Raw genomic sequence first — 46,301 nt, forward strand, 5'->3', positions numbered from 1 at the left:
ATACCACACTTCTCAACATATGGTGTATTTGCGGAAGTAGATGATGATGATGCATCAGACGACGCAGATGACGAGCTTCCAGATACTGCAACTTCCACTTACAACTGGATACTTGCAGGTGTGATATTCCTAGTTTTAGGCTTAGCTTTTATCATTGTTTTAAAAAGAAAGGATCTACTAGCTAGATTTGGAAAATCAAAAGAATAATTAAATCAGTTGGGCAGTGAAAACTGTCCAACTACCTTATTAAATAGAATTAAAAGTTATTTACTATTATTACAGTAGTAGTCGCTGTGTATTACATCAATAAATAACTGAATATTATGTTAATTTTTGTCGAGTATTAGTGTTTAAGGTGGGTTAATCATGAGGTAAGTAGTACTTGCTGTATTATTAACAACCTAGATAAAAACAATACACATTTTAATCTATATTAGGAGGTTTTATTTTGCATAGGAACATAAAAAAAGTATTAATGGTTTTTATGATTGTGACATTACTTACCCCTTTCATTCCGGTAAATGGTTTCGGAGTTTCATTTGTCAGTGCCAATGCAAGCGATAATGAAGTTTTCTATGTGAGTCCTGACGGTAACGATGAAGGTACTGGAACGAAGGAAGATCCGTGGAAAACACTAGATAAAGCATCACAGGCAACTGCAGGACAAACAATTATATTTTTACCCGGTACATACGAAGGTATATTAAACCCGCAAAATAGTGGTACCGAAGATGAACCGATTGTATTTAAAGCTGAAGAATCTAGAACAGCGAAATTAGTAGGTTTAGATTCAAATTCTCATCATCACGCTATTAAGATAAGAGCTAAAAGTTATATTGAGATTGATGGGTTTCATATTGAACCTCAAAATCCTGAATTCGGTCGTTGGATATCCGTGAATAGTGACACATCGTTTTCAGGCAATAATTGTACGGAAGATCCAGATCCTGGTCAAAAATCATCGCATCTTACAATATCCAATGTATTAATGGAAAAAGCTTTTGGTAAGGGTGCTGGTGGAGCTGGTATCCCTCTTGTTTTTAAAAATGCCAGTCAAGTTCAATTTAAAAACAATACGATGCGTCAATTCCAAGGTGGCGATATGTCATGGTTTGCATGTACTGACCACGTAGTGTTTGAGGGGAATTCAATTAGTCATGCTGGTCACTCGCCATCAGCTTTTTCTCCTTTATACCAATTTAAATCGAACACGTATACCGTAGTTCGAGGCAATGTATACCATGCAAGCTGGGGACGTCCTTTTGAAATGTTTGGAGATCCTCATATGTTAGTAGAAAATAATGTAATCACGCATGCCTATCATGGCGGCATGTCAGCTGGACCCGAAGCTAAGCTAATGATGGAAGATAGTATTTTCCGTTATAACCAAGTATATCGTAACTTTGGTAGCCCGATTAATATTCACTACCAAGTAGCTGAAGCTGATTCGAAGGGTACGAGAATTTACAATAATGTATTCGATGATAACTATACAGATGCTGTTAATATTGCTACGCAAGTGAAAGATTACATGTTTAAAAATAATATCTTTTCTAACAATGACCTTGACGGTGGAAATCGCCAACTTCTAATGGAAGGTGACTCTGAGCATTTCCAATTTATTAATAATGCGTTTTGGGCAGCAGGCGCAGAGGGTGTTATTGATAACACTACAGGTACTGCGTATAGCGTAGATGACGTACAATCTTCGGAATGGGAAGCTGAACATGGTGACCAATTTAGTAATAACATCAATGTTAATCCTAGTTATGTTGATGCGGAAAATCATAACTATGGTTTAACATCTGATAGTCCACTTATTGATGCAGGTACTGCTTTAACGACTGCAGCTTTCGGTGGTTCTGGCGATATGATTTTAGTTGAAGATGCGAAATATTTCTTTGATGGATTTGGTATCGAAGGTGAAATAGGTGACTTGATTTCAGTTGGTGATGCTTCCAATCAAGCTCGCATTGTCAGCATCGATTATGATAACAATCTTATAAATTTAGATCGAGACTTAGAACCATGGAGTACAGGTGATCCAGTAAGTTTAGCATATTCTGGGGACGCACCTGACATTGGTGTCTATGAATATGGTGACGATGCACGTGCTTCTGTAGAAATTGATACAGATTCATTTATTGTTGAGCAAAACGAGCCAATCAACTTTAGTGCAACTGTCCGTGGGCTTACAGGTCCTTTAACCTATGAATGGCGACTTGGTGATGGTACTGTTGCTGATGGAAGTGAAGTAACACACAGTTACGATGCTCCATTTATAAATCAAGATTCTGCAGGTCCATCTGGTTATCCGATCTTTTTAGAGGTTACAGATAGTGAAGGACGTATATTAAATGCAACAAGCTATGTGGAGATAAAAGAACCTAACTATGATGAAAAACCCTTAGTTCACGTGAATTTCAATGAGTTTGGACATGCAACACGTGGTGGAGTACCAAACTTTGATAACGAAGATGCTAATTCTTGGTGGGTATTTTACTTGTCTCGTCCAACGATTGACTTAGAAATAGTAGATGACGGTGAAGGAAATTTAGTAGGGCATTTTATTGCAGATGCAGGTGAAGCTGGAAATGCAAGATATATGCCAGCCGATTGGGACATTGATAAGTATCCTTACCTTAAGTTTAGCTATCGTATTGATCCTGGTATGCCAATCGCAGTTCAATTACAAGGATCTAGTACGATCGAAAATGCGAGAAATGTATATTTAGCAGAGGCAACGGATGCTAATGCTCCAAGTGATATGATCGTAGGTGACGGCGAGTTTATCGATGACGGCCAGTGGCACGATATCACATTGGATGTACGTGCGATCCGTGAGAAATATCCAGAGGTTACTCGTATTCAAGAATTAATCGTAGGTGCTCCAGATCGAAATGATATGAGTGATGGAGATGGCTATTATTTAGAAGACTTCGCTATTTTGCCTGATGTGATAAACAATACGGTAGCGACAGCGACAGCATTAGTGAATGATTCTGAATCAGGTGGTCAGTACTCACAAGATGCGATTGATGCATTACAAGCGTCTATTGACGTAGCGAATCAAGTGTCGATTGAATCTGCTGACTTAGAGATAATTTATAGCACTGTCGACACATTAAAACAGGCTATGGAAGCATTTAAAGCAGAACTGGGAGCTAACCCTAATATGCTTTCAAATGGTGGCTTTGAAGAAGGTACAGACGATTGTGCACAAGATTGGTCATGTAGCTCATATGGTTCAGGATCAATAACTCGTGACTCTTCTGTATTACATGACGGTGAGTGGTCCATTAAGATGACAGATGAAGATACAAATAGAGGGCACTTGATAACGCAAACCGTAGATGCTGAATCAGGTAAGCGGTACGATATATCTGGGTGGTATAAGACGGAAGGAATAGAAGCAAATTCCTATGTTTATGTATTCTTCCAAAATGCTGATGGTGAAACAATCGCAAGTGAACAGTTATGGATTGATAAGCTAGGAACGAATGATTGGGAAGCGATAAATCTAAGAACGTCGATCGCACCTGAAGGAACAGCAAAGGTTAAGATGAATTTCACTATGTGGGCTACACCAGGAACTGTATGGTGGGATCAGGTATCTGTTTTAGGTCCTGAGTTACCACAAACAATTGCTGATGCAGAAGAAGTACTAGATACAGCAGATATTGGAGATGGAGTAGGACAATATCCACAAGCTGCAGCAGATGCACTTGAATCAGCGATTACAGATGCAGAAGCAGCAGTAGGATCCGATCAAGAAACTGTTGATCAAGCTATTGTTACATTGTATCAAGCAATTGATACCTTTTATGCTTCTGAGAATGGAGTAAAAAGAGATGCATTGGAACAAGCAATTGAAGATGCAAATGCTGTAGTATCAGAAGCTGTAATTGGAGATAACCCGGGTCAATATCCATTATCGGCAGTTTTAGGGATTCAAAGCGCAATTGAAGATGCAGAAGCAGTTCTAGCTGATGATTCAATTGATAATACAACCGGGGGCCAAGAAACAATTGATCAAGCAGTGAGTGCATTAAATCAAGCAGTAGCAACATTTGAAGCAGCGGCAATCGCAGGAGATGTAGATACAGCCGCATTATCCAGTTCAATTAGCGATGCAAATTCAAAGGTATCAGATGCTGAAGTGGGAGAAGAAGTAGGCGATTACCCACAAGCAGCGGTAGATGCACTAGAAACAGCGATAGCTGATGCAGAAGCAGTATTAGCAGATGATGAAGCTGACCAAACGGAAGTAGATGCAGCGGTAGCGGCGTTAAAGCAAGCAGTAGAGACTTTTGAAGCAGCGGTTATCCCAGAAACTTCGGAATCACCACTAACTGGTGTAGAAGTTGATCAAGATGATGTATTACTTGAAGTAGATGAGAAAGTAGAACTAACTGTGAAAGCTACTTTCGAGCATGAAAGCTCATCAGATGTGACAGAAGCAGCAAGCTATAGCTCAAGTGATCAAGGTGTTGTGACGGTTACTAGTAATGGTGTATTACAAGCTGTAAGTGCAGGTTCTGCCCAGATTACGATTACGTATAAGGGTAAAACTACTACCGTAACTGTTAAAGTTTACAGCACGTCGATCAAAATAGGTGAATCTGTAGTAGTTGTTCCTGGTGAAGTATTCACTGTTGAAGGTTCATCAGCTAGCATCAAGATGCCTGAAGATTTACCCGCGGGTACAACAATTACAGTGGTGGAAGCAATTGACCTCGAAAATCCTGGATATGAAGTAGCAGGAGATGTGTACACCGTTGAATTCACTTTTCCAGACGGAACAACAGTAGAAGGTAGCTTCACACTAACACTCGGCTATGATGCGGACAAATATGACGCAGATGACGTTTCTATTTTCTACTTTAATGAAGAGACAGGAGAATGGGAGCATCAAGGCGGTGTTGCTGCTGATGGTGTGATCACACTAGAGGTACCACACTTTTCTACGTATGGTGTATTTGCGGAAGTAGATGATGATGCATCACAAGACGCAGATGACGAGCTGCCTGACACAGCAACATCCACATACAGCTGGATACTCGCAGGGTTGATCTTGCTAGGTCTTGGCTTAGCTTTTACCGTTATGATGCGGAGAAATAGAATAGAAGATTAAAAGATAAATATACTGGCTGCTGAGTGGTATTTACCGCTCAGTGGCACTATGTGATCTGCTATAAAAACGTTTACACATGTGGCTGATTAATTTTATTAGCTCAAAGGAGGATTATATGAATAAGAAAAGGTTATTGCTGATTAGTTTTTTTGTCGCAATTTGTACAGTCATCACTATTTTATCCATTAATGTAATTACAACGGTGGCTGAAGAAACCACGGTGAGTGATGAAGGTGTGTATTCCATTGGGTTTGGATCAGCTGACATTACCCCACCGCTTGGAATTAATATGCCTAGTCAAGGTTCACCGACAACGGCACAAGGAACATATCTCCCACTCCAGTCTAGGGTAATGACAGTGGCGGATGGTGAAGATACAGTAGTATTTGTAAATAGTGAAATTTTATATTGGAACAGCAATCATGTTAGTGAATTGCGCCAACTGGCAAGTGAAGAATACGGTCTTGAACCAGATCAGTTGGTATTCAATACCTCACATACGCATAATCAACCTTCCATGTCGTTAAATGACGCTCACACCATAGAAATGATTGAAAAAACAGTCGATGCAATAGGGGAAGCTTTGGATTCTGCACAACCAGCGGAGCTTTCGTTTGGACGAGGAAGTGTTGATTTTACAACGAATCGAAGGAAATTATTCACTTCTGGATATGCCGAATGGGGGATTAATCCTTATGGCACAAATGATAATGAGGTTACAGTTTTACAGGCTAAAAATCTGAATGGCGAAAATATCGGAATGATTTTTAGCATGTCTGCTCACCCTACCGTTATTCGTATACCAGAATATGGTGGAGACTTTGTAGGTTATGCAATGGTCCATTTAGAAGACGAACTCGGTGGAAAAGCTGTATTTTTACAAGGTACTGCAGGCGAAATTAATGTTACAAAACCAAGTGAAAGTAATCCATACCATTCTTCCTTTGGTGATAAACCAGAGCAAGCGGAAGAATTTGGGATCAAGCTCGCTGATGAGGTTAAGGATATTCTGAACAATGAAATGACAAAAATATCAGGAAAAATATGGCATAAGATGGACGATGTTGAGCTTCCATTACTTAATGAACAGGTTGACTTTCAAGGAGAAGAGCCTTTTGAAGGACCTGAAAGAAGAGTTGCGCGTCTTGCGAAATTAATGATGGAGTCTATGGATGAAAATGGGAACTATTACAAAACAAAGAATAGCGAGGTTCAAGTCGTTCGTTTAGGTGAAGAATTTATTTTTGTTGGAATGAATGGGGAAGTGACCTCTCCAATTGGCTCGCGAATTAAAGCGCAATTACTTCCACATTTGACAATGGTTAGCGGTTATACGAATAAAAATATAGGGTACGTCCCGTCCATGAGTATGCTGCAGGAAAGAGGATATGAGACCAATGATGGGCCTTATAGTCCGGAAGCGGAAGACTTTCTTGTTGGTAAGGTAATGGAATTGGTTGAAGAGGGTCGCGTCTTCTTCAGACAATTAAAGGGTGCAGATGATATGCCAGACCCTGATGGTGAAGTACTAGTAAGTGTTGAAGCTAATGATTTTAGTAGAGATAAAAGTGTGTCAGGTATGAGAACCTTTGAAACGCTTGGCCGGAGACATTTAGGTGGTACAAGAGACGGAAGATGGACAGCTTATGAAAATATTGATTTTACCGGAGCAACGGACATTGTTCTCGAGCAATCTACTACGGTTACTGGTGGTAGCATAGAATTAAGACTCGATGGCAAGGATGGACAATTGATAGGAACATACGACGTAAATTATACGGAAGGCTCTCATGAGTTTATTGATAAAGTAAATGTTCCGATTACGAGTGTGGAAGGAACACACGATTTATACCTTGTATACAAAGCAACGCATTCGATTGCAGTAGCTCATATTTATGGTTTTGATTTAATGAAATCAACCGAGGAAGATCCAGTAGATCCAGTAGATACAGAAGCATTATCTAGTGCAATTAACGAAGCAAATAGTAAAATTTCAGGTGCTGATGTGGGAGAAGAAGTAGGAGAATATCCACAAGCAGCGGTAGATGCACTAGAAGCGACAATTGCTGATGCAGAAGCGGTTTTGGAAGATGATGAAGCCGATCAATCGGAAGTAGATGCAGCAGTAACAACGTTAAACGAAGCAGTAGCAACGTTTGAAGCAGCGGTAATTATTGAGGAACAAGATCCTTCCATACCTGACCCAAATGCGGAAGTTCTCGTAACTGTTCAGGCAGAAGATTTTAGCCCTGAAAAAAGTGTAGAAAACATGACCGCATTTGATTATGAGGGTAGTGCACCAGAATATGCTGGTGATAGGCACTTAGGTGGTACAAGAGACGGAAGATGGACAGCTTATGAATCTATTGATTTTACGGGAGCAACAGATATTATTTTTACACAATCTACCAATAAAACAGGTGGAGCTGTCGACTTAAGACTGGATAGCAAAGATGGACAATTAATCGGCTCTTACGAAATTACAGAAAGTGCTGGAACGCATGATGTTGTTGAAAAAGTGAACGTTCCAATTAGTACGGTTGAAGGAACGCACGATCTTTATCTTGTATTTCGAGCATCCCATTCAACAGCGGCGACGCATATTTTTCAATTTGAATTAGTAGCTCGAGGTTCAGGTGACCCAGGCGAGGATACAGTAGATACAACAGCATTGACAAATGCGATTAGCCAAGCAAATGGTAAACTTTCAGGTGCTAATGTGGGAGAAGAAGTAGGAGAATATCCTCAAGCAGCAGTAGATGCACTAGAATCAGCGATTGCTGATGCGGAAGCAGTATTAGCAGATGATGAAGCAGACCAAACGGTAGTAGATGGTGCAGTAACATTGCTAGATCAGGCAGTCGTAACGTTTGAAGCAGCAGTTGTAACGGAGGCACCGGTAGATACATCAGCATTATCAAGTGCAATTGGTGAAGCAAACTCGAAATTATCAAGTGCTAATGTGGGGGGAGAAGTAGGAGAATATCCTCAAGCAGCAGTGGATGCACTAGAATCAGCAATTGCTGATGCGGAAGCAGTGTTAGCAGATGATGAAGCCGACCAAGAGGAAGTAGACGCATCAGTAACAACGTTAAACGAAGCTGTCGTAACATTTGAGGCAACGGTTATTACGGAAATACCAGTAGATAGGGCAGCATTATCAAGTGCGATTGCAAATGCAAGTACGAAAGCATCAAATGCTGTACCAGGAGACGAACCAGGAGAATATCCGCAGGTAGCAGTGGACGCATTACAAGCAGCAATTGAAGATGCAGAAGCAGTATTGGAAAATGCTGATGCAGACCAATCGACTGTGGATGCAGCGATAGCAACGTTAAATCAAGCATTAGAAACCTTTGAAGCAGCGGTTATCCCAGAAACTTCGGAATTACCACTAGCCGGTGTAGAAGTTGATCAAGATGATGTATTACTTGAAGTAGATGAGAAAGTAGAACTAACTGTGAAAGCTACTTTCGAGGATGAAAGCTCATCAGATGTGACAGAAGCAGCAAGCTATAGCTCAAGTGATCAAGGTGTTGTGACGGTTACTAGTAATGGTGTACTACAGGCTGTACGTGCAGGTTCTGCTCAGATTACGATTACGTATGAGGGTGAGACTGCAAGCGTAGCTGTTAAAGTATACAGCACATCGATTGAAACAGGCGAATCTGTAGAAGTTGTTCCTGGAAAAGTATTCACGGTAAAAGACTCAGCGGTAAGCATCAAGATGCCTGATGATTTACCAGCGGGTACTACCGTCACAGTAAAGGAAACAACTGACGTTAAACATGCAGGATATGAAGTAGCCGGTGATGTATATACCGTTGAGTTCACATATCCAAACGGAACTACAGTAGATGGAAGCTTCACACTAATGCTCAGCTATGACGCAGACAAATATGACGCAGATGACGTTTCTATTTTCTACTATAACGAAGAAACGGGAGAATGGGAGCATCAAGGCGGTGTCGCTGCTGATGGTGTGATCACACTAGAGGTACCACACTTTTCTACGTATGGTGTATTTGCGGAAGTAGATGATGATGCATCAGAAGATGAAGATGAAGTTGACGAGCTACCAGACACAGCAACATCAACTGGTAACTGGATATTTGCAGGGATGATTTTCCTAGCTCTAGGTTTAGCATTTACGATTGTTTTAAATAGAAACAATCTATTAGCTAGATTAGGAAGATCAAGAGACTAATGTATTTAAAAGCATCTGGGTGGTATTTACTTCTCAGGTGCTTTTTTAAAAAATAATAAGGGGGTGACTGAAATATAGAATGAATGGAATCAACAAAAATATACAACGTGTCTAAACTTATCACTTAAAAGAGGGAGGGTTTTATTATTGGCTAGAAAAATGAAAAGAGTAGTTATGCTATCGATGATTATAACAGTGCTGCTACCGTTAATTCCTTATAGTAATCTTACATCTGTAAGCGCTGTTTCAGGTAATCTTACGTTTTATATAAGTCCTGATGGAGATGATAGCGGAGTTGGAACAAAAGAAGACCCGTGGGGTTCTTTTGATCATGCGATCAGTATGCTTAGCCCAGGTGATACATTAGTTCTTCTGGATGGCACATACGATGACGATAACACAGGGTATATATCTTATGATTGTAGTAATAACGCACCAAATGGTACAGAGGCTAATCCTATAACGATTAAAGCTGAAAATGAACGTCAGGCATGGATTGATGGAGATGGATCTGAGAATGCAATTCGAATCATTGAGTGTTCTTACATCAACATTGATGGCATTTATGCTAGTCATGGAGACTATCCAGACGGCGAAAGTCAAATTATCAGAATTAGTAAATCCGATCATATCAATGTCAAGCGCGTATTGCTTAACCATGCAAACCGTTATGAAAATAGCAATGGTATAGGAATACAGCTAAGTAATAATGTGCTTATCGAAGAAGCTGAGGTATATGACTTTCACCGTCATGGCATTTCTGCATATCAAAGTGAAAATGTTATTATACGACGATCATACGTGAATGGTCGACAAGCTTCTGATGTTTCTGGTGGGCATGGATCACATGGCTGTTGTAAGAATGGCGGGGATGAAGGATTTTCTTTCTACTTTACCTCTAATAGTATTGTTGAAAACTCCATCTCTGTAAATAGTGAAGGTCTATCGATAATAGCCGGGATTGAAACGGTTTTAGGTAATCCTGGAGGAACAAATAATCAGATGCTAGGAACAATCTCGTATAAAGATTTACGAGCAAGCTTTGTACAATCACGAAAATTTGCTCCACATCAAAACATGGGTCCGCATACCGGACCAGCAGATAACACGTTAATTAAGGATTTTCTTGTTGTAGGTGGCGAAGAAACAACTTCATTTACACCAAGAGCCTCGGCAAAGATGACGATTGAAGGAGCTACGTGGATTAATTCTAAACTAACGCCGATGAATACAATGCCTGCTAGTCAAAGTTTAAATAACAGACCGAACTATTTCCAAGGTTGTGATAACTTTGGTGGCTGTGACTTTGATATATCTAACGTACTTTATTTGGACAATAGCTATACTTCTGAAGCAGAAGCGAGTGGAGCTTTATTACTTGTTCCTGAACACGATGATTTGGATTTTGTACTAGAGTATTCGAATGCGTGGAGCAGCTCTGATCCTGAATTAGGATTTAATGTAGCGGAGGATATAGCAGACGACTCTGGTAAATACCAAAATTCAGGCCAAATAGAACCGACCGCGATGGGACTTGAACAAGGGAAAGCTATCGTTTTTGTGCCTGAGATTTCGAATATGAGTGGTGCTGGTAAAGATGGAGCAGATATCGGTGCTAACATTCTTTACCGATATGTTGATGGGGAGTTAACGGATGAACCATTATGGGATCCGATTACAGGTGAGTTTCCACGCGGGGCTATTGTTGCAGGAGTCAATGATGTGCCAGGCGATTCCCTTTTTGACATTCATCAACAGCTAAATGTTAATTATAACGGTGTGACACTACCCTACAACGAAACAAACTTAAACGAAACGGTAACAGTTGCCAAAGAAGTGATCGCAGCTGCCGATATAGGGGAAGAGGTTCATCAGCATCCACAATCAGCAGTAGATACGTTAGAAGCAGCGATTGAAGCGGCAGAAGCGTTGATTGCTGATGGATCGGTTACAGAAGCTACCTTTGGCGAAGCTGTAACAACCTTAAACGAAGCGATTGAAGCATTTAATAATCATGTGAACGAGTTACAAACAGGTGGATTAGAGCAGGCGATTACTGCGGCTAACGAATTAGTTTCAGAAGATGTCGCGGGAGATGAGCCGGGCGACTACCCACAAGTAGCAGTGGATGAATTAGAAACTGTAATTGCCGATGCAAAAGCAGTATTGGCAGATGACGATGCCGAGCAAGCGGAAGTAGATGCGGCCGTATCGGCGTTAAATCAAGCAGTAGTAACATTTGAAACGGCGGTTATCCCAGAACCTACGTTAACCGGTGTAGAAGCTAATCAAGATGATGTGTTACTAGAGATTGATGAAGCATTTGATTTGGCTGTTAAGGCTGTTTTCACGGATGAAAGTTCAGCGGATGTGACAGCGGAAGCGAGCTATAGCTCAAGTGATGAAAGTGTTGTGGCGGTTACTAATCAAGGTGCACTACAGGCTGTAAGTGCAGGTTCTGCTCAAATTACGATTGCGTATGAGGGCAAAACAACTATTGTAGCGGTTAAAGTATACAGCACTACAATCCAAATAGGTGAAGCTGTAGCGGTTGTTCCTGGTGAAATATTCATTGTCGAAGGATCCTCTGCTAGCATCAAGATGCCTGATGATTTACCAGCGGGTACAACCGTAACAGTGGTAAAAGTGACTGACATCGAACATGCAGGTTATGAAGTAGCCGGTGATGTGTACACCGTTGAATTCACTAATCCAAATGGAACAACAGTAGAAGGAAGCTTTACACTAACGCTAGGCTATGATGCAGACACATATGACGCAGATGACGTTTCTATTTTCTACTATAATGAAGAAACAGAAGCGTGGGAGGAACAAGGTGGTGTTGTTGCGGATGGTGTGATCACACTAGACGTACCACATTTCTCTACGTATGGTGTATTCGCAGAAGAAGATCCTGCTGGCAGTCCGAATGAGAATGAAGACGACTCACCAGGGGCAGACAATGACCAGGATGAGCTTCCAGACACAGCAACATCCACTTACAACTGGATGCTTGCAGGGGTCATATTGCTAGGTCTTGGCTTAGCCTTTACCGCTAAGTTGCGGAGAAATAGAATAAAAGAGTAAAAGAGAAGTTTATTAGCTTCTGAGTGGTATGTGCCACTTAGAGGCGGCGATCATGTCAGATGTTATTTAAGTTTAACAAGATAAATTATTTTTAGCATTTGAGTCAATTTCATAATCACCTTATGCAGATAGCTAAAAATAATTATTATGAAATTGACTAATTTACATGGATGAAATCATGTTTATTTCATCCACAGAACATCATGAAAACATACTTTGAAAACTAAATAACTATAAGAAGGTGTTTGGATGAATGTAAGGAAAATTAGTTTCATATTTTTGATGTTTACGATGATTTTTACTACCTTACCGGTTGGAAGCATAATAGCTACTGATACAGTGAGTGCCAACACAGGAAAGCTTAGCTCTGGTGATACGTATTACATTTCACCAGATGGTGAAGACAGTAACGAAGGACAAACTAGGGTTCAACCATGGAAAACATTTGATCATGCAATTCCGAATCTACAACCTGGGGATACCCTTGTCATGTTAGATGGAACGTATACAGAAGATACGACAGGATATTTCCGTGCAGACTGTAGTATTGATTCCGGGTTCGCAAGTAGTTTGGATGGAGACAATGAAACCCCAGGAGATCAAGCTGAGTCATGGCGAGATCGATTAGCAGGTGCTCAGGCAGTCAATGGAACTGAAGAAGAAGCAATTACAATCACAGCTGATAATGAGCGTCAGGCTTATGTTCAAGGTGATGGTTCCATTACTCCGTTTATGATTTATCGTTGTGCAAATTGGGATGTTAATGGTATTCATGTAAGCTCAGCTGATAATCCTGATGGTGAGGATGGCGATGTTTTTAAAGTGCAAGAGGTTAATAATGTTAACTTGAGAAGATTAATTGTCCATCATAACAACCGCCACCTTAATTCGTCTCTTATTGCTGTGAATACAAGTGACAATGTTCTTGTGGAAGAGAGTGAATTATACTACTTCCATCGAAATGGACTTAGTGCCTATCAATCCGATCATGTTATCATGCGTCGAAATTATATCAATTCAAGAGGCTTCTCAGATATTGCTGGTGGATATGGGTCCCATGCGATTTCTCGTGACGGTGGGGATGCATCAGCAGTATTTTACTATACCGCCAACTCAACAATTGAAAATACGATTAGTGAGAACAAAAATGAGAGCTTCAGCTTAGGTATATCTGGTTTTAGAACAGCTTCTGGTGAAAATTCAGGAAGACATAACAGTTTATATGGTTCTATATCGATGAATGATAACCGATCAGGGTCATTTTCACAGTCACGTGAACGACTCAACAATTCAGATCCTGAAGCAGGAAAACCTGTCATTGATCAATATGTTGAAAATTTCTTAGTGCTTAATGCAGCTAAACGAGGTATAAGTGTAAGAGCTGGTAAAGAACTTCAGTTTAACAATATGACCTTATACAATGTGCAGGAATATGAAGGAAACGGTGCATTTCATATAAATGGTGACTATCAAAAAGTTGGTAATACCATTTGGCCATCCTGTGATGATATCAATGGATGTGATCACGATATTAAAAACTCACTATTTCTCGATAATCCAGGTGCTGTCATTACAACTAGTGGTACAGAGGATTGGAATGTTCAGCATTCTAATTTCTGGAATAACGGCAGTATTGGTACAGAGGAAGCAATTGAAGATGATTCAGGTAATATTCAGCATTCACAACAAGTTGAGCCTAAGGGTATGGGGTTAGAAGCTGGACAGTGTCTCGTCTATATTCCTGAGGATTCAAACATGAGTGGTGCTGGTGAAGATGGTGCCGACATTGGTGCGAACATTTTATACCGATATCAAGACGGTGAATTAACAGACGAACCACTTTGGGACCCGGTCACTGGACAATTCCCGCATGGAGCAATTGTTGAAGGGCTTAATGATATTCCAGGGCAATCTGCTTTCGACGTTAATGAGCGTTTAAACGTGAACTATAATGGTTGTACACTACCATACAACAAAACAGAATTAAACGAAACGCTTACAAATGCCAAAGAATTGATTGCAACGGCAGATGTTGGTGAAGAGGTAGGTCAGCATCCACAATCAGCGGTAGATACTTTAGAGGCAGCGATTGCGAACGCAGAAGCGTTGATTGCTGATGGATCGGTAACAGAAGCTTCCTTTGGTGTAGCTGTTACAACCTTAAACGAAGCGATTGAAGCATTTAATAATACTGTTAACGAGTTACAAACAGATGGATTAATGGATGCGATTGCTGCAGCTACTAATCTAGTAAAAGAAACTGTGGCAGGAGATGAGCCAGGCGATTACCCCCAAGCAGCAATAGACGCATTACAAGCAGTAATTGCTGATGCAGAAGCAGTAATGACAGATGACGATGCAGGCCAAGCGCAAGTAGATGCAGCAATAGCAGCATTAAATCAAGCGGTAGCAACATTTGAAGAAGCGGTTATCCCAGAACCAATGTTAACCGGTGTAGTAGTAAATCAAGATGATGTATTACTAGAGGTTGATGAAGCATTTGACTTGGCTGTTGAGGCTATTTTCAAGGATGAAAGCTCATCAGATGTGACAGCAGAAGCAAGCTATAGCTCAAGTGATGAAGGTGTTGTGAAGGTTACTAATGAAGGGGGAGTAAAGGCTGTAGGTGTAGGTTATGCTCAAATTACAATTATATATGAGGGTGAAATAACTTCTATAGCGGTAAAAGTATACAGCACTAGGATCGAAATAGGTGATCCTACAGAGGTTATTCCAGGCAAAGTATTCACAATTGAAGGCTCATCCGCTAGTATCAAGATGCCTGAAGACTTACCAACGGGTACAACCGTTACAGTGGTGGAAGCAATTGACATTGAGCATCCAGGTTATGAAGTAGCCGGCGATGTGTACACCGTTGAATTCACTTATCCAAATGGAACTAGTGTACAAGGAAGATTTACCCTAACACTAGGCTATGATGCAGACATATATGAAGCGGATGAGGTTTTTATTTTCTACTATAATGAAGAAGCTGAAGCGTGGGAGAAACAAGGAGGTGTTGTCACGGGTGGTGTGATCACACTAGACGTACCACATTTCTCAACGTATGGTGTATTTGCTGAGGTAGATAATAAAGAAACTGAAGAAAAACCATCTAAGGACGACGATGGAGCGGATCCCTCAGGTGATTATGGGGATAAACTTCCAGATACAGCAGCTTTCACATATAACTGGATGTTAGCTGGTATGATATTCCTAGCACTAGGATTAATTTTTATCTTAATATTTAAAAAAACAAGCTTATTTGCTAATTCAAGAGAATAATAATCTTTGAAAAAGGGTGCCATAAAGTCATTGTATAATGATTAAGGGAGGCACCCTTTTTTATCTATGCATGTGTCTATTTCCGAGCGCCAGAAACTAGGCGACATCACGAATCACCTTACGATAAGTCCTCATCGATTCAGTTTTTATCGAAGTCGACTTAGAGCAGAATTTTCGTCCAATGTCGACATACCCTTATGCAGTGATATGATTCCTTTATCTTAGTCGATTCGCTCCAGTCACTACGTTTCTCGGGTGGCGCTTTGCGCTTTTCTTATCTCATAGTATTCTAATCATTTAGTTTATTTGTGGATTATTCCAAATTATTATCATTATATTTTTTGGCTCTTTTCGTAGAGTTTGTTGTTTTTTATGTCACATTTGAATTAAACTGCGACATAGTGCTCGAGATTTTTGCTCACGCGTCTAGCTATACCAACAGCAAAGGTGCTAACCGGATTGAGCGGCCATATAAGCGCTTATTTAGCTTAAATTTTCAATTTCGATGATTTGACGGCCACCACAGCACTTATTTACCGATATCAACTCGTTGAAACAACAAATTCATCCAAATAAGTGCGCTGGTGGCCGCACAATTCTAATAATGCCTCATTTGTCGCAGATAAGCGCAGTAGTGGCCGTCATCGACTCATCGACAGCAGTACAATGCCTCCTCCATTGCGCCTGTTTAACACTACGTCGGAGTTTAGTTATTTTGCGCATTAACAACAATCTCTTAGAAAACAGCCTATTTTTTTTACTTACTTACTTGTTCATTGTTTTACTATTAAAAAAGGATACGGGAAAATAATATTCTGTAGACAACATTCAAGTTCAATATGAAGGAATGTTGTTTCATTATCGTGTGAAGAGATAGTTCTTAGTTTATTAATGTATTTATGAAGGTGAAATGGCACCATAACAAGCTTAACGAATAAATAAAAGCGTAAATATTGGAATAGTAAAGGCTAGAATTTTATCAAATTGTAAAGCGAGCGCTCTTTAATGATTTACTATTCCCAATGACGGACATTGTTAAAAGAACAAAATATAAGCAGGCGACTTTTTTAGATCGATATTACCTATTGATTTGCTGTGCGATAGCCATTTTATGATATTATTTCGTTTTGCATTTTTCTGATTTTTCTTTATAAAAAGACAGTTAATAGACTTGTCATTTTATAAATTTTACTATAATCTTATGTACAACAAGTATTTTAAATTGGTTGGATGTACTACAACAATTATCACGTAAGTAATATTCTACACAAATATATTCTCCAATACTTATAAAAAATGAATTATTAATTTTAAAATTTTTAATTTACTTACTATTACTTAGAATATAAGTGCAGATTAGAGATAACTTCATGTTTTATAAATGAATTAAGAAGGAGGAGGCTTAATGGTTAGGAATGCTAAAGTATGTGCATTGTCACCGTATCCTTTGGAAGTAGAAGAACATGATACTTCTGCACAAATTGTATCCAAGATGAAGAACCATTGGACGAAGTATTTGGAGTTGGTAATGACTGATCAACCAGACCTAGTTGTGTTACCGGAAATGTGTGATAGACCTGTAATCGCTGATAAAGAACGACGTGAACTGTATTATGAGGAAAGAGGAGATCAAATCCTAGAACTATTTGCAGAAGCAGCTAAAAAAAATAAATGCTACATTGCTTATTCTGCATTTAAAAAAATGCCAGATGGAACAAAGCGAAATTGTACACAGTTACTTGATAGACAAGGGGAACTAGCGGGCATTTATTTTAAAAATTTCCCTACCGTTGGAGAAATTAATGCTGGAATTGTGAGTGGTACAGAACCAGTAGTTGTTACATGTGATTTTGGTACAGTTGGTATAACTATATGTTGGGATTTGACATTTGAAGAACTACGATTAGCTTATGCGAAGCTGAATCCAGATATAATTATTCATTCTTCACTTGGACAATTTGGTTTAAGGCATAACTATTGGGCGCTTACGTGTCGCTCATATTATGTTGGTGCAATAGCTAGGAAAGAAGCTCAAATATTGTCTCCATTAGGTGATTTAATTGAAACCAGTACTAATTACACGCCATTTGTAACAAAAACGATTAACTTAGACTGTAAAATGATTCAGAGATTTACTGTGAAAGAGCATTTTGACAGAATGCTAGAAATAAAGAAAAAATATGGAGATAAAGTAAAGATGAGGTATCCATCTTCGGGGGAATTAGGGACATTTCTTCTTTCTAGTGAAACTGATGAATTTACTGTTGAAGAGATCATAAGTGAATTAAATGTAAGAACATTTGACAATTTAATTGAAGAGAACATAAGAATTAGAAATCAGCAATTGTTAGAACTTACTAACTTCACTTAATTTATATTGTGATTAAGTGAAAAAAATTTCTATTATAAATAAGTTAGAAAGCGCATACAAAACAGAAAATTTAAAATGTTTGTACAAGCTATGTGGAGCATTATAACAACGCGTGGAATTGATTTCTATTTGTCTAGTAAAAGTTGAACAATCAAAATAGAATAAAGAAGTACATTCGAGGGGGGCTAACAGAATGAAATCTGAACTTAACCAAGAGGTTGACGTTAGAATTAAAGCCAAAAAGAACAATCATATTAAGAAACTTTGGAAGGATCGATACATCTATCTCCTTTTGTTACCAGGCATTTTATTTTTCTTAGTTTATAAATATTTGCCTATGGGTGGATTAATTATCGCCTTTCAAGATTTCAGTCCGTTTCAAGGATACTTTGGTAGTCCGTGGGTCGGATTTGAACATTTCCAACGTATATTCAATACAGATGAAGTGTTACAAGTCATATGGAACACGTTAGTGCTATCTTTCTTGCAAATTTTTGTATCTTTCCCAGTATCAATAGTTTTAGCTCTTATGCTAAATGAAGTGAGAAATGAAGTGTACAAACGAACAATCCAATCGATTATCTATTTGCCTCACTTTCTATCTTGGGTAATCATTGTAGGTTTATCTGTTATTTTCCTTCGTGGTGAAGGGATTCTAAATAGTGTTTTCACCTCATTTGGATTTGAAGCCATTCCATTTTTGACTAGTGAGGATTGGTTTAGACCATTAATCACGCTGCAAAACATTTGGAAAGAAAGTGGTTGGGGGACAATCATATTCCTTGCTGCAATGGCTGGTGTAAGTCCTCACCTTTATGAAGCGGCCATGATCGATGGCGCCAACAGATGGAGAAGAATATGGCACGTTACATTACCAGCTATACGAAGCACCATCATTATCTTATTGATTCTAAAATTAGGGAATGTAATGGAATCGGGTTTTGAACACATATTTTTAATGCTAAACCCATTTAACAGAGACATTGGTAATGTATTAGATACATTCGTTTATTTTAAAGGGGTGCAACAAGCGGATTATAGCTTTGCGACAGCGGTTGGTTTGTTTAAAGGCCTCGTAGGATTAATCTTGGTTGTTGGTGCCAATAGACTGGCGAAGCGTTTCGGAGAACAAGGACTTTATTAAAAAGTTCAAATAGAATACAAACAGGGGAGTGACACTCAATGGGACATCAAACACGGTCCGAAAAAATATTTGACATAGCTAACTACGTTCTATTAGCCGTTATCGCTTTTATTATGTTTTTCCCATTACTTTATGTATTTTCTGTATCGTTTTCTTCTATGCATGACTTTATTACAAAAGACTTTATTTTGTGGCCAGAAAATTGGGAAACAAAAGCTTATCAATATATCTTTGGAAATGATCAGTTTATTCGCTCTATCTTTGTGAGTATATATGTGACAATTGTTGGCACGTTTATTAACTTGTTCTTTACTTCGACAATGGCATATGGACTTACACGTAATGCACAAGGGCAAAAGTTCATTTTGATGGCAGTAGTATTTTCATTAATCTTCCAAGCGGGGATGATACCTACTTATCTTATCGTAAACAATACAGGTTTAATGGATACAACGTGGGCATTAATGTTACCAATTGCAATTGCTCCTTTTAATTTAATTGTAATGCGTCAGTTTTTCATGAATATTCCGAATGAACTGACTGAATCGGCACACGTTGATGGAGCAAATGAACTACAAATTTTTTGGAAAATCATTCTACCATTATCCAAACCAGCATTGGCTGCTATCGGATTATTTTATGCAGTAAACCATTGGAATAACTATTTCCATGCCATGCTATATATTACCGATCCGGCGAAATGGCCAATACAAGTTGTGTTAAGACAAATGGTAATCACGCAAGACATGACAATTAACCCAGAAGAAATCTTCCAAGGGGCGCCACCACCGCCAGAAACAATACAGATGGCAGCAATTATAGTAGCAACTATACCAATATTAATTGTTTATCCATTTCTACAAAAGCACTTTGCTAAGGGGGTGATGCTAGGAGCGGTAAAGGGATAAACATCTATTGATGGACAAAAGTTTCAATTAAAATTATAATAGGGGGTTTTAAAATTGAAATTGAAAAATCTTTTGTATCTTTTGGCAATCTTGTTTTTAACGATAGGGTTAGTAGCTTGTTCCAATGGTGATGAAACTACTAATAATGATAATGAAGGCGATAAAGGGTCAGAAACGGAAAACACAGATAATGAGGAACCAGCAGAAGAACCATCAGAAGATGACACAACATATACCATTACTGCTCTAGATTTCAATCCAACGGCTGTAGCCAAGGATGGACCTGGTGTTGCAATGATCAATGAAAGATTCAATATCGATTATCAGGTTGATATTGCATTGAAGGATGGATATAAAGAAAAATTAACCACTACTTTTTCAACGGGAAGTATTCCTGATCTAGTTGGATTTGAAGGTGGAGATGCGAACTATGTTAAATATGCGAAACAAAACGCTTTCTTACCATTAGATGATTATATTGATGATTATCCTACACTACAACGTGTACCTGATGCAATTTGGGATAGTTTGAGAGTAGATGGTAAAATTTATGCAATCCCTAACTATCTTAACCCGGCACCACAATCAACAGCTATCCGTACCGATTGGTTAGAAAATTTAGGTTTAGAAATGCCAACGAATTATGAAGAATTAAAAGAAGTTGCTCTTGCATTTACAAATGATGATCCCGATGGAAATGGAGAAGATGATACGTATGGTATCTTGACAACTGTAGGGCCAAATAACATTTTCCCATTCCACGCACAAGGACCTTATTGGGATCCGGAAACTTATTATACTAAAAATGAAGATGGAAACTTCATCCCTACTCGTATAGGCGATGGATGGAAAGAATTAGTTACAATGTTCCATGATTTATATCAAGAGGGAGCATTGAATCGAGATTTCCACACACTTTCTACACAAGACGGTAATACAGAGTTTTATTCTGGTAAAACGGGAATTTGGATTTTCAGTATTTGGACAGGATTTGATGAGTATGCTAGAACGCTTGTAGACTTAGAGCCAAATGCTTCTATTGCGCCAATTCCAGCGTTCGAAGATCCAACAGGCAAAACAGGTTGGAAAATGAATAGAGGTTACAGCTCACTAACTACACTTTCGGCTGAATTAGCTGGTGATGAAGGTAAAATTAAAAGAATCCTTGACATGATTGAGTTTGGTAGACAGTATTATCCTGAAGAAGAACAAACACCAGATAATGAGGATTTCGATTGGATCCAAGGTAAAGAAGGTCAAGGCTATAGTATGGTAGATGGAAAAGCAGAACAAGTTGAGACTGCTTCAGCAGACGGTTTAGCACCAGAACATTATTTACCAGATGCAAAACCATATTTGCCGGAAGAAGCAAATCCTTCTGAATGGAAAAATCTTCAAACAGAAGTTTTACAAAATGCAGGTCAAAAGTTTGAAGAAATGCACAAGCAGCAAGACTATTTCTATCAAAAGAGACTATTAGTTCAATCTCCAACAGAAAATGAACTTGGTCAAGAATTGAAGCAATTCTTAGTTGATGAGCATGCAAAAATGATCGTTGGCGAACGTCCGCTATCTGATTGGGATGCTGTTGTAGAAGAATGGTATGCAATGGGCGGAGATAAAATTGTTGAAGAATACAATCAAGCCTTTGAAGAGCAGGACTTAGTAGACTTTGATGGTTGGATTGAAGTAGGCGAATAATAGAAGTTATTAGGGGTTTGGGAATTTAACTTCCCAAGCCCTTTATTTCAAATATACCTAGTTAAATGAAAAGAATAAGATGTTTTTTATTATCAAAAAAAAATCTTTTTAAAAGATTTAGTCAATTTCATAATACTGATTTTTAGCTACATGCTTCCATATATAGTCTGATTAAACCGTCTCCGAACTATATATGGAAGCACATAGCTGTATAAGGTAATTATGAAATTGACTCAGATTACATATAAATTTTTTCTAATTAATAATTTTGTGATTTTCAATATTATATAAATCTATCAAGTTAAGTAGGATTCGGGAGTGATAACATATGAACATATTGGTAACCATGCCTCGAGGTCACGTTCGAGAATCGTTCATTCCAAATAATATAGCTAAACAGTTAGAATCACTAGGTAAAGTAACATGGAATCATAAAACAGAACAATTCAAGACTGAAGAATTCCGAGAGAAGTTAATGGATGCAGATGTTTGTATCACAGGATGGGGTTGTCCTAAGTTTGATAAGCAAGTATTGGAAGATAATAATAAATTACGTTTAGTAGCACATACAGGCGGATCAGTTGGAGCAATCATGAGTGACTACTTATTCGAAAAGAATATTAAAGTAATTAGTGGTAATTATTTATACGCAGAGTCTGTTGCAGAAAGTGCTATTGCTTATATGCTATCTTCCTTACGTAATATTCCATTCTACAGTAGCGAAATGAACGCAGGTCGATGGTGGTCGAACGATTCCCCAAGTGAAGGATTATTTGAACAAAGAGTTGGACTAGTTGGATTTGGATTGATCGCTAAAGAGGTTGTTAAGATGCTAAAACCTTTTCGCAATGAAATTCTAGTGTACGATCCATATATAAAAAAAGACGATTTGGCTTTGTATAAGGAATATGCCGTAAAGGAATCAACTTTAAAAGAAATATTCTCGACCTGTAAGATCATCTCACTTCATACAGCGCTAACTCCTGAAACTCAAAAAATGATTAACAAGGAGTTACTAGAATTAATTCCTGAAGGAGCTATTCTAATTAACACAGCTCGAGGCAAGCTAATAGACGAGAGCGTTCTAGAATTAGAATTACAGAAAGATAGATTTAAAGCTGCGCTCGATGTATTCGAAGAAGAGCCGTTACCTGAAACAAGTAAGCTAAGAGGACTAAATAATGTTATATTAATGCCGCATAAGGGTGGCCCAACCGTTGATAGAAGAAAACATGTTACAGCTGCATTAATAATAGATATTGTTAATTTTTTCAATAATAAGCCTATGAAGAATGAAATTACTTTTCAGTATGCAAGTACAATGACTAGGAAGCTATAATGTGGGTGTAAACACTTTAAAGAAAGTACTCGGTATTTAACCAGCAGAGGAGGCCGAACGGAGAGGCTACATAACCGCTTATTTCGCTTGTGAAGTTCCAGTTGCGATGATTTGTCGGACACTATGGTTCTTAATTGCACATAAAACAAATTCGCACAAATAAGTATGCTGGTGGTCGTCAGCGTCCCACCGCCGCACAGGATTCTAGATATTTCATGCAATAAAAGCAAACAGGCTAAAATTTTAATATCAAATAAAGGGAGAAGTGAGTTAAATGGCTAGCCCAAATGTTAAACAACCAAATGTTATCGTGTTTTTCACTGACCAACAACGATGGGATACGACAGGCGTACACGGTAATCCGATGGGACTGACACCTTACTTTGATCGAATGGCTCAAAATGGGACAGATGTTCATCATTCTTTTACATGCCAACCGGTGTGTGGACCTGCCAGATCTTGCTTGCAATCTGGAATGTATGCTACAGAATCAGGATGCTATCGAAATGGAATTCCCTTGCCACAAGATTTAAAAACATTAGCGCATCATTTTGGGGATGCAGGTTATCAAACAGGATATATAGGTAAATGGCACCTTGCTGACGAAGAGCCTGTTCCAGCTGAAAAACGAGGGGGGTATGATTACTGGTTAGCAGCGAATATACTTGAATTTAGCTCTGATTCCTATAACGCAGTTGTATATAACAATGATAATCAACCGGTAAAATTACCTGGTTACCGCGTCGATGCGTTGACGGATGCTGCCATTCGTTATATAGACGATCACAAAGAAAATCCTTTCTTTCTTTTTCTTTCCCATTTGGAACCACATCATCAAAATTATTTAGATGATTATCCAGCACCTACTGGATATCGGGAAAACTATCTTTCAAATTATACTCCACCAGACCTTGCTGCATTGGGTGGAACAAGCCATCAGCACTTACCAGGCTATTATGGGATGGTCAAGCGATTGGATGAAGCGTTTGGAAGACTATTAGATTCGCTAAGAAGTTTAGATTTATTAGATAACACGGTTATATTATTCACATCAGATCACGGTTGTCATTTTAAAACTCGTGGAAATGAGTATAAACGAACATGTCATGATAGCTCGATTCGTGTTCCTACTGCTTTTCAAGGACCTGGTTTCGATGGAGGAGGTAGAATCAAAGAATTAATTAGTTTAATAGATCTTCCACCTACGTTGTTGGATGCAGCAGGTATAAAGGTTCCTGAAGAAATGCAGGGTAAATCGATTCTACCTTTATTAAATGGAAAAAAATCAGAGTGGCCAAAAGAAGTATTTATGCAAATGAGCGAGACACAGCTGGCACGATCTATCAGAACGCACCGCTGGAAATATAGTGTGAAGGCGAAGGATAAAGATCCGATAGCTGAATCTTGCTCGGATGTATATTATGAAGATGCGCTATATGATCTTCAAGCAGATCCTTATGAATTAACGAATCTTATCGGTTTTGAATCGCATCAAGAGGTAGCGAATGGCCTAAAGCAACGATTAATTAACAAGATGGTGGAAGTTGGGGAACAAAAACCAAGAATAATATCAGCAGCCTCAGTGCAAAGCGGACAACGCAAAGTATCTCTGAATGAATTAAGTGGTGATTATATACATTACTGATTTTTAAGTTACTATCCTGGTTTGTTACAGATAGTAAGTATCCGTCTTAACTCTAGTAGAGAGGAGAAATTAGAGTGAACATTAAATTCGAAGGTAACCTTGATGAATTACAAGAAGGTATTGATCGATTAAGTAAAGCGTTAGAATTTAAACAGGCAGATAATGGTCTTTCTATAAAAGTAGAAAAAGCAAGCGGGGACTTAGAGGTTTCCTTATCAGGTGGAAGAGGCCACATCAAATATGAACAAAAAAGCCATTTTTTTAGAGCATTAGGCTTGTTTATAGAAGCCTATCAGGATAAAGAACAATTTAAAATAGTTGAAAATCCACAATTTACGATGATAGGCACAATGATTGACTGTTCGAGAAATGCAGTAATGACCATGCCAAGTATGGAAACCTTTATTGAAAAGATAGCAATCATGGGTTTTAATATGATTATGTTGTATACTGAAGATACGTATACAATAGAGGATGAACCTTATTTTGGACATTTGCGTGGTAGATTTACTCACAGTGAGTTGAAGCAAATTGATGATTATGCTTTTCAGTTCGGTATTGAAGTTATCCCTTGCATGCAAACACTCGGTCATATGAAAATGGTTTTAAAATGGCCAGCATATAATGAAGTGAGTGAAGATGCTGATGTTCTTCTAGCAGGGAATGAGAATACCTATCAACTAATCGATAAAATGATTCATGCTGTTTCTTCTCCTTTTAGAAGTAATCGGATTCATATCGGCATGGATGAAGCATGGGGAATGGGTTTAGGCCGCAACATGCGTGAGAACGGCTATCGTGACCGGTTCGATATTTTTGTAGAACATATTAATAAAGTGATAGAAATAACAAATAAATATAAATTACGTCCGATGATATGGAGCGATATGTTTTTTAGAATGGGTTCTAAAACGAACAAGTACACTGATTTAGAAGCGGTTATTCCAGAACATGTTTATCGCAGTGTTCCTAATGAAGTAAAGTTAGTATATTGGGACTACTATAGTCGTAGTGAAGAAATATTCCGTACTTTTATAAAGCGACACAAAAAATTTGGGCAAACGCCAATATTTGCTGGTGGGATCCTTACTTGGGGTACTTTTGGGACAAATTATGCAAGAACCTTTGAAGATGCTAACGCTGCCTTAGAGTCCTGTAAAAAAGAAGGCGTACAGGAAGTATTGACGACTATTTGGCAGGATGATGGTGCGGAAAATACGCACTTTGCTGCCCTACTCGGTTTGCAGCTTTATGCAGAGCATGCATTTGCTAAACAGTTGAGTGAAGAAAAGTTAAGAAAACGAGTCGAATTTTGTACTGGTATAGCATATGACGCGTTTATGGATTTAAGCTTATTAGATGAAATTGAGGGAACGAATCGGGAAAATAGATGGCCACCTAATGTCTCAAAGTATGCATTGTGGCAGGATCCTTTATTAGGATTGTATGATAATGATATAAAAGGGATGAATCTTTCTAAACATTATCAAGAACTTGAAAGTACATTTGCTAACTATGTTAGTCAATATGGAGATAAGGTATATAATTTCAAGGTTGTCCATAAATTAGCTAGAGTTTTAAGCTTGAAAAGTGATCTGGGAAATAGATTGAGAGATGCTTATCTAAAAAAGAACTTGGATGAGTTAAAATATATAGCTGAAGAGAATATTTCGGATCTTTCTGGTAGATTAGAATTATTACGTAAAGAGCACAGAGCGCACTGGTTTTTAACATACAAACCGTTTGGATGGGAAGTACTGGATCTTCGTTATGGAGGACTTACTAATCGCCTAGAAACAACTAGACAAAGGGTTTTAGATTATGTGAATGGTACCATACAATCTATTGATGAACTTGAGGCAGCAAGTCTGCCATTAGATTTTACATCAAAAGGTCTTGGAAACGGGTTTTGGAAAAGGTATGAGAACATTGCCTCACCAAGTTTTAAAGTATAACTAGCAAATAGTATACGTAAAACCCTTTTGGTTAGCAGACCACCGTGACTGATGGTTCTGAAATTAAACTAGTATTCATAAAAGATACCAGTTGGACATATGAAGATTTTTAGAGTTTTTTATATTATTGGTCATTAAATAGGTTCTTATAGCAATCACAATAGAAAACAGAGGGGGGATAGGAGATGCAATTTACAGGTTGGGCAGGTACATTTTATCGTATTAGTGATTGGGTATTCAAGTTAGCTTATGTAAATATATTATGGATGTGTTTTACTCTTATAGGATTGGTTCTTTTTGGTTTCTTTCCAGCAACTACAGCAATGTTCGCACTAATTAGAAAGTGGTTAATGGGGGAAGAAGACCTTCCTGTATTTAAAACGTTTTGGTCTTATTATAAAAAAGAATTTAAGAAGTCAAACAAATTAGGTTTTGTAGTCGTAATTATTGGACTGATCTTATATGTTGATTTGCAAATTATCCCAACAGGAAGCCTACCGTTTGTTATTTTAAAATGGTTATTAATGGCCCTACTAGTAGTTTTCCTTATCATGTTAATCTACATGTTCCCAATATATGTACATTTTGATTTTCCGTTTGCCCAATATATAAAATATCCTATTCTAATGAGTATTGTTGCACCACTCCAAACAGTCTTATTGCTAATATCTTCTTATTTAGTCTATCTCATCATGATGACCGTACCGGGTTTAATTCCTTTCTTTGGAGGAAGTGCTTTATGCTTTGTATGGACGTGGATTATTTTGAATTATTTACATCGAGTACAACAAAAACAATTTGAAAAAGAAGAAGAAAAAGAAATGAAAGCTAAGGATTAACTGTCATTTATAGTGAAATCCAAAAAGGTCAACCCATTGTTATTCAAGGGGTTGACCTTTTAAGTATTGTCTTGAACGTATTTAAGAGTCAAAACTTTCAATAGTATAGCTTGATATAGATACACTTAAAAGACACAAAAGAGACTCGTCTTTATCTGAGGTTTTCATTATAATTAATATACTAGTCAATTTCACAATACTGATTTTTAGCTATCTGCATCCACCAATAGTTGGATTAAACCATCTCCGAACTATAGGCGGATGCAGATAGCTGTATAAGTTAATATGAAATTGACTCTTACATCTAGTTTTAATCGGACGAGTTTTTTCAACAGGCATGACCATCACAGGTTAAAAGACTAAAATAAAAAATACGTGGAGGTTGGAAATGGATATGTCAAATTCTCAATTATGGACAGAACGATTAAACAAGATTATGCCATGGGGCAGTAGTACTTGTTCCAAGTCTCCTAAATTATTACCTGAAGAACCGGGGGTAATTGTTAAGGGCGAGGGTTGCCGTGTTTGGGATGCTGATGGACGAGAGTTTATTGATTTTCGAAACGCGCTTGGTCCAATTACGCTTGGATATCAATTTCCTGCAGTGGATGATGCTATACGGGAACAATTATCTAATGGAATATTGTATGGGCACCCACACCCATTGGAATGTGAAGTGGCGGAAATGCTTTGTGACATCATCCCAAGTGCTGAACAGGCACGCTTTCTAAAAACTGGTGGTGAAGCTCTAGCTGCCTGTATGCGGATGGCTCGTCATTATACTGGAAAGGAACATATTATCCAAATTGGTTACAACGGCTGGTTGAATACTTTGGCATTAGGAGGACAAACGCTTCCAGGACAAACAGCAATGTCTTTGATTCCTGGAGTACCTAAGCAAATAAGCGCATTATATCACCAGGCGCATTGGAATGACATAGAAGGTTTACAGCAACTTTTTGCACAATATCATGACAACATTGCAGCTGTGGTTATCGCTGCCGATTATGTAGATATGGATTCAGGGAAATCGTTTTATCCTGCTATACGAGATCTCACACATAAACATGGTAGTTTATTAATCTTTGATGAAATTGTTACTGGCTTTCGGATTGCTTTAGGTGGCGCACAGCAATATTTTGGTGTTGAGCCTGATCTTTCAGTTTTTAGTAAAGGGATAGCTAATGGAATGCCAGTTTCCGTATACACAGGATCTAGAGAGGTAATGGCTGCTTGTGAAAAAGGGGGAGTTACAATTTCTTCTACCTTTGCTGGAGAAACACTATCATTAGCTGCAGCCAAAGCAACGCTATTAACATACCGAAATGAAGATGTTGTAAAGCACTTGTGGACACAAGGAGAAAAATTGTGGAGTAGTATGAATAACCTTTTTGAAAGGTATGACATTCCGATGCAATTGAAGGGCTTTTGGCCGTGTGTTGCTTTCACGTTAAAACCTGGTGCAGATAATGAGATTAAAAATTCATTCTTCAAGGCGGCATATGATAGCGGTGTGTCATTATATAATGTGTCCTATGTTAACTTTAGCCATAAAGATAAGGATATTGAAGAAGCTTTGGATCGGTTGGAAAATGCGTGCCGAAAATTTATCCAAATGTAAGAAGTATAAATTGCTAGGAGGAAAATAAGTGACATATCAAATGTCAAAGTTAAATCAAGATGGAATGCCTCGACTGTTAGATGGTATAGAGAATGTTGAGCAGTGGAACGAAAAAATAAACGCTATAAGAAAAGTTTGGTTTGATTATATAGGGGAATTGCCAGCAAGAGTTCCTGTAAGTTATGAAGTCGTATCTGAGATTCAGGAAGAGGATCACGTGCGCAAGCATATAATATATAATACAGTTTATGAGGACAAAGTTACAGCGTACTTGCTTATACCGAATGCTTTATTTCAAAAGCCAAAACACTCACCAGTTCCGGCAATCATGGCCCTTCATCCAACTGGACCATTTGGGAAAGATCGTGTAGCAATTCCGCCAAAAGATCAAAACAGAAAATATGGAATTGAGCTTGTTTCTCGTGGTTATGTTGTTCTTGCCCCAGACGCTTTGACTTCAGGTGAGAGAATCTATGAAGGATGTCAACATTTTGATAGCTCAAAGTTTTATGAGCAACATCCAACCTGGTCAACGGTTGGAAAAAATTTAATTGATCATATGCAAGGGGTAGATTTACTGTGTAGTCTTGAGTTTGTTGATTCTAGTCGTATTGGAACGATAGGACATTCATTTGGAGGATATAATTCGTATTTTCTTGCCGGGGTGGATAGGCGTATAAAAGCTGTAGTTTCTAGTTGTGGATTTAGTCCTTTTACAGGGGATCCAGCACCACAGCATTGGGGATACAGAAAATTTCCATATACTCACTTGCCTAAAATATCTGCAGATTTAGAAAAGAATCAAGTTCCATTTGAATTCCATGAGATAGCTGCATTGACCGCATCTATTCCTTTCTTTAACTATAGTGCACAAAGTGATTGGATATTCCCACATTGGAAAGCAGTTGGTGATGGGATGCATGAGCTGCACAAATTATATGAATGGCTTGGTTATGAGGATCGTTTTAGATCTTATATTGGAGCGGGGACGCATGATTTTCCCCCAGAGATTCGAGTGATCGCTTACGGATTTTTGGATAAGTGGTTAAAAGTGTAGATTCTTTAGATAGTATATTACATCAAAAAAAGCCCGCAATGTGAGGGGCTTTTTCGCAAGATAAAATATGTGTATGTGTCTAGCTCCAAGCGCCAGAAACTAAGCGACTTCACGAATCACCTTACGATAAGTCATCATCGATTCAGGTTTTATGGAAGGTCGACTAAAAGCGGACTTGTCGTCCAACGTCGACATACCCCCTATGGGGGGCATGATTCCTTTATCGCAGTCGATTCGCTCCAGTCGCTACGTTACTAAACGGGCGCTCTGTGATCTTCTCAGAATTATTGTTCTTAAAGCTTATTATTTCTTCATCATTACAAATTAAGACGGTATATTTGTCGTGGTCGTCCTTTGCTAGAGTGCTTCTCTTCACCAATGATGTCAACAATGTTGGCATCTACCCAATGTGCGAGTATACGATGTGCACTTCTAATGGTGATTCCTAAAACAGAGGCTAACTCAAAAGCAGTGTAGTCTGTTTTGTCATACCGTTTTACTTGTGCAAGTAACTTTGTCATATACGTTGCTGACATTCCTGCTTTTTCTGCCTTTTCTAATAACTCTTTATCTGTAACTGAAAGCTCATAAGTAACTGCATTACTCATTTCAACTGGCCCTAGAACACTTTTGTCTTCCCGAACGATATAACAAATATTTCCTCCAGCATCTTTTGATTGGCGTAGGGCCAATCGGGCGTGTGTACCAGCATCTGTTGCAGTTCTTCCAAATCCAACCCCAATACTTAATGAAATACCAGGTGTTTTATTTTCGTCCTCTAATAGAGGAATAAACTTGTATCCTCTAGTTTCTCGTTCGAATATTCCTCGAGTGGTTATGAATAAGTATTCTCCACCTCCAATGCTACTAAGGTGTCCATCTAGTTGCTTTACGTAATCAAGCAACATTCCGTGAATATCAAGTTTCATTTTTTGTATCTCATGTTCAGATGGAAACTTTTCAACTACTCTTCTAAATTCATCAATATCTATTAGACCTACAACAATTTGAGATTCTTTGTTCCTTCTTGTTTCTGTTGATAAAAGTGCTCGTTCAAGTGAAACAGTAATATCCTGATTTGTAGGAGTAACCCAAATATTTGGAACGTTTCGTTCAGTCAATGTCTGAGAAACAGACTGCACACCGGTTAGCGCACCTAAGCTAGTCCCGTTATTATAAGCATGAGAATGAAAATCAATCAGTTCTTTATGTGTAGTATACGGATGGTTGTTAAAATAGTTAATGTTTACGTTGGATACTTCTAACTCATTTATTATTTGCTCCACATAATTTCTTGATACGGAGTCAATCGTGAATTGATTAACATTAAGCAGATAGCTCATTCTGAATAAGGCGCGGTATAGACCTGTACCAATCAAAGGTATGTACTGTGTTGGCACTGTGGTATCTAGAGAATCCTTTACCCTCTCATAAATATGGTACTCTGTGAAAAGAATTATTTCTACTTCGTTAAGTGCTTCCTTAACTTCATCGGAAATGTTGAATTCATCGTTGTGTTCGAGAAAGAAGGGCTTAAAGGATGGAAAATATTGTAGGGTCAATTCTACTTCTTTTAAAAGAGGTTTTGAACCGATGATTCCAATCTTAATCTGATTGCTATTAGATGGTGAGTCACTATTGGGCATTTATATTCTCCTCCTATTTATTATCTATCTCTATTATAAATTTATAAAGACATAAAGTAAACTTAAAAAGACATAAAATAGACTAGTCTTTAATGCGCGTACAAATGAAAGTTGAAAGTGCAGTTAAATTCTTACTTAATTAAAAGACAATTTATAGACTCGTCTTTATAATTCTTTTTACATATAATGAAGGAAGAATGTAATGTTTATGTAATCTCAATAAAAAGGAGTGAACTGCAATGAAAAGACCTAATATTTTAATTTTTATGACTGACCAGCAGCAAAATGCTGTCACATACCCTGATCATCCTTGCCAGACACCAAATTTACAACAATTAGCCGAAGTGGGTATCAGGTACAACCATACATACACCACGATGGCACATTGTTGTCCTTCAAGAGCTTCGTTTATGACCGGATTATACCCTTCCCAGCATGGAGTTTATAATAATGTTTCCAACCCAGCAGCTATCCATCATAAATTAAATGAAGGAGTAACAACTTTTGCAGAAGATTTAAAGGGGAATGGGTACAGCCTACATTTCTCAGGTAAATGGCATATTTCTGCTGAGGAAAATCCGTCAGATCGTGGCTGGGAAGAGCTTATGGTAACGGCTAACAAAGATGCCTATATGGGTGTCACCATTGAACAGTGGAGAGAAAGACAAAATACACCCAAAAGCGAAGAGAGAAAGCCTGGAGAAATTGTAAGACCAGGTTGGGGGAATTACCAATTGTATGGTACGAACCCAGAGTCACTAGAGGAAACGGAAGACTATCAGGTAGTGAAAAAAGCTGTAGACAGATTAGGAGAGTTAAAGGATCAAAAAGATCCGTGGTGTATGTATGTAGGTACATTTGGCCCGCATGACCCTTTTATCGTTCCTGAAAAGTATGCAAAAATGTATGATCCAAACAACATTGAACTCCCTGCAAATTATCATGATTCTTTAGAAAACAAGCCAGGCTTATATAGTCGGATGCGCAAGGTTTGGGACCAATTATCTGAGCAGGAAGTGAAAGAATCAATTGCTCATTATTGGGGCTATTGTACAATGGTTGATGATTTGTTTGGATTAGTAATGGAAAAATTGGAATCTACCAATCAAGCAGAAGACACTTTAGTACTGTTTTTATCAGACCATGGCGAAAGTTTAGGGGCACATGGTCTATATTTAAAAGGATTGAGTCCTTTTGACGAAACGTATCGTATTCCGTGTATTATGCGTTGGCCAAAAGGCATTGAACAACCTGGTAGAGAAATAAATGAATTGATAAGTATCATGGATTTTGCACCTACCTTTTTAAAACTAGCTGGCATTGATAAAAATAAAGAAATAATGGGGAGAAGTCTTGTGCCTTGGATCAACAATATAGATCCAAAGGAATGGAGAGATGCGGTATATACACAGTGTAACGGTGTGGAAATTTACTATTCACAGCGAATTGTTCGTACTAAGAATTATAAACTCGTATATAACCCTACTGCTGTCGATGAACTTTATGATCTTAGAAACGATCCATTGGAAATGAATAATCTCGCTGAAGTAGAAAGTATGCAGGAAATAAAGATTGCTCTCCTTAAAAAATTCTGGCAAGAGGCAGCCAATGCAGAAGATATTATCTTTAACCCATATGCGACGATTGCAGTCGCTGATGTCGGCCCGGCAGCAGCAATTGGAAAAGATTAGTACTTATAAATTAGTAAGATGAAAAGTACGGACCGATTTTTTAGCGGATGATCCTGTGGAAAAGGTCCTATGATTCATGGTGGATTAGTTAATTTGAATGAGAATTACGGAATTGATTGCACGATATCAAATAAAAAACTAGAAAAGTGTAGGAAAAAGATAAAGGAGAAGGATAACATGGTTAGAAATGCAAAGATTAGTACATTATCCATGAAATATCATTCACTGGATCCAAATCGTTCGTTTGAAGAAGGCGTAGACGACATGATTACCTATTTACGAGGTGAAATAGATCAGGTGCTACCTGATCAACCTGACTTGATCGTTCTTCCCGAGAATTGTGATATGCCTATAAATTTTCCAAAGGCAGATAGAAGGGAATTTTATAAGGTTAGAGGTAATAGAATACTAGATTGGTTATCTGATGTTGCAAAGGAGCATAACTGCTATATTGCTTATTCGGCAACACGATATATGGGCGAGGACACTTGGTTAAATTCAACGCAGCTCATTGATAGGCAGGGAGAAATAAAGGGAACCTATAACAAGAATTTTCCTACGATAGGTGAAAATAAATCAGGCATACTAAGCGGTAAGGATATAACCGTTGTTGACTGTGATTTTGGTCGTGTTGGTTTAACAATCTGTTTTGATCTAAACTTTGAACAAATACGAGAGAAATATGCTAACGCAAAACCAGATGTGATAGTGTTTTCTTCAACGTATCACGGAGGTATGATGCAGGAATACTGGGCATATTCTTGTCGAACTCACTTCGTGGGTTCTATTGGTAATAAGGTACATAGCCCGATTCTTTCACCTGTAGGTCAAGAAATTGCTTCCACAACAAATTATCATACATTCGTCACTACTACGGTTAATTTAGACTGTGAAGTGATTCATATTGATAACCATCGCAAAAAATTCAACGAAATGAAGAAAAAATATGGTCCGAAGATCAAGATTTCTGATCCAGGTTATTTAGGTGCTGTACTAGTTTCTAGTGAAACAGATGAATTTTCTGTGGAAGACTTGATTAAAGAGTACGGCTTAGAATTAGTAGATGACTATTTTAATAGATCGATCCAAAGCGCCAAAGAACACATGGAAAGCTAAACAATAGAAAGGAGACTTATTATTGAAGAAACTTCAAATAGGTATGGTTGACTTGGATACTTCTCATCCAAAGGTGTGGCTCCCTTTATTACTGTCTATGGGACATGAAGTTATTGGTGTTTATGATAGTGGTACTGTTTATCCTGAAGGTTACGATGCTGAATTTGCCGCTGAATATGGGATAAATAAAGTTTATACATCATTGGATGAAATGGCTGAAAATATTGATGTGGCAATTATCCACAGCTGTAACTGGGACTTGCATATCGAAAGAGCACGACCATTTGTTGAAGCAGGAAAGGCTGTATTAATTGATAAACCAATGGCAGGAAATATCAAAGATTTGCATCAACTACTTGAATGGGAATCTCAAGGTGCTCGCATCACGGGTGGTTCAGCTTTAAGGTATGTTAATGAAGTAAATGAGTGGTTAAGTGGCCATAGTCCTAACGATCTCATATATACATCTGTGGGGTGTTCAACCGATGAATATAATTACGGCATTCATGCATACTCCCTTTTACATGGTATATTAGGCCCAGGAATAGAGAGCGTTCGTTACTTAGGAACTCGTATTCAAAAACAAATAGAAATTACTTGGATGGATGGACGGAGAGGGATGGTTAGTATTGGTAAGACGAAGGGATACTTACCATTTTATGCAACAGCAGTAACAGAAAAAGATGTTTCCCATTTTCAAGTTGATAATAAACAATTGTATAAACCGATGCTAGAAACAGTATTACCCTATTTAGCTGGTGACGCACCAGCAACTGTTTCATTAGAATCACTTATTGAAGTTGAATTAGCCGCAATTGCAGCAAAGATTTCATGGCAGAAGAATGGTGATAGAATATTCTTAAAAGATATAGCCTTTAATGACCCTGGCTACGATGGCATGCGATTTGCAGATAATTATCGAAGACAAAAGCTTGGAGGGAACAAAGCATGAGGTACAAATCGTTAAATAACCATGACGTTGATAAAATTTGCAGGTTGTGGAATAAAGAAATTGGTGAAGAATTTCCAATCAGTACTTCCTTATTTAAGGAATGTAGTGTAGAGGACGTAAATGTTGTTAAGGCAGGGTCGTTGGTCGCAATTGACGAAGAAACCGATCAAATAGTAGGTTTTATCGTGGCCAAGCGATTTCAGGATCAAAAGTGTGACGTTGCATTAGATCCTAACATTGGTTGGATTCAAGTGCTGCTTGTTGATCGTGAATATCGAAACAAAGGGATAGGTAGTACTTTGCTTGCTATGGCGGAGGACGCCTTGCAACAAACGGGAGTTCAACAGATGGATGTAGCAGGTAGTTTAAAACACTACTTTCCGGGCATTCCGACACAGTACACGGATACGAAATCCTGGTTTGAAAAAAAAGGGTATATACCTGCTCAACCATGTTATGACCTGTTCAATGATTATAACGAGAAGGAAAAAATGCAACTTCCCAGCTTTAAAGATGTGACATTTCGATTGCTTGATCAGAGTGACCAAGGCGATTTATTATCCTTTTTACATCAAAACTTTCCTGGTAGATGGGAATATGAGGCTAAGCGCTATTTTGAAGATAATGGATCTGGACGTGAATTTGTTGGTGTATTTAAGGACAGTGAGATAATTGGATTTTGTCGTGTAAATGATTCGAAGTCCCCAACTGTTGGAGGCAACATCTTATGGTCGCTATTGTATGAGGATGAGTTAGGTGGTGTCGGACCACTTGGAATAGCTGATGATTATCGAGGTAATGGGTATGGTCTTGCTGTAGTAGAAGCGGGTATATTCTTCTTGCAATTACGTGGTATTGAAAAAGTTGTGATTGACTGGACATTAAAAACTGATTTTTACATGAAATTAGGCTTTACTATATGGAAGAGCTATAACCGATATTCAAAAAAACGCAGCGAATAATAATGAAAACGCTTTATAAAATTAATTTTAAATACAAATGGGGATGTATGAGTTGGACAAGAAGATTGTGCTGTTGCAAAGTAAACGTCAAATCAATAGGGTATTTACTACGAAGCACTTAGATCAACTCCGTGCTATGGGGGAGGTTGTGATGAATGGTGAACATAGGAATCCTGATGCTGAGAAGTTGAAGGAATTAATCAAAGATGCAAATATTGCAATCACTTCATGGGGATGTCCGAAGCTTACGAAGGAGATTCTAGATATGGCACCTAATCTAGAAGTAGTTCTGCATGCAGCAGGAACTGTCAAAGGAATTGTAACCCCTGAGTTGTGGGAGAGGGGCATTCGAGTATCAAGCGGTAGTACCGCTATGGGACAAGGGGTTGGAGAGACTGCGTTAGGAATGACGATAGCATCGTTAAAAGATATGTGGAGGCTTAATGAAAGTACAAAAAACGGTGAATGGAGTCTAGGGACAAATATAAGAGAAGTTTATGATGTCACCATTGGAGTGATTGGGGCAGGTAAGGCTGGTGGGCATTATATAAAGCTGCTACAAAGCTTTGACGTAGACGTGTTATTGTACGACCCTATAATAACCAAAGCACAGGCAAGTGCTATGGGAGCGATTAAGGTAGAGTTGGATGAACTATTAGGAAAATCCGATGTTGTATCTATTCATGCCCCGGACATACCCGCTACGTACAAAATGATCAATCAAGAAAAGCTAGCAATCATGAAGGATGATGCGATTCTCATAAACACAGCTCGAGGAACCATTATAGATGAAGATGCCTTAGTGTCAGAGCTAAGTAAGGGAAGGTTATTTGCTTGTATAGATGTGACAGATCCAGAACCGCCAGCGCCGGGTCACCCTTTTAGAACATTGCCAAATGTAGTATTAACACCTCACATTGCAGGTGCGATAACGAACGGACTACATCGTCTAGCTCAATATGTCATTAATGAGATAAAATTGTTTGAAGCAGGTCAACAAATGGATGGAGAAGTAAAACAAGAAGATATGGATGTTATTGCATAACGAAGAATAAAGAGGGTGTACCATATGGAATATAAGAAGGAATTGTTGTACAAAAATTCATTTACATGTGATACTGGTGATTTTGTGCTCGAAGGAGAAGGGAAATACAAGATCTCGAATGGGAAATTGTTCCTTAACGATATAGAAGGTAAAGGTTTAACAGTATGGCTTAATAAAACTTTTCATGGAAACATCTATATAACTTATGTCACAGAGGCGTTAGAGCCGGAATTTGCAAACAATTTGAATTTATTTTTTATGGCTAAAACGTTAAATGATAAAAATATTCTGTCAGAAAAGCATAGTGGTAATTATGCAGCGTATCATCAGAACTGTAATACGTATATTTTTACATTCACTGGTGACGTTCCCGGCATTAAAAAGGCTATAGGTTGGTCTAGGCTAAGGAAAGACCCGGGTTTTGTTATTTTATCTGAAGAAGCAAGCTTGAAGGCGAAAGTAAGTAAGAAATACGTAATTGAAATTTCCGTATGTAACGGTGAAATAGAATGTAAGATTAATGGTCAGACTGTGCATAAGTATACTGATTCGAAGCCTTATACGAGTGGATCTATAGGGTTTCGAACGTGGAAAACGCATTTAAGTGTAAAGAATTTTAGCGTGTATGCTTTGATATAGATAAACAATCTATCTATCTGAAGAGATGGATGAAAGAATACTAATTATAAATAGGAGGCATTTATATGAGTATTAAAAATGATGAAAAAAGACCGAATATTATATTTATTATGAGTGATGACCATGCTGCACATGCGATGAGTTGTTATGGAAGTCGTATAAATAAGACGCCAAATATCGATCGAATTGCTGAAGAGGGGATCAGATTTGATAATTGTTTTTGTACCAATTCGATTTGTGCCCCGAGTAGGGCAACGATATTAACCGGATTATACAATCATAAGAACGGTGTAAAGACGCTTCGAGACGATCTCGACGGACGACTTGAAAATTTCCCCAAGGTACTACAGAGGTCTGGATATGAAACTGCGATAGTAGGTAAGTGGCATTTAGGGCATGGAGATGTTCATGATCCAACAGGCTTTGATTATTGGAATGTACTTCCTGGTCAAGGAAATTATTTTAATCCAACATTCATTGAAAACGGACAAGAAAAGCAGCATGAGGGCTATGTAACTGATATTACTACTGATATATCGATAGACTGGTTGAAGAATAGGTCTAAAGAAGTCGCACCATTTATGTTAATGTGTCACCATAAAGCACCACATAGACCATGGTTACCTGATGAAAAGCACGCGGATATGTATGAAGATGTAGATATTCCGGAGCCAGAGACATTTCATGATAATTATCAAAATCGTTCTAATGCAGCGAAAATTGCGGAAATGACAGTAGAGAATCATCTGACGAAAAAAGATTACAAGATTGATCCACCGGAAAACCTCTCTCCACAAGAATTAAAGAGTTGGAAGTATCAACGTTACATCAAAGATTATTTGCGATGTGTAGCATCCATTGATGATAATGTCGGACGGTTACTTGATTACCTTGATGAAGCCGGATTATCCGAGGATACAATGATCGTTTATACATCTGATCAAGGGTTCTTTCTAGGAGATCACGGATGGTACGATAAACGATTTATGTATGAAGAGTCATTACGAATGCCTTTTATCGTACGTTACCCAAGAAAAATTAAACCGGGTAGTGTTACAGACGCTATCGCTATAAATGTCGACTTTGCGGAGACATTTATTGATTATGCAGGAGCCTCTATTCCTGAAACTATGCAAGGTAGAAGTTTGCTCCCAATAATGGAAGGAGAAACTCCAGAGGATTGGCAAACATCTATGTACTATCGCTATTGGATGCATATGGCTCAACATGCTGTGACATCTCACTATGGTATAAGAACAGAAAGATACAAGCTCATTTATTATTATGGAGAAGCATTGGATGCAACAGGAGCTATTGATGACCCACAACCACCAGAGTGGGAACTATTTGACCTAAAAAAGGACCCTCAAGAGTTGAACAATGTGTACGCTCATCCTAGATATCAAGAGACAGTAGAAGCATTAAAAACAGAACTTTATCAAATCAAAGAAAAAGTAGAAGACTTTGATTAAAGCAGAGTGTCAAAAGTGCCCAATGATAAACAGAGGATACGATTTTTAAAAGAGACTCTATCATAGACAATTTGAAGTTTTGCGAGGTAGTAAATGATCGTTACTAATTCAAATAGCGTATTTTGAACACTTTTATTTATGAACATTAAAAGACGTTTTAAAGACTTGTCTTTTAATGGTACCTAAAGTAGGATAGGAATAGGTACTATTTTTTTACAGGGGGAGAAAATGATGATGAGGACTATTGAAGAGTTAGAAACTAAGTTGACAGAACCTTCTAAAAATTTAGTTGATGATATTGCTAAGTTAGATGGAGATATTATTATTCTTGGGGTAGGAGGGAAAATGGGTCCGAGTTTAGCAAAACTTGCTAAAAAAGCAATTGACCAAGCTGGTATTAGTAAACGTGTTATTGGTGTATCTCGTTTTTCGTCTGAAGAAGTGAGAGTAGATTTAGAAAACCATGGAGTGGAAACTATCGTTGCCGATCTTCTTAATGAAGAGGAGCTTAAGCAACTTCCCGAAGTTAAAAATGTCATTTATATGGCGGGAACGAAATTTGGAACATCTGGACGAGAGTATTTTACTTGGGCAATGAATACCTACTTACCGGGGCGGGTTGCAAATAAGTATCGTAATTCTCGTATTGTATCCTTTTCTACAGGGAATGTATACCCGCTTACGCCAGTTTTCTTTGGCGGTGCTTCAGAAGATCAATCGCCAGGGCCAATTGGGGAATATGCACAATCTTGCTTAGGGCGTGAACGCATATTCGAACATTTTTCTCATCAATATAACATTCCTTTAGTTCAATTTAGACTCTGTTATGCAATTGACATGCGATACGGGGTGTTATTGGAAATTGCCAATGCTGTGAAAGACAAAAAGCCAATTGACTTACACATGGGTCATGTCAATGTAATTTGGCAAGGCGATGCAAATGAAATGGCAATCCGATCTCTAGGTATTTGCGAAAATCCTCCACGTATATTAAATGTTACAGGTCCTGAAACGGTATCGGTTCGCTGGCTCGCAAAAGAATTTGGTGAATTGTTAAACGTTGAACCAGTATTTGTAGGCGAAGAGCAAGATACAGCTTTATTAAATAATGCTTCTGAATCACACCGCTTGTTCGGTTATCCAAGTGTTAGTTTAAGAGAGATGATTGAGTGGACTGGAAGTTGGGTGAAAGATGGCGGGGCAACATTAAATAAACCTACGCATTTCCAAGAAAGAAAAGGAGAGTTTTAATATGTCTGCAAACCTATTAGACTCCGATAAAAAGAAACTGTTAAATGAAGGTACCGTCATTCCTGCCCACCCTTTAGCATTAGATGAATCACGTAGATTAGATGAACGTCATCAACGAGCGTTAACGCGATATTATATGGATGCTGGAGCAGGGGGCATTGCAGTTGGTGTTCATTCGACACAATTTGAAATTAGAGATCCAGAAGTTAATTTACTTGAGCCAGTATTACGAATGGCTGCTGAAGAGGTGGAAAATGCAAACCTTTCTCGTCCGTTTATAAAGATTGCAGGGATATGTGGCCCAACGGAACAGGCAATTTCTGAAGCGAAACTAGCGGCAGATCTTGGATACGATCTTGGACTTGTGAGTATGGGTGGGTTGCAAGATTGGTCAGAAGAACAATTGATTCAACGAGTGGAAGAAATTGCATCGATCATTCCTGTCTTTGGTTTTTATCTGCAACCATCAGTTGGCGGTAGAATACTAAGTTATGAGTTTTGGAAGGCATTTGCAGACATTCCTGGTGTAATGGCAATAAAAATGGCTCCTTTTAATCGTTATCAAACGATAGATGTAGTGAGAGCGGTTTGTCATTCTAGCCGAAGAGATGACATCGTATTATACACAGGTAATGATGATAATATTGTTGCTGATTTACTTACTACTTTCAATATAAACGTTAACGGTGAGATCATTAGCAAAGAGATTGTCGGTGGTTTGCTCGGACATTGGGCTTGTTGGACAAAAAAGGCAGTAGATTTATTTGAAGAAATAAAAAAAGCACGAAAAAACAAAGAATATATTCCTGCCGAATTACTTAGCAGGAATATTGAAGTAACCGATTCTAACGCAGCGTTTTTTGATCCAGCACACCATTTTGAAGGGTGTATTCCTGGAATACATGAAGTATTGCGAAGGCAAGGACTCCTACAAGGACGTTGGTGCCTCAATCCTAATGAAGAATTATCTCCCGGACAGTTGGAAGAAATAGAACGAGTTTATAATGATTATCCGCACTTGAATGATGATAATTTTGTAAGAGATAATCTCGCAAAGTGGCTGTCCTAACCTTTTGGTAGAAAGCACGAGGGAGGAATGTGAATTGACATTAATGAATCAATCTGAAGAAATCATAAATCAAACGTCAAATTTTGGTGCTAACAACTATCATCCGCTTCCGATTGTCATCTCAGAAGCGGATGGCGCCTGGGTAAAAGACCCAGAAGGCAATCGATATATGGATATGTTAAGTGCATATTCAGCAGTGAATCAGGGGCACAGACATCCTAAAATTATAGAGGCATTAAAAAAACAGGCAGATCGCGTTACATTAACATCTCGTGCCTTTCATAACGATCAGCTTGCTCCATTCTACCAAAAAGTAGCAACATTAACGGAAAAAGATATGGTTCTTCCGATGAATACAGGTGCAGAAGCAGTGGAAACAGCTGTGAAGGCAGCGAGAAGATGGGCCTATGATAAGAAAGGTGTATTACAAGATCATGCAGAAATTATTGCGTGTGAAGGCAATTTTCACGGGAGAACGATGACAGCAGTATCCTTGTCAACGGATCTAGATAACAAGCGATCTTTTGGTCCAATGCTACCAGGTATTAAAATAATCCCTTATGGTGACATTGAAGCATTGAAAGCTGCTATCACTCCAAATACTGCAGCTTTTCTAATTGAACCAATCCAGGGTGAGGCTGGTGTTATTATTCCACCAGAAGGATTCCTAAAAGAAGCAAATAAAATATGTAAACAAGAAAATGTCCTGTTTATTGCTGATGAGATACAATCAGGGCTTGGACGTTCGGGTAAACTGTTTGCTTGTGATTGGGAGCAGGTAAAGCCTGATATGTATATACTAGGAAAAGCGCTCGGTGGAGGTGTGATGCCGATATCTTGCGTTGTTGCTAATAAGGATGTTTTAGGCGTGTTTAATCCAGGGTCACACGGTTCGACATTTGGAGGAAACCCTCTTGCATGTGCCGTTGCAGTTGCTTCACTACAAGTGATCGAACAGGAACAGTTAGTTGAACGTTCGTTAAAGCTGGGAAACTATCTAATTAGCAAATTGAATGAGATAAAAAACCCTATGATTAAAGAAGTGCGTGGTAGAGGTTTATTTGTTGGTGTCGAATTACATGAACCTGCACGGCCTTATTGTGAAAAACTAAAAGAAAAGGGTCTTCTTTGCAAAGAGACACACGAAAATGTAATACGCTTTGCACCTCCACTTGTCATAGCACAAGAGGATCTTGACTGGGCTATTAATAAGATTATTCAAGTGCTATCCAAATAACTCAGATCGCTAGGAGGAGTGATTTTTTGACAAAGGAAAATATTTTGTCCTATATCGATGAAAATAAACAAAAATTTGAAAAGCTAAGTAAACAAATTTGGGAAAACCCAGAGTTAGGCCACCAAGAGTTTAAAGCAAGCAAGTGGATTGCTGATGAATTAGAAATTGGTGGCTTTCATGTTGAGAAAGGAATTGCTGGTCTTCCCACTGCCTTTCGAGGTATTTACGATTCAAACAAGCCGGGACCTACCATTGCCTATTTGTGTGAATATGATGCACTCCCTATAGGGCATGCTTGCGGTCATAACTTAATTGGAATCATGAGTTTAGCTGCAGGACTAGCGCTAACCGGTATCGTTGATGAGAAGGGTGGAAAAATTGTTGTAATCGGAACTCCTGCTGAGGAAACAAGTGGAGGTAAGGTAACCATTGCGGAACAAGGTTATTTTAATGATGTAGATGTAGCGATGATGGTGCACCCATCACAATATCACTTGAAAAGTGGTACTTCTTTGGCTTTGGAAGCATTACAGTTCGATTTTTTCGGAAAGAGTGCACATGCTGCATCAAATCCTGATAAAGGAATTAATGCACTGGATGCAGCTATCCTTACGTTTAATAATATAAATGCGCTTAGACAGCAAATTCCAAGCGATGCGAGAATTCACGGAATTATTTCTAAAGGTGGAGAAGCGCCGAATCTAATTCCGAATCACACACAAACTCGATTTTATGTTCGTAGAGAAACGACTGAGACACTAATTGAGCTTGTGAATAAAGTTAAAAATTGTGCAAACGCAGCTGCACTAGCTACTGGATGTACATTAGAAATATCAAACTATGAACTTGGCTTCGATAATTTAATAACGAACCAAGCTCTTTCCAACATATATACGAAAAACTTGCAGTTATTTGGAGTCTCTGAATCTGAGATAAGAGAAAAAAGAGGAGGGGGTTCTACTGATCTGGGGAATGTCAGTCATAAAGTGCCTGCCATACATCCATATGTTAAGGTGCCGGATTCTCCATATTTACCTCACACAGAAGAATTTCGTGATGCAGTAGGAAGTGATGCGGGTATGCAAACGTTAAGCTTAGGTGCAAAAGTATTAGCTTACACAGGCTTCGATATTTACAATGATCCGAAATTATTAAATGAAATTAAAGAAGAATTTCGTACTAATGTAAAAGGTTCGTAGTTTCTATAATTTATTTTTAAAAACAGTTGTTAGATGTAATCACAAAGGAGGTGGTCACATGAAATACAAGTCTGTTTTTGATATTATTGGGCCAGTAATGATTGGCCCTTCAAGTTCACATACGGCAGGTGCTGCTAGAATAGGCAAAGCAGCAAGCACACTTTTTGGGAAAAAGCCAACATGGGTGAAAGTTTATTTATATGAATCATTTGCTAAAACGTATAAAGGACATGGTACTGATGTTGCAATTGTCGGAGGAATCCTCGGCTTTGATACAGATGACCCGAGAATAGGTAAGTCTTTAGATATAGCTAAAGATAAAGGTATTGTTGTTGATTTTTATCAAGATGAAGCATCAACGGATCATCCAAATACAGCGCGGATCCAACTTGGAAATAGCAAGGAAGAATTCGAACTTGTTGGTATGTCCATTGGGGGAGGAAAAGTAGAGATTACAGAATTGAATGGTTTTAAACTCAATTTGTCTGGGAATCATCCAGCTATTCTTGTGCTTCATAATGATCGATTTGGTGCAATTGCGTCTGTTACACAAATATTAGCAAAGCATGAAATAAATATAGGTCGTATGGAAGTATCTCGGAAAGATGTTGGCAAGGATGCGTTAATGATCATAGAGATCGATCAAAATGTGAGTGAAGGTGTAGAGAAAGAATTGGCTGAATCAGATTATATATTACAGATTGCCAAGATAATTGACTGACATGATTCCTATGTGCACTTTAAACTTTGTGTCCAAGAAAGGGAGATGATACTTTTGTTTAGGAATGTAGCTGAATTAGTTCAACTCGCTGAGACGGAAGGTATTTCCATATCAGAAGTAATGATTCGAAGAGAAGTTGATGTTCGAGAAGTATCAAGAGAACAAGTAATGGAACAGATGGAAAAGAATCTTACAGTAATGGAAGATGCTATCGAAGAAGGATTAAAAGGGGTGTCCTCCCATTCTGGTTTAACTGGTGGAGATGCCGTTTTACTTCAGAGGTATATGAAGGAAAAACAACCTTTATCTGGTAATCTCTTATTAGATGCCGTAAGCAAAGCAGTAGCAACAAATGAAGTAAATGCGGCAATGGGCACGATATGTGCTACGCCAACAGCAGGTAGTGCAGGATGTGTACCTGGTACTTTATTTGCGGTTAAGGAACAATTAAATCCAACGCGAGAGCAAATGATCCGTTATTTATTTACGTCAGGGGCTTTTGGATATGTTGTTGCAAATAATGCGTTTATTTCTGGTGCAACAGGTGGATGTCAGGCAGAAGTAGGCTCTGCTGCAGCGATGGCTTCGGCAGCTATCGTTGAAATGGCAGGAGGTAAGCCGCAACAAAGTGCAGAAGCGTTCGCCATTACACTAAAGAACATGCTCGGATTAGTGTGTGATCCTGTAGCTGGTTTAGTAGAGGTTCCTTGTGTAAAAAGAAATGCTGCTGGTGCATCTAATGCGATTGTTTCTGCTGACATGGCTTTGGCGGGAGTTACAAGTAGAATCCCATGTGATGAAGTAATCGGTGCGATGTATCGCATCGGTAAAACGATGCCGAGTGCATTAAGAGAAACAGGAGAAGGCGGATTAGCGGCTACTCCTACTGGCCGAGCATTGGCAAATAAAATTTTTGGATTGTCTAGTGAAAGGCATAGATAGAGATTAATTATCAAATCTGTCATTATCAACGGCCAAATAGATTAATGATTCTGGTTTTAACTTAGT

29 protein-coding genes are annotated in these 46,301 nt (G+C 38.4%); 28 read left to right on the top strand and 1 reads right to left on the bottom strand.

Annotation, left to right across the window (positions count from 1 at the left end; translation table 11 throughout):
* The 15 genes from ACI6MV_RS19550 to ACI6MV_RS19620 form a co-directional block, all read left to right on the top strand.
* Positions 1–207 (top strand): LPXTG cell wall anchor domain-containing protein (locus tag ACI6MV_RS19550; protein ID WP_407272002.1); only part of this gene is annotated, 207 nt, incomplete at its 5' end.
* A 241-nt stretch (positions 208–448) separates the two neighbouring features.
* A complete protein-coding gene (locus ACI6MV_RS19555) occupies positions 449–5,134 on the top strand; it encodes a right-handed parallel beta-helix repeat-containing protein (protein ID WP_407272003.1) in 4,686 nt (1,561 codons plus the stop codon).
* Positions 5,135–5,249: 115 nt separating this feature from the next.
* Complete coding sequence (locus ACI6MV_RS19560; RefSeq protein ID WP_407272004.1) at positions 5,250–9,341, top strand: carbohydrate-binding protein; 4,092 nt, start codon at positions 5,250–5,252, stop codon at positions 9,339–9,341.
* Between the two features lie 159 nt (positions 9,342–9,500).
* Positions 9,501–12,428 (top strand): chondroitinase-B domain-containing protein, encoded by a 2,928-nt coding sequence (locus tag ACI6MV_RS19565; protein WP_407272005.1) that lies wholly within the window; start codon positions 9,501–9,503, stop codon positions 12,426–12,428.
* A gap of 249 nt (positions 12,429–12,677) precedes the next feature.
* Positions 12,678–15,713, top strand: a complete 3,036-nt coding sequence (locus ACI6MV_RS19570; protein ID WP_407272006.1) for a hypothetical protein — start codon at positions 12,678–12,680, stop codon at positions 15,711–15,713.
* A 1,405-nt stretch (positions 15,714–17,118) separates the two neighbouring features.
* Positions 17,119–18,084: a carbon-nitrogen hydrolase family protein gene (locus tag ACI6MV_RS19575; RefSeq protein WP_407272007.1), complete on the top strand. Its 966-nt coding sequence runs from the start codon at positions 17,119–17,121 to the stop codon at positions 18,082–18,084.
* 193 nt (positions 18,085–18,277) lie between these two features.
* Entirely contained in the window at positions 18,278–19,228 is a 951-nt protein-coding gene (locus tag ACI6MV_RS19580; RefSeq protein ID WP_407272008.1) for an ABC transporter permease, read from the top strand.
* A gap of 38 nt (positions 19,229–19,266) precedes the next feature.
* Complete coding sequence (locus ACI6MV_RS19585; protein ID WP_407272009.1) at positions 19,267–20,136, top strand: carbohydrate ABC transporter permease; 870 nt, start codon at positions 19,267–19,269, stop codon at positions 20,134–20,136.
* Positions 20,137–20,190: 54 nt separating this feature from the next.
* Positions 20,191–21,837, top strand: coding sequence for an extracellular solute-binding protein (locus ACI6MV_RS19590; RefSeq protein WP_407272010.1), 1,647 nt, complete (start codon positions 20,191–20,193; stop codon positions 21,835–21,837).
* A gap of 328 nt (positions 21,838–22,165) precedes the next feature.
* Positions 22,166–23,176, top strand: a complete 1,011-nt coding sequence (locus ACI6MV_RS19595; protein WP_407272011.1) for a hydroxyacid dehydrogenase — start codon at positions 22,166–22,168, stop codon at positions 23,174–23,176.
* Between the two features lie 274 nt (positions 23,177–23,450).
* Positions 23,451–24,821: a sulfatase family protein gene (locus ACI6MV_RS19600; protein ID WP_407272012.1), complete on the top strand. Its 1,371-nt coding sequence runs from the start codon at positions 23,451–23,453 to the stop codon at positions 24,819–24,821.
* Positions 24,822–24,895: 74 nt separating this feature from the next.
* Positions 24,896–26,776 (top strand): beta-N-acetylhexosaminidase, encoded by a 1,881-nt coding sequence (locus tag ACI6MV_RS19605; protein ID WP_407272013.1) that lies wholly within the window; start codon positions 24,896–24,898, stop codon positions 26,774–26,776.
* Positions 26,777–26,961: 185 nt separating this feature from the next.
* On the top strand, positions 26,962–27,615 hold the full coding sequence (locus tag ACI6MV_RS19610; RefSeq protein WP_407272014.1) for a YesL family protein: 654 nt from the start codon (positions 26,962–26,964) through the stop codon (positions 27,613–27,615).
* A 388-nt stretch (positions 27,616–28,003) separates the two neighbouring features.
* A complete protein-coding gene (locus tag ACI6MV_RS19615) occupies positions 28,004–29,236 on the top strand; it encodes an aspartate aminotransferase family protein (RefSeq protein ID WP_407272015.1) in 1,233 nt (410 codons plus the stop codon).
* A gap of 28 nt (positions 29,237–29,264) precedes the next feature.
* A complete protein-coding gene (locus ACI6MV_RS19620; protein WP_407272016.1) occupies positions 29,265–30,293 on the top strand; it encodes a dienelactone hydrolase family protein in 1,029 nt (342 codons plus the stop codon).
* Positions 30,294–30,610: 317 nt separating this feature from the next.
* Here ACI6MV_RS19620 and ACI6MV_RS19625 read toward each other — a convergent pair whose 3' ends face one another.
* A complete protein-coding gene (locus ACI6MV_RS19625) occupies positions 30,611–31,939 on the bottom strand; it encodes a GGDEF domain-containing protein (protein ID WP_407272017.1) in 1,329 nt (442 codons plus the stop codon).
* A gap of 239 nt (positions 31,940–32,178) precedes the next feature.
* Here ACI6MV_RS19625 and ACI6MV_RS19630 point away from each other — a divergent pair, with 239 nt between their 5' ends.
* From ACI6MV_RS19630 to sdaAA, 13 genes are all read left to right on the top strand, one after another.
* The gene (locus ACI6MV_RS19630; RefSeq protein ID WP_407272018.1) at positions 32,179–33,630 is read left to right on the top strand and encodes a sulfatase family protein; all 1,452 of its coding nucleotides are present in this window, start codon (positions 32,179–32,181) and stop codon (positions 33,628–33,630) included.
* A 177-nt stretch (positions 33,631–33,807) separates the two neighbouring features.
* Positions 33,808–34,746, top strand: a complete 939-nt coding sequence (locus ACI6MV_RS19635; RefSeq protein WP_407272019.1) for a carbon-nitrogen hydrolase family protein — start codon at positions 33,808–33,810, stop codon at positions 34,744–34,746.
* A gap of 22 nt (positions 34,747–34,768) precedes the next feature.
* Entirely contained in the window at positions 34,769–35,698 is a 930-nt protein-coding gene (locus ACI6MV_RS19640) for a Gfo/Idh/MocA family protein (protein ID WP_407272020.1), read from the top strand.
* Entirely contained in the window at positions 35,695–36,660 is a 966-nt protein-coding gene (locus ACI6MV_RS19645) for a GNAT family N-acetyltransferase (RefSeq protein ID WP_407272021.1), read from the top strand. Before ACI6MV_RS19640 ends, ACI6MV_RS19645 begins: the two co-directional genes overlap by 4 nt.
* 52 nt (positions 36,661–36,712) lie before the next feature.
* Positions 36,713–37,705, top strand: a complete 993-nt coding sequence (locus ACI6MV_RS19650) for a hydroxyacid dehydrogenase (RefSeq protein WP_407272022.1) — start codon at positions 36,713–36,715, stop codon at positions 37,703–37,705.
* A gap of 24 nt (positions 37,706–37,729) precedes the next feature.
* A complete protein-coding gene (locus ACI6MV_RS19655; protein WP_407272023.1) occupies positions 37,730–38,344 on the top strand; it encodes a DUF1961 family protein in 615 nt (204 codons plus the stop codon).
* A gap of 65 nt (positions 38,345–38,409) precedes the next feature.
* On the top strand, positions 38,410–39,816 hold the full coding sequence (locus tag ACI6MV_RS19660; RefSeq protein WP_407272024.1) for a sulfatase family protein: 1,407 nt from the start codon (positions 38,410–38,412) through the stop codon (positions 39,814–39,816).
* 234 nt (positions 39,817–40,050) lie between these two features.
* On the top strand, positions 40,051–41,067 hold the full coding sequence (locus ACI6MV_RS19665; protein ID WP_407272029.1) for an NAD-dependent epimerase/dehydratase family protein: 1,017 nt from the start codon (positions 40,051–40,053) through the stop codon (positions 41,065–41,067).
* A gap of 1 nt (position 41,068) precedes the next feature.
* Complete coding sequence (locus tag ACI6MV_RS19670; RefSeq protein ID WP_407272025.1) at positions 41,069–42,136, top strand: dihydrodipicolinate synthase family protein; 1,068 nt, start codon at positions 41,069–41,071, stop codon at positions 42,134–42,136.
* 43 nt (positions 42,137–42,179) lie between these two features.
* Positions 42,180–43,373, top strand: coding sequence for an ornithine--oxo-acid transaminase (locus ACI6MV_RS19675; protein WP_407272030.1), 1,194 nt, complete (start codon positions 42,180–42,182; stop codon positions 43,371–43,373).
* A 26-nt stretch (positions 43,374–43,399) separates the two neighbouring features.
* Positions 43,400–44,572: a M20 family metallopeptidase gene (locus tag ACI6MV_RS19680; RefSeq protein WP_407272026.1), complete on the top strand. Its 1,173-nt coding sequence runs from the start codon at positions 43,400–43,402 to the stop codon at positions 44,570–44,572.
* Between the two features lie 58 nt (positions 44,573–44,630).
* On the top strand, positions 44,631–45,293 hold the full coding sequence (gene sdaAB / locus ACI6MV_RS19685) for an L-serine ammonia-lyase, iron-sulfur-dependent subunit beta (RefSeq protein ID WP_407272027.1): 663 nt from the start codon (positions 44,631–44,633) through the stop codon (positions 45,291–45,293).
* Between the two features lie 54 nt (positions 45,294–45,347).
* Positions 45,348–46,235 carry an L-serine ammonia-lyase, iron-sulfur-dependent, subunit alpha gene (gene sdaAA / locus ACI6MV_RS19690; protein WP_407272028.1) on the top strand — a complete coding sequence of 296 codons (888 nt, stop codon included), beginning with the start codon at positions 45,348–45,350 and terminating at the stop codon, positions 46,233–46,235.
* Positions 46,236–46,301: the final 66 nt, after the last annotated feature.

Origin of the sequence: Radiobacillus sp. PE A8.2, from assembly GCF_045635475.1 — a bacterium.
Lineage (GTDB): Bacteria > Bacillota > Bacilli > Bacillales > Amphibacillaceae > JBJGXI01.

Bases quoted from the DNA above. Each gene is read 5' to 3' on its own strand.
- ACI6MV_RS19660 (WP_407272024.1), top strand. From the start codon at position 38,410: ATGAGTATTAAAAATGATGAAAAAAGACCGAATATTATATTTATTATG.
- ACI6MV_RS19655 (WP_407272023.1), top strand. From the start codon at position 37,730: ATGGAATATAAGAAGGAATTGTTGTACAAAAATTCATTTACATGTGAT.
- sdaAB (WP_407272027.1), top strand. From the start codon at position 44,631: ATGAAATACAAGTCTGTTTTTGATATTATTGGGCCAGTAATGATTGGC.
- ACI6MV_RS19565 (WP_407272005.1), top strand. From the start codon at position 9,501: ATGAAAAGAGTAGTTATGCTATCGATGATTATAACAGTGCTGCTACCG.
- ACI6MV_RS19670 (WP_407272025.1), top strand. From the start codon at position 41,069: ATGTCTGCAAACCTATTAGACTCCGATAAAAAGAAACTGTTAAATGAA.
- ACI6MV_RS19580 (WP_407272008.1), top strand. From the start codon at position 18,278: ATGAAATCTGAACTTAACCAAGAGGTTGACGTTAGAATTAAAGCCAAA.
- ACI6MV_RS19610 (WP_407272014.1), top strand. From the start codon at position 26,962: ATGCAATTTACAGGTTGGGCAGGTACATTTTATCGTATTAGTGATTGG.
- ACI6MV_RS19570 (WP_407272006.1), top strand. From the start codon at position 12,678: ATGAATGTAAGGAAAATTAGTTTCATATTTTTGATGTTTACGATGATT.
- ACI6MV_RS19600 (WP_407272012.1), top strand. From the start codon at position 23,451: ATGGCTAGCCCAAATGTTAAACAACCAAATGTTATCGTGTTTTTCACT.
- ACI6MV_RS19560 (WP_407272004.1), top strand. From the start codon at position 5,250: ATGAATAAGAAAAGGTTATTGCTGATTAGTTTTTTTGTCGCAATTTGT.
- ACI6MV_RS19635 (WP_407272019.1), top strand. From the start codon at position 33,808: ATGGTTAGAAATGCAAAGATTAGTACATTATCCATGAAATATCATTCA.
- ACI6MV_RS19665 (WP_407272029.1), top strand. From the start codon at position 40,051: ATGAGGACTATTGAAGAGTTAGAAACTAAGTTGACAGAACCTTCTAAA.
- ACI6MV_RS19630 (WP_407272018.1), top strand. From the start codon at position 32,179: ATGAAAAGACCTAATATTTTAATTTTTATGACTGACCAGCAGCAAAAT.
- ACI6MV_RS19575 (WP_407272007.1), top strand. From the start codon at position 17,119: ATGGTTAGGAATGCTAAAGTATGTGCATTGTCACCGTATCCTTTGGAA.
- ACI6MV_RS19625 (WP_407272017.1), bottom strand. From the start codon at position 31,939: ATGCCCAATAGTGACTCACCATCTAATAGCAATCAGATTAAGATTGGA.
- ACI6MV_RS19645 (WP_407272021.1), top strand. From the start codon at position 35,695: ATGAGGTACAAATCGTTAAATAACCATGACGTTGATAAAATTTGCAGG.
- ACI6MV_RS19675 (WP_407272030.1), top strand. From the start codon at position 42,180: ATGAATCAATCTGAAGAAATCATAAATCAAACGTCAAATTTTGGTGCT.
- ACI6MV_RS19615 (WP_407272015.1), top strand. From the start codon at position 28,004: ATGGATATGTCAAATTCTCAATTATGGACAGAACGATTAAACAAGATT.
- ACI6MV_RS19585 (WP_407272009.1), top strand. From the start codon at position 19,267: ATGGGACATCAAACACGGTCCGAAAAAATATTTGACATAGCTAACTAC.
- ACI6MV_RS19595 (WP_407272011.1), top strand. From the start codon at position 22,166: ATGAACATATTGGTAACCATGCCTCGAGGTCACGTTCGAGAATCGTTC.